The organism is Stenotrophomonas sp. PA-6-5C, from assembly GCF_021605635.1.
GTDB classification, from domain to species: Bacteria; Pseudomonadota; Gammaproteobacteria; order Xanthomonadales; family Xanthomonadaceae; genus Stenotrophomonas; species Stenotrophomonas lactitubi.
In genome coordinates this window covers 1-41070 of the sequence record NZ_WKEE01000050.1, presented here as the reverse complement: position 1 = coordinate 41070, position 41070 = coordinate 1, and the positions used below count along the sequence as shown (strand labels likewise).

Genomic DNA, 41070 nt, shown 5'->3' with positions numbered 1-41070 from the left:
CCCTCTACAACGACAAGGCGAACCGCCTCGTCCCTCATGCCCTGAGTGATCTGTTTTGCCATGGGTCTACCTCGATGCTCGAAAATGATCCTATCGAGTGTCCAAGTTGATTAGACCACCGCAACCCGTCCATGGGGGCTTGGCAGCCGCATCCATGCGGCTGACACCCCGCAAACCCACAGTACCCCGCCTTCGACAGATCTCCGCGATCTGTAATCCACGCCATGCGTGGATGCTCTTCCATCAAATTCCAATATCGAAATATTCGATTTCCATCGATTCATCCACGCGCGACGTGAATCCAACAGACATCTGGAAACTGTCAGAGGTGGGGCGGTGTCGGATTGCGGGGTGTCAGCCGCATGGATGCGGCTGCCAAGCCTACAAGGACGTACTTGCGGCGTCCCCGCAATCCGACAGCGCCCCACCACCCCACGGAATGCCAGCTTTTGCTGTTGCCTTTGCCTTGGTTTGAAGCATCTGCAGGTGCAGGGCGCAGCCCTGCCGAACACCCCTTACCGCAACTGGCTGTCCTTGCTACCGCGTCGGTTGTAGCCACTCTGCGCCTGTTCCTCTTCGTCGTGCGCCTGCTGGCAGTTCACGCACAGCCGAACCCCAGGCACCGCCTGACGCCGCGCCAAGGGAATCGGCGCGTCGCATTCCTCACAGTGTTCCAGACCCGGGCCCTGGCGCAGCTGGCGCCGCGCGCGGGCAATCGCATCGTCGACGGTGGCGTCGATCTGGTCCTGGACCGCGCCATCTCCGGCCCAACCGGTAGCCATGGCCATCCTCCGCAGGTGTGTCGCCTGATATGGGGACGATACACCCCGCCGCAATCGGTATCGCCGGGCCATGCCCGGCGGACGCTGCGGCCGGTTCAGCGCCGCCTTACCAGACCAGATCGTCGGGAACCTGGAACTGTGCGTAGTAGGCGTCGTCCTCGGCGTTGCCGGTGGAAATCTCGGCGCTGGAGCCGGGCGTGCCATGGTCAACGATGATGGCTTCCGGGGCGCGTTCACGCACTTTTTCAGCCGCCGCGCGTGGCAGCACCGCGTAGCTGTCGCCATGGGCCACGATGACCAGCACGCCCACCGACAACGCCTTGCGCAGTTTGGTATCGATCAACAGGGTGCGGATCACCGCGCCATCGCTGAAGCGGTACTCGTCCTCGCCTTTGCGCGGCACGGCATGGGCGCTGATGATCTGCTTGGCCTGCGCCTTGCGCTCCGCCTGCTTGGCGTGCGCGTTGCGCTCGGCAGCCAGCGCACGGTCACGCTCGATCTTCTCGGCCCGGGCGCGTTCAGCTTCGCGCTGGACCTCGGCCGAGGTCGACTCGGCCTTGCCCTGGCGGGCCTTGGCCTGTTCACGCGCGGCGGCGCTGGCCTGCGACTTCTTGGCCAGGCCGGCCTTGAGCAATTGTTCCTGCAGCGCGTTGGGCTTTGCCATGGTCGATACGTACCGCGTGTAATCTGGATGCCCCATTCTACCGACGCGCCGACGCCCCTGCATGGCTGTACTGAAGTACCTCACCGGCTACCCCGAACCCCTGGTCGCCCAGGTCAGCGACCTGCTGGCACAGGGCAAGCTCGGCCCGTGGCTGCAGCAGCGCTACCCGGACCCGCATGAGGTGCGCAGCGACCGCCAGCTGTACGACTACACCCAGGACATGAAGGACCGCTACCTGCGCAAGTCGGTGCCGCTCAACAAGGTCTGCTACGACAACACGCTGGAAGTCATCAAGCATGCCCTGGGCACCCACACCGCCATTTCCCGCGTGCACGGTGGCCGGCTAAAGGCCAGCCGCGAGATCCGCATCGCCACCGTGTTCCGGCAGGCGCCAGCCGCCTTCCTGCGCATGATCGTGGTGCACGAACTGGCGCACCTGAAGGAGGCCGACCACAACAAGGCCTTCTACCAGCTGTGTCAGCACATGGAGCCCGATTACCTGCAGCTGGAGTTCGATACCCGGCTGTACCTGACCGAGCTGGCCAACCGTGGCCAGCGCTGAAACGGCGTAGCGGCTACACTGCGCGCCCCCTGCCCGACCTTTCGCCATGGAACCGACCCGACTCGACAAACGCCTGTCCGCCCTGCTCGGCATCCCGCGTGGTGAAGCGCGGCGCTATATCGAGGGCGGCTGGGTCAGCGTCGATGGCGAGGTGGTGGAACAGCCGCAGCGCCCGGTGGACGAGAGCGCCAGCATCGTGGTGGCCGAGCAGGCCAGTGACAGCAAGGCCGAGCGCGCCAGCATGCTGCTGCACAAGCCGGCAGGCCTGCCGGCCGATGCCCTGTGCGCGCTGATCCGCACCGAGACCCGCAGCGAGCTGGATGCCAGTGACATCCGTCCGCTGCAGCGGCACTTCCACGGCCTGCAGCTGGCCTCCTCGCTGCCGGCCGACGACAACGGGCTGGTGGTGGTCAGCCAGGATCCGGCGGTGCTCGCGCACCTGCAGCGGAACCTGGGTCGCACCGAACAGGAGTATCTGGTCGAAGTGGCTGAAGGCGGCCCGGAGCGTGGCCCGTGGCTGATGGCCCGGCTGCAGCATGAAGCCGGCGGCCCCAAGGTCAGCTGGCAGAGCGAGCAGCGCCTGCGCTTTGCAGGCAAGGGGCTGACCGCGAGGGGACTGAGGACTGCGGTGACGGCCGCCGGCCTGCAGGTTGTGGCGGTGCGCCGCCTGCGCATCGGCCGGGTGGCGCTGGGCCCGCTGGCCGTGGGCCAGTGGCGCTATCTGGGCAGCGACGAGCGGTTCTGAGTCACTTCATCCACGCATGGCGTGGATCTACCTCCAGGCGTGGTGGGGAACTACCATCGGCGTCATGAGTCTGCGCAAACCCCTATGGCGACGCCTGCTGCGCGTCGCCGCGATCATCGTCGCCGCCCTGCTTCTGCTGGTCCTGTCCGGCCTGCTGCTGGCCGACCACCTGGCCCCGCAGGCACGTGGCGAAGCGTCGCAGGTGCTGCCACTGCAGCCTGCGCAGACGCCCATCGATCGACAGATCATGCCCCTGCAGGCCGCCCATCCTGGGCAGTCTGGCGTGGCCTTCCTCAGCGATGGCATGGATGCGTTCGCCGCCCGCGCGATGATCACCGAACATGCCGGCCGCAGCCTGGATCTGCAGTACTACATCTGGCACGACGACCTGATCGGCCACCTGATGGCCAAGGCGCTGTACGACGCTGCCGAACGTGGCGTGCGCGTGCGCATCCTGCTCGATGACATGAACGCCAAGGACAAGGATGCGCTGATGATGGCGCTCGATGCGCATCCCAACATCGAACTTCGCCTGTACAACCCGTTCCGCAACCGCAGCGGCATCGCCCGCACGCTGGAGCTGGTGCAACGCGCCTTCAGCGTGAACCACCGCATGCACAACAAGAGCTGGATCGCCGATGGGCGCATCGCCATCGTCGGTGGCCGCAACATCGGTGAGGAGTATTTCAGTGCGCGCAGCGACGTGAACTTCCAGGACCTGGACCTGGTGGTGGCCGGCCCGGCCGTGCAGCAGGCCAACCAGATCTTCGACGATTACTGGAACAGCGACGCGGCGATTCCAATCTCGGCGCTGGCGACCTACACCGATGCGCAGCTGCGCCAGCTGGTACGCCAGTCCGATCTGGACGCGCTGCATGCGCAGGCGCAACCGTACCTGCAGCGCGTGGCCGAGTCGCGCCAGCGCCAGCGCGCCAGCCCGGAGCCGCTGCACTGGAGCACGCAGGTACGGATCGTGTCCGATCCACCGATGAAGCACCACGGCGATGCGCACGACGACTGGCTGGTCACCGCGCTGGTCCGGCAGCTGCAGTCGACGCGCTACAAGGCCCTGTTGATCTCGCCGTACTTCGTGCCCGGCAGCGAAGGGCTGGACGGCCTTTCGGCGATGGCCGGCCGTGGCGCCCAGGTCGGCGTGGTGACCAACTCACTGGCAGCCAACGACGTGGCCGCCGTGCACGGTGGCTACATGGGCTACCGGGTGCCGCTGCTGAAGGCCGGCGTGCAGCTGTACGAACTGAAGGCGAGCGGCCAGAGCGGTGACAGCAGCCTGTTCGGCAGCAGTGGCGCCAGCCTGCACACCAAGGCATTGCTGGTCGACGACCGGCGCGGGTTCGTCGGATCGTTCAACCTCGATCCGCGTTCGGCCTATCTCAACACCGAGATGGGCGTGCTGTTCGACGACCCGGTGCTGGGCGCGCAACTGCGCGCAGAGTACCTGCGCCTGGCCAGCCCGGAACACAGCTGGTGGCTGGCACTGGGCGCTGATGACGAACTGCGCTGGCTGCAGCGCGAGCCGCCGCCACACTGGGTCGATGCCGAGCCCGGCAGCAGCCTCGGCAAACGCTGGACGGCACGGGTGATCAGCTGGTTGCCGCTGGAATCCCAGCTGTAACGATCAGGGGGCGAGCCCCTCGCCATCGCCGTGCAGGCTCTCGTCCAGGGTTTCCACATTGCGCCCATGCAGGCGCCGCCAGATCCAGCGCAGCGCGTGCGGCGGCGCTGCCGGCAACTGCTCCAGCAAGGCCAGCATGCGGCCCTGGCTGGCATGCCCGTGCCGGCACAGCAGGCTGGCCGCCGCAGCGGCACTGGCCAGTCGCAGGCTGTCGGCCAGCGGACCGTCAGCGTCAGGCGCCAGGGCCTGATGCACCGGCTCTGGCAGTTCCCAGGCGGCAGCTACCCGCTGTGCCAGCGGTAGTGACCACTGCTGCAGCAACTGCAGGGCCAGCGCCGGCTCCACCTCTTCGCCGCGCGCCTGTGCTTCCTGCAGCAGTTGGCGCATGACCAGCGCCGCGCCCAGGCCCTGCACCAGGCCCAGCCATTGCGCAGCGAAAGCATCGCCGAAGGTGACCGTGCGTGCGTGGTCGGCGGCCGCGCGCGAAGCCAGCAGGGCGTGCTCCCAGATGATCGAACTGAACTGCGGGAACACCTCGCACTGCACCTGCATCACCGGCTGCACCAGCACTGCGCTGATGATCTGCCGCACACCTTCGGTGCCGACCAGGGTCACTGCCCGCTGCAGGCTTTCCACCGGCCGCTCGTGCACCTTGTAGGCCGGGCTGTTGGCGATCCGCAGCAGGTTGCCGGTCAGCACCGGATCCTGGCCGATGATCGCGGCCATCACCCGCGCCGATGCAACGTCGTCATTGACCGTCTGGATCAGCTGCGGCAGCAGTTGCGGGCGCCGCGGCAGCTGTCGGGTGGCCCAGTCGCGGTCCTGCAGCGCGCGGTCCACCGCCTCGGCCAGACCCGACGCGCTGACCGCAGTCGGTTCGCCGGCCAAGCGCGGATACAGGGCCAGCGCATGCAGCCCACGCTGCAGGTGAGCGGCGACCTCGGCCGCCGGCAACGCGTCACCCTGCAGGCTGGCCGCCGCCGCGGCCACGGCCTGGCGGGGGGCTGCGGCCAGACGTGCCGGGGTCTTCCCGGTCAGCTGCGACAGCCAACGCAGCACGGATCGCCACCACGCTGCGGTCATTGCCGCCCATCCTGTCGTTGTCCTGCTGCTGCCACTGCCTGCGCCTTCATCACATCCGGCCACCTGCCGTCGTCGCAGCATCGGCCGCACTTTCATCTTCTTTAACCCGGGTGCTTCCTGCGTCGACGGCATATCCCGGGCGAATGGACTAGAATGGCGCCGCGCGACCCGTCCCCCTGTACCGACGACGTCGCTTTTTTTGTTTTCGGACCCTACCGTTCATTGGCAGTTCGCCGCAGTTCACCGCAGATCGCGCCATCGGAGACCCCATGCTATTCGAAACCCTCGCAACCACCGGCCACGAACAGGTGGTGTTCTGCCACAACCAGGATGCCGGCCTGCGGGCGATCATCGCCATTCACAACACCACCCTGGGCCCCGCCCTGGGCGGGGTACGCATGCGCCCCTACGCCAGCACCGACGATGCGCTGGCCGATGTGCTGCGGCTGAGCCGCACGATGACCTACAAGAATGCGCTGGCCGGTCTCAATGTCGGTGGCGGCAAGGCGGTGATCATCGGCGACCCGAAGGTCGACAAGAGCGAGGTGCTGTTCCGCGCCTTCGGCCGCTATGTCGATTCGCTGGGCGGCCGCTACATCACGGCCGAGGATGTCGGTACCGACGTCAACGACATGGAGAACATCTACCTGGAGAGCCAGTTCGTCACCGGCGTGCACCAGGTCCATGGCGGCTCCGGTGATCCGGCACCGTTCACTGCCTATGGCGCGCTGCAGGCGCTGATGGCCTCGATGCGCTTCAAGTTCGGCCATGAGGAAGTGGGCAAGACCAGCATCGCGGTGCAGGGCCTGGGCCATATCGGCATGGAACTGGTGAAGCTGCTGCGCGACCGTGGCGCCAAGCTGTATGTCACCGATCTGGACAGCGCGCTGGTGGATCGTGCGGTCAACGATTTCGGCGCCGAGGCCGTCAAGCCGGACGAGATCCACGAAGTGAACGCCGATGTGTTCGCGCCGTGTGCGTTGGAAGGCGCGATCAACGCCGACACCCTGCCGCGGATCAAGGCGAAGATCATCTGCGGCACCGCCAACAACCAGCTGTCCAGCCTGGAGATCGGCGACGAGCTGCATGCGCGCGGCATCCTGTACGCGCCTGACTACGCGGTCAACGCCGGTGGCGTGATGAACGTGTCGCTGGAAATCGACGGTTACAACCGCGAGCGCGCGATGCGGCTGATCCGCAGCATCTACCACAACCTGACGCGCATCTTCGAACTGTCGCAGCGCGAGAACATCGCCCCGCAGCGTGCCGCCGACCGGATCGCCGAAGCGCGCATCCTGTCGATCGGCAAGCTGAAGATGCCGCTGGGCCGCAGCACGCCGCGCCTGGGCAACCTGCGCGGCGGCTGATCGCCGCCCTCGCGGACCGGGCGCGTGCCGACCGTGGGTCGGCACCGCCGGATAGACGCGCCGGGCAAGCCCGGCGCCATGATCAGAAGCCGGTGCTGTAGCGCAGCGCCGCCTGCCGTGCATCGTTGCCACCCACGCGCTGGTCGATACCCAGGCTCAGGCGGCCATTGCGGCCCCACCACGATTCCAGCGCCAGGCCGAACAAAGCACTGCCACGCGGTGCGTCGACACCGGCCAACGGCGCCCAGGCATCAATGCCGACGAAACTTGCCTGCCAGGCCTGCTCACCGCCATCCAGCCGTTGCTGCCATTCGGCATGGCCGCGCAGGGTCCAACGACCCCACTGCCGCTCACCCCGCAGGCCCGCCAGCATCTGGTTGCGCTGTGCACGTGACGCCTCACCGCGCAGGCCGAAGCCGAAGCCGCCCTGCTCGCTGAAGCCATCGGTATCCAGGCGCGTGCTGCTGGCCCCCAGATACGGGGTCAACGACGCACCGATACGCCCGAAACGATAGCCGCCTTCGACGCTGGCACTGCTGAAACGCCCGCCGTAGCGCGCGGACACACCGTAGGCACCGGCACCCAGCAGCAACTGGCGGTCCAGTTCCCGGGTGAACTGGCCGGTGCCGAACTGGGCCAGCGCATAGCCACGCCCCAGGTTCCAGCCGGCATACAGCTGCGCCTGCGTCTGGCGGTCACGCCCACGATCACCACTGAAGTTGCTGCCGCCGTTGCTGCGGGTTTCGCCGAAGGCCATGCCCAGCAGACCATTGCTGCCCAGTGCCACGTCCTGGCCTGCCATCCAGCCCTGGCTGTCGGCGGCGTTGCCGGCAAAGCTGCCCTGCCCGGCTTCGCCCAGCGCGCTCTGCCAGGCGCCACGCAGCTTCGGCGCTGCCTGCACGCGGTCGAAGCGCTCGGCAACCGCACGGCGCGACATGTCCACACTGTCGAAGGTCGAGGCCTCAGCACGCGCATGCGCCTGTCCGGACAGACTCTCCAGGCTTGCCGACAGACCATCGGTACCGCCTGCCGTGCGCTGCAACGCGCCGGCGGCCGCACCGAACGCCGAACCCTGCAGGTTCGCGTTGCTGTCCAGCGCGGTGAATGCCGACGCCACCCGCAGTGCCGATGCCTGTGCATTGGCACCCAGGCCGGACGCGGCGGCGGAAACGTTGACCTGGGTCAGGTCCATCCACGCGTCGTTGCTGCCATAGCCGTACTGTGCCTGCAGCAGGGTCAGGCCGTTGGCGCCGGTGTTGGCCACTGGTGTGGTGAACGTACCGTTGATACCGCCGTTGGCATGGATCAGGTCCTGGCGGCTGCCGACCTGCGGCACATAGCCGGAAACGATGCCATCGACCACCACGCCACCGGCCAGGCGCGCGGTGCCGGTCACCTGCAGCGCGTTCACGCCCAGCGCGACGATCAGCTGCGCATCCGGCTGCTGGCTGTAATTGCCTTCGATGGTCGCGGTGGTGTTGGCGTTGACCAGCACCACGCTGGCGCCGTTGTCGACGTTGCCGATCACCCGCGGCGTGCCCGGCATGAACTGCAGGCCGGCCATCGAGGCACCGCCGACACCAGAGATGCTGACGTTGGAACGGACCACTGCGCCGCCGCGCAGGGCCAGGCTGCCGCGCTCGATGCGGGTAGCGCCGCTGTAGCTGTTGTTGCCGCTCAGCTCCAGCCGGCCATCGCCGCGCTTGACCAGGCCGCCAGTGCCGGCAATGTCGTTGCTCCAGATCGAGCCCGAGGAAGCCGCATCGACATTGACCGTGACATCGCCCCAGTCGAAGCGGCCGGGACCGTTCACCGCCTTGCCGACGTTGAGCATGCCGTAGCCGTAGATCGGATCGACGCCCGGCGCACCGATGTCGGTGGCGGTGCCGAGCAGGGTCTGCCGCACCAGATCGTTGTCGAAGTACGGATAGCGCTGCCAGACCAGTGCAGCAGCACCGGAGATCAGCGGCGCGGCGAAGGACGTGCCGTAGTTCCACAGGTATTTGCCGGTACCCGGCTCCGGGAACACTGCGCTGCCGGGAGCAGTCAGGCAGTAGCGTGCGGTGTCGCCACAGGCATTGGCCCAGGGGGCACGTTCACCCGGTTTGTTCGGATCGATCGCGGTGGCCACCAGCCAGCCTTTTTCAAGATCGGCTGCCGGCAGTGATCCGCCGACGCCACGCTGGCTGGGCAACGCGGCCACGCTGCTGGGCTGGTCGCGCCCCTCGTTGCCTGCGGCGAACACCACCAGGCCACCGTGGTTGATGATGAAGGGGCGATATTCGGCCGCGACCTGCGCGGTGGTGCCGAGGTCGGTCCAGTACAGGCCGCCCCAGGAATTGTTCATCACCTTCACGCCATAGCTGATCAGGTCCTGATGGACCCCGGCCACGCCGAGCGTGCCGCTGAAGGAATTGCCCTTGCCGCTGCCGTCATCCTTGGGCGCGGTGTCGGAAATGATGCGCGCCGAGACGATCTCCGCACCCGGTGCGATGCCGCCGGGCCAGACGCCCACCGATGCACCGGCGGCCAGGCTGGCGACGGCCGTGCCATGGCCAAGCACGTCATCGACGTTGAGATTGTTGCGGCTCGGATCGATGTAGTTGAGGTTGGCCACCACCCGCCCGTTCAATGCCTCGGCGTTGCGAAGCACGCCCGAATCGACGATGCCGATGCGCACCCCACGGCCGGTCGCGCCAGTGGCCAGTGCGGCACGCGCGTTGGTCTGTGCCAGATGCGCATCCACAGCCGGCTCCAGCGGCTTGGACGCGGGAGGCGGGGTGACCGGTGGGGTGACCGGCGGCGTGGTCGGAGGCGGGTCGATGCGCACGTTGCTGCCGCCGCCTCCACCGCCACACGCCGACAGCGCCACCGCCAGCGCCGATGCCAGGACCGACCTTCCCATCGTCTTACGTTCCATCGTTTCCTTCCCATGAACGTTGGCCTGCCGCCATCCGGGCAGGCATCCAGTACTGCCCAGCGGCAGTCTTCGCCGACCCTCTATACTGAGCCGACCCCCACGCAGTCTGCCGGGAAACGGCGCCGCTTCCAACGCCCGTCGTCTCCTTTCCGAACATTGCTCACGCATCAACGAGATTGCCATGTCCAACATCGTCATCGCCGCCGCCAAGCGCACTGCCATCGGCTCCTTCCTCGGCCAGTTCAACGGCGTTCCGACCCCGACCCTCGGCGCGGCCGCCATCGCCGCCGCGCTGGAACAGTCGGGCGTTCCTGCCAGCGACGTCTCCGAAGTCCTGATGGGCTGCGTGCTGCCGGCCAACCTCGGCCAGGCCCCTGCCCGCCAGGCAGCGATCGCCGCCGGCATCCCGCTGTCGGTCGGCGCGACCACCCTCAACAAGGTCTGTGGTTCGGGCATGAAGGCCATCATGCTCGGTCATGACCTGATCAAGGCCGGCTCGGCCAAGGTCGTGGTCGCCGGTGGCATGGAATCGATGTCCAACGCCCCGCACCTGCTGCCCAACTCGCGCACCGGCAACCGTTTCGGCAACTTCCAGGCCGTGGACCACATGGCCCACGACGGCCTGGTCAACGCCTACGACGGCAAGGCCATGGGCGAATTTGCCGAATGCGCCGTGGACAAGTACCAGTTCACCCGCGAAGAGCAGGACGCCTACTCCATCGAGTCGGTCAAGCGCGCACAGGCAGCCCAGGCCAACGGCGCCTTCGCCGACGAGATCGTTGCGGTGAAGGTCGCCACCCGCAAGGGTGACGTCGAGGTCGCCAGCGACGAGCAGCCCGGCCGTTCGGACATCGCCAAGATCCCGACCCTGCGCCCGGCCTTCAAGAAGGACGGCAGCGTGACCGCCGCCAGTTCCTCCAGCATTTCCGATGGCGCCGCTGCCGTGGTCCTGCTGACCGAAGAAGATGCCGCGGCACGCGGCCTGCAGCCGCTGGCGCGCATCGTCGGCCATGCCACCCATTCGCAGGAACCGGAGTGGTTCACCACCGCCCCGATCGGCGCCATCCACACCCTGCTGGAGAAGACCGGCTGGTCGCTGGACCAGGTCGATCTGTTCGAAATCAACGAGGCCTTCGCCGTGGTGGCGATGGCACCGATGCGCGAACTGGGCATCCCGCACGACAAGCTCAACGTGAATGGCGGTGCCTGCGCGCTGGGCCATCCCATCGGTGCCTCCGGCGCACGCCTGGTGGTCACCCTGGTCAACGCGTTGCGCACGCGCGGCGGCAAGCGCGGCATTGCCACCCTGTGCATCGGCGGTGGCGAAGCGACGGCAATCGCCATCGAGTTGATCTGAAAGGGTTTAACGTCTATTTCGCAAAAATGAATGCGGGATCGCTTGACACCCAATCTTGGCTTGTCATCATGTTGTCGGCGCGCAGCATGCGCGTTGCCTAATTCTAACGACGAGGATTTACACAATGAGCATCAACAAGCTGCTGGTCGCGATGTCCCTGGCTCTGGCCCTGGCCGCCTGCTCGAAGCAGGAAGCTGCCCAGGACGCCGCTGCTTCGGCCAACCAGGCCGCCACCGAAGCCCAGGCTGCTGCCGACCAGGCCGCCGCTGCTGGCGCCCAGACCGCCGACGCTGCCCAGCAGGCCGCTGACACCGCCGCCACCGCTGCTGACGCTTCGGTTGACGCCGCTGCCCAGGCTGCTGGCGCTGCCACCGACGCTGCTGCCGGCGCTGCTGCCGACGCTGCCAAGGCTGCTGAAGGCACCGCCGAGAAGGCCAAGGACGCTGCTGAAGAAGCGAAGAAGTAATAACTTCTTTCTTCAAGCTGTTCTGAAGAAGCCGCTGGTTCGCCAGCGGCTTTTTCTTTGCGCGCCGTTTCGTGCGCAGGTCACCACCACGTCTTCACAACGGTATGAATAGGCTGGCGTCCCCATCCATTGCAGTACCGGAGACCGCCATGAAGATTCGCCCGCTGACCACCACCCTGCTGGCCGCCTCCCTGCTACTCGCACTGGCTGCCTGCAAGGGCCCGGAAGCCGAACAGGCCAAGCAGGATGCCGCGCAGGCCGCCGACAGCGCTGGTGCCGCCGCACGTGATGCCGTCGACAAGGCCGCAGAAGCAACCCGCAATGCCGCCGACAAGACCGCTGCTGCCTCCGAGCAGGCTGCCGCCGACACCCAGCAGGCGCTGGACAGCGCTGCCGCAGCCACCGCCAACGCGGCCGACAAGGCAAAGGTCGCAGCGACCGATGCCGCCGCGCACGCCAGCGACGCCACTGCCGATGCCGCGCAGAAGGTTGCCGACAAGGCTCGCGATGTGGCCGACGACGCCAAGGCCACTGCCGCCAAGGAAGAGGCCAAGCACTAAGGCCTCAGCGTTCGCCGGGCATGGCCCGGCGTTACCGGATAAGCCGAGCATAGGCTCGGCTCTACAGGAAAAGCCGCGGCATCGCCGCGGCTTTTCTGCTTTCTGCTTCTTCTGTTGATTCCGTGCTGGACGCGCACGGAAGCCGTCCAAGGCCGTGCGGGTGGGCTGCGCAGGGGTGTCCGCGGCATGGATGCCGCGGCCAAGCCCCCAGGGATGGGTTCACGGCGTCCCCTGCGCAGCCCATCCGCACGGCCCGCTCACGATGCAGCCTCTGCACCGCCCACCACGAGGGGCTCCGCCGTTGGCCACCACTACGGCAACGCGCGCGCCAGCATCCCCACCACATCCACCCCGGCCGGCAGCGTGCCGAATGCCAACCCATGTTCGCCCTGCAGCCGACCGCGGATGAACGCATCGGCCATCGGACTGCGTGCACGCAGCAACAACGCCGCCTGCAGCAGCAAGGCCGTGCGTTCGCAGAACACGCGCGCCTGTGCCTCCTCCGGTGCCGCCGCATCGCGCCACTGCTGCAGCGCCGCCGCATAACGCGCATCACGGTCGGCCACCGCCTCCAGTTCACCGTGCAGTGCCGCCAGCACCTCCGGTTCGCGCGCCAGCGCGCGCAGCACATCCAGGCACTGGATGTTGCCGCTACCCTCCCAGATCGAATTCAACGGCGCCTGCCGGTACAGCCGCGGCAACATCGATTCCTCCACGTAGCCGGCACCGCCCAGGCATTCCTGTGCTTCGTTGACGAACGCAGGCGCACGCTTGCATATCCAGTACTTGCCCAATGCCGTCCCCAGCCGCGCAAGCGCGGCCTCGGCCGGATCGCTGCCGGCGTGATCGACCGCGCGCGCGATACGCATCGCCAGCACCGTGGCGGCTTCCGATTCCAGCGCCAGATCGGCCAGCACGTTGGCCATCAGCGGATGGTCCATCAGTGGCTTTCCAAAGGTGCGCCGATGCCGCGCGTGGTGCAGCGCCTGCGCCAGCGCCATGCGCATTTCCGCCGCAGCGCCCAGCATGCAGTCCAGCCGGGTCATCATCACCATGCCGATGATGGTGGCCACGCCACGCCCTTCCTCGCCCACCCGCCAGGCCTGCGCCCCACAGAACTCCACTTCGCTGGAGGCGTTGGCCCAGTCGCCCAGCTTGTCCTTCAAGCGCATCAGGCGGAACGCATTGCGATCGCCGTCGGCCAGCCGCCGTGGCATCAGCAGGCAGGTCAATCCGGCCGGCGCCTGCGCCAGTACCAGGAAGCCATCGCACATCGGTGCGGAGAAGAACCACTTGTGTCCGATCAACCGATAGCGCTCGCCATCGATGGGTTCGGCGCGGGTAGTGTTGGCGCGCACGTCCGAGCCGCCCTGCTTCTCGGTCATGCCCATGCCCAGGGTGATGCCGGCCTTGTCGGCCACCGGCACATCACGCGGGTCGTATACCGGTGCGGCGGCCTTGCGCGACCACTCGGCCAGATGCGGCTGCCCGCGCAGCACGGCTACCGCTGCATGGGTCATGGTCAACGGGCAGCTGGTGCCGGCCTCGGCCTGGTGGTGCAGGTAGCTCAGCGCAGCGCGTGCGACATGGGCGCCGGGCTGCGGCTCATGCCAGGACAACCCGGCAACGCCGTGCTCCTTCGCCGTCTGCATCAGCTGGTGGTACGCCGGATGGAATTCCACGGTATCGATGCGATGGCCCTGCGCATCATGGGTGCGCAGGCGTGGGCGGTCGCGGTTGGCGTCGAAGCCGATGCGGTACAGCTCGTCCCCGGCCAGCCCTCCATACACCGCCAAGCGTGGCGCGAACGCTGCCGCGCCCTCGCGCTGCACGGCCTCCATCAGTGCGATGTCGTCGGTCCACAACTGGCGACCGGCGAACGGTGGCGGCTGGTTGAGCACCACGTGGGTTTCGTAGGGAGCGCTGCTGTTGAAGCTCGGTGCACTCATCGGTTCCTTCCCCGCCGGCAAGAGGTGTGCGGCCCGATTGTGCCGTATCGTCCGGCAACCCCGCGTTCAGGCCGATTCTCGCCGTGTGCACGACCGGCACGCCACAGTGATGGCATGGCAGGCAATGACGATCTGGTGGTACTGCGGCCGGAAGGGCTGTACTGCGCGGCAGGCGATTTCCATATCGATCCCTGGCGACCGGTGCCGCGTGCGGTCATCACCCATGGCCATGGCGACCATGCGCGTCCTGGCATGGGCGAATACCACTGCAGCACCGGCAGCGTGCCGATCCTGCGCTGGCGCCTGGGCGATGTGCCGCTGCACGCACATGCCGAGGGCGTGCCGTTCGCGCTGGGCCGGGTGCAGGTATCGCTGCATCCGGCCGGCCACGTGCTCGGCTCATCGCAGGTGCGCATCGACGACGGTGAGCAGATCTGGGTCGCGTCGGGCGACTACAAGCGTCAGCCCGATCCCACCTGCACACCGTTCGAAGTGGTGCCCTGCGATACCTTCATCACTGAAGCCACATTCGCGCTGCCGATCTATCGCTGGCCGGATGCCCGCGCGGTGGCGGCCGAGATCGCCGCCTGGCGTCGCGAGTGTGCGCAGCGTGGCGAAGCGGCCGTGCTGCTCTGCTACGCGCTGGGCAAGGCGCAACGCGTGCTTGCCGAGCTGCGCGCGATGGATGACCAGCCTGCGTGGCTGCATGGCGCCATCGCCAACGGCGTCTCCGTCTATCGCCAGGCCGGTGTACCGATGCTCGACACGCTCACGGTTGCCGAACAGGGACGTCAGCCCGATGCCGCAGGCCAACTGATCCTGGCGCCGCCCTCGGCCGCCGGCACGCCCTGGCTGCGCCGGTTCGGCCGCCACCAGCTTGGTTTCGCCTCGGGCTGGATGCAGTTGCGCGGCAACCGCCGCCGCCGCAACGTCGACCGCGGCTTCGTGATTTCCGACCATGCCGATTGGCCGGCGCTGCTGCAGACCATCACGCAGACTGGCGCGCAGAGGATCATTGCCACGCACGGCAACACCGATGCGCTGATTCCGTACCTGCGCGAACGCGGCATTGCCGCCGAAGCCTTCCGCACCGATTTCGGGGGCGAGGAATGAAGGCCTTCGCCGCGCTGTACCAGCGGCTGGATCGCAGCACCGCGACGCTGGACAAGCGCGCGGCGCTGATCGACTACTTCCAGCACGCACGTCCGCACGACGCAGCGTGGGCGCTGTACCTGCTCAGCGGTGGCAAGGTGGGCGGCGCGCGCCGCAAGATTGCGGGCAGCGGCGAACTGCGGGCGTGGATCGCCGAAGAATCCGGCCTGCCGCCATGGCTGGTCGAAGACAGCTACGCGCAGGTCGGCGACCTTGCCGAGACGCTCACGCTGCTGCTGGATGATCCTGCCAGCGAAGGCGAGGATCGCCCTCTGGCCGACTGGATCGAACAGCACCTGCTTGCCGTCGCCAACCAGCCAGAGCTCGTGCGTCGTGCCGCTGTAGTCGAGGGCTGGCGACAGCTTGCATCGGCCGAACGTCTGGTCTTCAACAAGCTGCTGACCGGCGCACTGCGCGTTGGTGTATCGCAGCGCGTGGTGCAGCAGGCATTGGCCGAATGGTCCGGGCTGGACATCGCCCGCATCGCCCAGCGCATGCTCGGCGACTGGGTGCCCTCTCCCGGCCTGCTGGCCACTTTGCTGTCCGCCGAAGAACTGCCGACCGATCGCCAGCAGCCCTATCCGTTCTTTCTCGCCTCGCCGCTGGAAGGTGAGCCCCCCGAGCGGCTGGGCGAGATCAGCAACTGGCTGCTGGAATGGAAGTGGGATGGCATCCGCCTGCAGCTGCTGCGGCGCCAGGGTGAGGTGGCGTTGTGGTCGCGCGGCGAAGAACGGCTGGACGGTCGCTTCCCGGAGATCGAACAGGCCGCCGCATTGCTGCCCGATGGCTGCGTGCTGGATGGAGAGCTGCTGGCATGGGACGACGCTGACAATCTTCCGCGTGCATTCACCGCGCTGCAGACCCGCATCCAGCGCCGCAGACCCGGCGCCGCCACCCTGCGCAACACGCCGGTGCGCGTGCTCGCCTACGATCTGCTTGAACGCGACGGTGAAGACCTGCGTGCGCTGCCACTGCAGCAACGTCGCGCGCAGTTGGCCGAGGTGGTCGGCGCGCTCGGCGATCCGCGCATCCAGCTGTCGCCCGAGGTGCCCGCCGACGATTGGCAGCATGCCGCGCAGCTGCGCGAAGCATCGCGCGAGCGCGGCGTGGAAGGGCTGATGCTGAAGCGCCGCGATTCGATCTATCAGTCCGGGCGTCGCCGTGGCGACTGGTGGAAGTGGAAGGTCGAGCCGCTCACCATCGATGCCGTACTGCTGTATGCACAGGCGGGTCATGGCCGGCGCAGCACGCTCTACACCGACTACACCTTCGGGGTCTGGGACGGCGACACGCTGGTTCCCGTGGCCAAGGCCTATTCCGGGCTGGACGACAAGGAAATCCTGGCCCTCGATCGTTGGATCCGCGCGCATACCCGCGAGCGCTTCGGTCCGGTGCGCAGCGTCAGTGCCGAGCAGGTGTTTGAACTCGGCTTCGAAGCGGTCAATCGCAGCGCGCGCCACAAGTCCGGCATCGCCGTGCGCTTTCCACGCATCCTGCGCTGGCGCCACGACAAGCCGGCTGCCGAAGCCGACCATCTGGCCCAGTTGCAGGCGCTGGCGCGATGAAGCGCAGTGAAGCGCTGCAGCGCCTGAACGACTGGTTCGGCAGCCGCGGCTGGCGCCCCCTGCCCTTCCAGCGCGCGATGTGGCGCCACTACCTGGCCGGAGAATCCGGCCTGCTGCACACCCCCACCGGCAGCGGCAAAACCCTGGCCATGTTCGGCGGCCCCTTGCTGCAGGCGATGCACGACCCTCCCCCCACACCGCGTCGTGCCAGCGCGGTACGCCCGCTGCAGGTGCTGTGGGTGACACCGCTGCGGGCGCTGGCCAGCGATACCGCACGCGCACTGCAGGCACCGATCGACGGCCTTGGCCTGGGCTGGCGCGTGGGGCTGCGCAGCGGCGATGCCAGCAACCGCGACAGGCGCCTGGCCCGCGAAGGTCGCATTGATGTACTGGTGACCACACCGGAGTCGCTGGCGCTGCTGCTCAGCTATCCCGACACCCTTGAACGCATGCGCCAGCTGCGCTGCGTGGTGGTGGACGAATGGCACGAACTGCTGGGCAACAAGCGCGGCGTGCTGCTGCAGTTGAACCTGGCGCTGTTGCGTGAGACAGCGCCCGCGATGCAGCTGTGGGGGTTGTCGGCAACATTGGGCAACCTGCCGCAGGCCCGCGACGTACTGCTGCCACACCGGCCACAGGCACGGATCGTGGAAGGTGCACGGCAGCGGCCGGTGACGATCCGCAGCCTGCTGCCCGAGCCCGGCGAACGCTTTCCATGGGCCGGGCATCTCGGTCTTTCCCAGCTTCCGCGCGTGCTCGATGCAGTGTTCCGCGCGCGCAGCAGCCTGCTCTTCACCAATACGCGTGCGCAGGCGGAACTGTGGCACCAGGCCCTCGCAGCGGTGTGGCCGGAGGATGCCGGCACGCTCGCCCTGCACCACGGCTCGTTGGATCCCACGCTGCGCCAGCAGGTGGAAGACGGACTGCGTGCGGGCACGCTGCGGTGCGTGGTGGCCACGTCCAGCCTGGATCTGGGCGTGGACTTTCCGGAAGTGGACCAGGTGCTGCAGCTGGGCAGTCCGAAGGGTGTCGCCCGCCTGCGTCAGCGGGCCGGGCGTGCGCGCCATCGGCCCGGCGCCAGCGGCGAGATACTGTGCATTCCCAGCCACGCACTGGAACTGGCCGAGTACGCGGCGGCCCGACGCGCGCTGCATGACGGGGTGATCGAAGCACGACGCCCCCCTACGTTGTCGCTGGATGTACTGGCCCAGCACGCCGTCAGCCGGGCGCTGGCTGGCGGCTTCGACGCCGATGCACTGCTGCAGCAGGTTCGTGGCACGCATGCCTTCGCCGCGCTGGAAGACGCGCAATGGAATGCCGTGCTCGATTTCATCGTGCAGGGCGGACGTGCGCTGTCGCGGTATCCGGAGTTCCACAAGGTGGTACGCGATGCCGATGGCATCTACCGCATGCCCGATCGCCGCCAGGCGCTGCGCCATCGGCTGTCGATCGGCACCATCAGCAGCGACGGCAGCGTGCGCGTGCAGTTCCTGCGTGGCGGCAGCCTGGGCGCAGTGGAAGAACAGTTCGCCAGCCGCCTGCGCCGGGGCGACCGCTTCCAGTTTGCTGGGCGTCTGCTGGAGCTGGTGCAGCTGCGCGACATGACCGCGTTCGTGCGCGTGGCGCGGGGCAGCGGTGATGGCGTGGTGCCGCGCTGGCAGGGTGGGCAGTTGCCGTTGTCGATGCCACTGGGGCGCGAACTGGAGATGGTGCTGTCAGGCGACGACCAGAGCGTGGAGTCGCGCTGGCTTGCGCCGCTGCTGGCGTTGCAGTCGAAGCTGTCTGCGCCGCCATCGCCCGGCCACCTGCTGGTGGAAGACGTGCGCCGACGCGAGGGCCAGTTCCTGTTCGTCTATCCCTTTGCGGGCCGCCATGTGCATGAAGCGCTGGCCGCGCTGCTGGCGCTGCGCTGCACCCGGCGGCAGCGCAACAGCATCGGCTATGCGGTGAACGACCATGGCCTGGTGCTCGCGCCGGCAACGCCGGTGGACCTGCAGGAACAGGACTGGCGGGCGATGCTGGATGCTGACGGCCTGCTGCAGGACCTGCGCGAAGCCGTGAACCTGGGCGAACTGGCGCGCCGCCAGTTCCGCGGCATCGCACGCGTGTCGGGCCTGCTGGTGCCGAGCCTGCCTGGCGGCATGCCACGCTCACTGCGCCAGCTGCAGGCTTCCGCCGGTCTGCTGCATGACGTGCTGCGCGAGCACGATCCGGAACATCTGCTGCTGGCACTGGCCGAGCATGAGGTGCTGCACGACAGTCTGGATCTGCCCGGTCTGCAGCAGGTGCTGGCCGGCATCGCAACGCGTTCGTTGTCATTGCAGCAGCCATCGTCGCTGACGCCCTTGGCGTTTCCTTTGTGGGCCGAACGCCTGCGTGGGCAGTTCAGCAATGAAGACTGGCGCACACGCGTGCAGCGTGCGGCGCAGCAGCTGGAGCGCCGCCATGGCCGCTGATCTGCCGCTGCAGCTGGGCGGTGAGTCGATGCTGCTGCTGGGCGGGCGGGCGCTGCTGTGGCCGGCGCGTCGCACGCTGTTGATCGCCGACCTGCACCTGGGCAAGGCGGACGTGTTCCGGCGTGCGGGAATCGCCTTGCCGGCCGGCGGTACCGGCAATGACCTGCAGCGCCTGCAGGACATGGTGAGCCTGCACGAGTGCCAGCAACTATGGATCCTCGGCGACGTCCTGCATGGCCCGGCGCATCGCGCGGCCTGGTACCAGCAATGGCTTGGTTGGCGCGAGCAGCATGCTGCGCTGGACATCCACGTGGTACGCGGCAATCACGACCGCGATCTGCCGAAGGCGGCGCTGCAGGTACAGATGCATGACGACGCACGCTTGGGGCCGTTCCTGCTGCGGCACGAGCCGCTGGCCGATGCCTCTGCTCACGTGCTGGCCGGCCATGTGCACCCGCAGGTTGCGTTGCCGGCGCTGCGTCGACGCTTTCCCGCGTTCTGGCTGCGCCAGGGCATCACCATCCTGCCGGCGTTCTCGGCATTCACCGCCGGTGTCGTGCCTGTACTGGCACCCGGCGAACAGCTGCTCGCCTGTGTGGAATACAGCGTGGTGCCGCTGCCGGTTCGCTGACTCGTCGAGGCCTGCGTCGAGGCCTGCCCTGCATTACGACGGGCGCGCGACGATCCCGGGCATCAGGCTGAAATCCGGCGTTGCCTTGTCGGCGTGGCGCGGCAGTGCCTGTATCGCCACCAGCATCTCGTGGGCGCAGGCGCGGATATGGTCGTGGCTTTCCGGTGATGCGTGGCTGATCAAACTGCCGACATGGAACTCGAACACATCTTCCAGTACGTCGGGCTGGTCCTCGTGCAGCATCCGCAGCAGACCGCGCAGCTTGCAGATTTCCGATTCCAGCTTGTCGACCGCGAACAACATGGCGTCCTCCTCGTGCATCGTGCGGCACATCCGGGCCGCAGCAGGCAGCGACGGCGATGCCACCCGGGCCACGCGATGATCGATCACGAAAAGGAAAACGGGCGACGCGGCTGCCGCGTGCTCATCTCTTGTCGCATATACGGGGTGAGGTAATCGTTAATCGACGTGACGAAAGATTCACGCGATGGCCGGAATTGCCACGCTCTGTGCGGCCGAGGGCGCGGCGGCCAGCGCGTCGATGAATGCAGGATCGAGCGGCAACGCGCCCAGCCACCCGTGCTGGGTACCGCTGAGCACGCGCAGCATGTGCCCGCGCCCGCCAGGCAGTCGTCCCATCGGCCCCAGCAGCACGTCGCGCGCCTTCGCCCACGCATCGCGATCGGACTGGAACAGCGGCGTCAGCCAGCGGCTCCAGCGCTGATAGACCGCTACATGCGCGCGCCGTTGCGCCTGGTAGGCCTGCAATGCCGGTTCACCGCCACCATGGGTGCGCAACGCGTCGCGCAGTGCCAACGCATCCAACAGCGCCATGTTCACGCCCTGCCCCAGCTGCGGGCTCATCGCATGTGCAGCATCACCGACCAGTACCAGCCGGCCCTGATGCCAACGCTTCATCACGGCATCGCGGTACACCGCCCGCGCCAGTTGCCCGGCGTCCTGCAGATGGGCGAAGCGCGCGCCCGCCTGTGGCCACAGCGCATGCAGTTCTTCCAGCCAGGGCGCCATGCCGTCGCCCTGCCAGCGTTCGAAATCCGCGCGCGGCAGGCTCCAGAAGAAGCTCAGGCGAGGCGTATCGTCACCCGGCCGGGTACCCACCGGCAGCAGGCCGATCATCTTGCGCGCGGCGACGTAGCGCTGCCGCAGCTGCTGCATGTGCGGCCAGTCTTCGGCCGGCAACAGGCACCACAGGGCGCCCCACGGGTACACCCGGTCCAGCGCCGCGCCACCGTCGATAGCGTTGCGCAGCGTGGACGCAGCGCCGTCGGCGGCAACCACCAGATCGAACGGTCCGTGCGTGCGGCCGTCGCTGTCGCGCAGCCGCCCCTGCTGGTGGTCGACCTCGACGATGGTCGTACCCACATGCAGCTCGCCGGCGCCTTCACGCGCCTGGTCCAGCACCGAGAACAACGCGCCCCGCTGCATGCCCAGGCCATGCAGGCGCGCATCCAGGCCGTCATAGCCCATGTCCATCACCGCGCGTTCGCACGGGGTATCGCCATACAGCCGGCGCACCGGCATGGCGTAGCCACGCACGGCATCGAGCAGGCCCATCTGCCACAACACCTGCAGTCCGCTGGGCTGCAACAGGAACCCTGCGCCCACCGGCCCTGGCGTCGGCACGCGTTCGAAGATCTCCACCTCGTGGCCATCACGGGTGAGCAGGATGGCCAATGCCTGGCCAGCGGTGCCGTATCCAATTACGGCGATGCGCAGTCGTTCCGTCATGCCCGCATTGTGCCATCGGCGCAGGGGTGGTACATCGACCGCCTCCTCTTCCGAGCAGATTTGCATCGGGCTCCGCCACCACTGCCAGCCCTCCTGCGAATGCCTGTCATTGCGTGCGAAGTAAAGGAGGAGGCGATGGCCGCAGGCCGGCGCCGGGGGACATTCGCACGCAAGGACAGGCGCTCCCGCCGCAAAAGCATCTTCACGTTCACGGCCCGCAAAAAAAACCCCGCCGAAGCGGGGTTCTCAACGCACTATCGAGTGGATCACTCGGCCGGAACGATGTTCGAGGCCTGGGCGCCCTTCGGGCCCTGGGTCACGTCGTAGGTGACCTTCTGGCCTTCCTGCAGACTGCGGAAGCCCTTGGAGTTGATCGCGGAGAAGTGCGCGAAGACGTCGGCGCTGCCGTCCTCCGGCGAGATGAAGCCAAATCCCTTGGCGTCGTTGAACCACTTGACGGTACCGTTCGGCATGGTGATGCGTGACCTTATGCAATGAATGGGTGGTGTACGCTGAACCCGCGCACAAGCTGAGTATGCAAAGCTTGTTACGCGAAGACAATCACCCCCGCGCCAATTCGCCGACCAGTTCCGGAAGTCCGTTGCTGGCGGCCTGCACATTGGCCAGTACTTCGGCCATGGTGATTTCCTCGCCGTCACCGCACCCGGCGGCCCAGTTGGCAACGATCGCCAGGCAGGCATAATCCAGCCCCAGCTCGCGTGCCAGCGCCGCTTCGGGCATGCCGGTCATGCCCACCAGGTCGCAGCCATCGCGGCGCATGCGTGCGATTTCGGCGATGGTTTCCAGCCGCGGGCCCTGCGTTGCGCCGTAGCAACCGCCATCGTGGACCTTCACACCGGTCACCTTCGCCGCCGCCAGGATCTTGCTGCGCAGCATCGGCGTGTACGGATGGCCGAAGTCGACGTGCACCACGTCGGTGCCTTCTTCTTCGCAGATCGTGCTGATCCGGCCCCAGGTGTAATCGATTACCTGATCCGGACAGGCCAGCACGCGCGGACCGAAATCGTCACTGATGCCGCCCACGGTATTCAGTGCCAACACCCGTTGTGCGCCGATCTGCTGCAGCGCGGCCAGGTTGGCGCGGTAGTTGATCTTGTGCGGCGGCAGCGAATGACCTTCACCATGGCGCGCCAGGAAAGCCACGCGATGACCGAGCAATGTCCCGACCCGCACCGGGCCGGACGGCTGTCCGAAACGGGTCGAGACTTCGTGGGTCTGCACGTCGTCAAGCTTGGCCAGGTTGTAGACACCGGTGCCGCCAATCACGGCCAGGGCGATCTGTTGCATGAAAAGCACTCCAGAGAAAAAAGAACGCCGGCACCCGAGGATGCCGGCGGCAGGAAACGCGGGCCGCAGGCGGCCGCGTTGTTATTCCTTCATCGCGTAGATGGCCGGCACGCAGCGCAGGGTTTCGTTGACGTCCATGCCGAAACCGAACACGTAGCGATCCGGCAGTTCGATGCCGGCGTAGTCGGCGGTGACGTCCGGCAGCGCGCGATCGTGCTTCTTCACGGTCATCGCGGCAATGCGCACGTCGGTCGCGCCCTGCTCCAGGCACCAGGTGCGCACACCCTGCAGGGTGTAACCCTCGTCGAGGATGTCGTCGACCAGCAGCACGCGGCGACCGAACAGCGCGGTGGCCGGCTTGTGCTTCCACACCAGGTCGCCGCCGGTGGTCTCGCCGCGGTAACGGGTGGCGTGCAGGTAATCGAACTGCACGTCCTGGCCACGCGCGCCCAGTTCCAGTGCCAGCTGGCCTGCGAACGGCAGCGCACCATGCATGATCGACAGGAACAGCGGCACCTCGCCCTGGTAATCGCGCGCGATGGCGTCGGCGATGCCGGCAATGGCCTTGTCGATGGTGGGACGATCGACCAGCAGGTCAGCTTGGGCCAGGGCCTGGGAAATGGTGAGGTTCGGCATCAGACGGTTCTTCCAAGGGTTTGAAGCAGACGGGATTGGGTGTCGCCATGGCGGGCATCGGCCAGCAGGCCATCCCAGCCAAGCGCGCCGCGGCCGAGCAGGCCCAGCAGCGCAGCGGTATTGAGGGAGCGTCCCTGCACCGCGTGCAGGGCTTCATCGACCAGTTCCGGGTGGCAGACCAGCACCACATCGCAGCCGGCATCCAGATGCGCGTGCACGCGCGCCGGAACGCCACCGGCGCTGTGCGAGGCAGCCATGCCGATGTCATCGGAGAACACCACGCCGCGGAAGCCGAGCTCGTCACGCAGGATCTGCTGGATCCAGCGCGGCGAGTAGCCAGCGGGTTCCGGCGCGACCTGCGGATAGATCACGTGCGCCATCATCACTGCATCGGCGCCGGCGGCGATACCGGCCGCGAACGGGACCAGATCCTGTGCGCGCAGTTCATCCAGCGCGCGCGGATCGATCGCGGTGTCCACATGGGTGTCTTCCAGCACGGTGCCATGGCCGGGGAAATGCTTGAGGGTGGCGGCCATGCCGACCGCGTGCATGCCACGCACATAGGCGGCGGTGAACGCGGCCACGACCTGCGGGTCTTCACTGAAGGCGCGGTTGCCGATGGCGCGATTGCCACGGCCAAGGTCGACCACCGGCGCGAAGCTCAGGTCCACGCCGCTGGCACGCACTTCACTGGCCATCAGCCAGGCGTGCTGCTCGGCAAGTGCCAGCGCAGCGTCGGGGTCCCTGGCGTACTGGACACCAATGTCCTGCAGCGGCGGCAGCTCGCTGAAGCCCTCGCGGAAGCGCTGCACGCGCCCCCCTTCCTGGTCCACGCAGATCAACTGCGGGCGCGGTGCGGCAGCGCGGATCGCCGCCGACAGTTCGGTCACCTGCTGCCGCGAAGCGAAGTTGCGCTTGAACAGCACCACCCCGGCCACAGCATCGTGCTGCAGCCAGTCACGTTCCTGGGCGGTCAGTTCAGTACCGGCAACGCCGATCAGCAGCATGGTCGATCTCCACAACGGGCGCCCGCATGGCGCAGTGCCGCATTGTCGCAGAACCGGCCAACAGGCGCAGTGGTCAAAAAAGGGGACGGAGGGGATTAACGCGCAATCGGCCCACTGGTGCCGAATACGACTTGATCCCCTCCGTCCCCTGTTGCGGTCCGGTCAGACCTTGCAACCGTCCGCGCCGCAGGCGTCGTCGCTGCCATCCGGGGCACCCTGCACGCCCTGCCCCGCCGCCTGCTCGGCGGCAATCTGGCGCAGCGCGTTGGCGAAGGCTTCCGGCGGCTGGGCGCCGGAAACCGCCCAGCGACCGTCGATGACGAAGGTGGGCACCGAGGAGATACCCAGCGCATGGGCCTGCGCCAGGCCCGCTTCCACTTCGGCCAGGCCACGATCGCCGGCCAGCATCTGCTGGATCTCATCTGCAGCCAGACCACCCGCGGCACCGGCCTCGACCAGCACCGCCGGGTCGGCCAGATTCCGCCCATGCTCGAAATGGGCGCGGAACAGCGCCTCGCCGACCGCCTCCTGCACGCCGTGCTGTCCAGCCAGCCACAGCAGGCGATGCGCCGGCAGCGTGGTTACCCGCACCTGGCCCTGGCTGAAGTCCATCGGCAGGCCCTCGGCCCGCGCGGTGGTCTGGGTCTGGCCAAGAATCTGCTCGGTGCGCTCGGCACCGCCGAACTTGCGCTCATAGGCCTCGCGCAGCGGCACCGGGGTGGCGTCCGCATCCGGATCGAGCTGGAACGGCTGCCAGTGGATCTCGAGTTCGGGCGCGTCGGCGCCCAGCAACTGCACACCCTGCTGGAAGCGATGCTTGCCGATCCAGCACCAGGGGCAGACCACGTCGGAGTAGATGTCGATTCTCATCCCTGCGACATGTGGCCTGCTTGCCCCGAAAAAAGGGGACGGAGGGAATTAAGTCGCTTTCTGCGCAGCTGGGATCAAGACGCCCCTCTACTTCACCACTGTGAATAGGGATTATTGGCCAACGCCACATTGTAGTAGCGCGCGTCGTCGGTCACTTCGGCGCCGATCCAGTCCGGCAGGTCGATGGCCTGGTCGGCGCTGTCGAGCTCGACTTCGGCGACCACCAGGCCGGCGTTGTCGCCAAGGAACTCGTCCACTTCCCAGGTCAGGCCGGCGTACTCGACCAGATGCCGGCGCTTGTCGATCAGGCCGCCGACGCACAGCGCCAGCAGGTCGCGCGCATCCTGCACCGGGATCGGATAGTCGAACTCCTGCCGGGTATGGCCCAGCGTTCGCGACTTCAGGTTCAGTGCGGCCTTCTCGCCTTCGATGCGGACCCGCACCGAGGCGTTCTGGGTGCCCCGGTCGAGCGCGCCCAGATCGTTGATATAGCCCTGTGCCATCGGAATGACCCGGTGCGCGGCGGTGCGCCACCCATCATGGGTGACGAGGAATTTGCGTTCGATTTCAATGCCCATGGGCACAGTATGCGGCTCACGCCAGACGCTGCCTATCGGCGCGGCGACAGGCACGACTACACTGCGCGGTCCCCAACCAAGGAATGGTCGCTCATGACACTTTCCCGTCGTCTTCGCCGCTGCCTTGCCCTGTCGGCACTACTGCCGTGTGTGACCACCAATGCCGCATCAACGGCGATGCCATCGCTACAGCAGGCACAGGCCGCGATGGACCGGATGTTCGATCAGGCCATTGCCGATCGTCCCGCCAGCGACAGCAGCCGCCTGGTTGCCGAGACCTTCCGGCCCCGCCTGCAGGCCCTGGACAGCTGCGCAGCCGCCGAGGCCGGCGACGCCGTCGATTGCATCGCCACCGCCAGCGCAGGCATCGATTCGCGACCGCAGCTGCTGCGGCTGGCACTGGTGGGCGGCGTGTGGACCCTGCCTGACCAGCGCGATGTCCCGGTTCCGGCGCCGCCGAAGGATCGGGTGCAGGCCCTGCTGCGGGAACGGATCGCCGTACAGGCGCAGCAGCAGGCCGACCCCGCCCTGCGCGCGCGATACGAGCAGGCGGCCGGCACCCTGCAGGTGCAGGACGTGAGGAGTTGCGACGTCGCCAGCGACAGGGCCGTCATCGAATGCACGGTGCGCGCGGGCGATGGCAACGAGCACGGTGAGCAGTCCATGGCCTTCGTGCGCGTGGACGGTCAGTGGCAGAACGCCCCGGCCGACTGACAGCGTTGCCTGCGTGCAGGCAGCAAGGCAGGCGCCGGGTAGACCCCGGCGCTGCATTCATCAACGCTTTTCGAACACCGCGATGCTTTCCACGTGCGCGGTATGCGGGAACATGTCCATCGCACCGGCGCTGACCAGGGTGAAGCCCTGTTCGTTGACCAGATAACCGGCATCGCGGGCCAGCGAGCCCGGATGGCAGCTGACGTAGACGATGCGCTTGAACTGCTTCAACGGCAGCTGCTGCAGCACTTCGATGGCGCCCGAACGCGGCGGATCCAGCAGCAGCTTGTCAAAGCCCTGGCGCATCCACGCCGTGCTGCGCTGGTCCTGGGTGAGGTCGGCGCTGTAGAATTGCGCGTTGGCCAGCCCGTTGCGCTCGGCGTTCTCACGCGCACGCGCCACCAGCCCGGCATCGCCTTCCACGCCCACCACTTCGCGCACCTTGCGCGCCAGCGGCAGGGTGAAGTTGCCCAGGCCACAGAACAGGTCCAGCACGCGCTCGTCGGCACCCGGCTCAAGCAGGTCCAGCGCGTGGGCGATCATCTTCTCGTTGAGCTTGGCATTGACCTGGATGAAATCCAGCGGACGGAACGCCAGTTCGACATCCCACGGCGCCAGCCGGAACGACAGCGCCACGCCCTGCCCGTCCAGCGGCTGCACGGTGTCCACGCCACCCGACTGCAGGTAGATGACAAAGCCCTGCTGCTGGCCAAAGGCCGCCCAGGCAGCGCGATCAGCGTCACTCAGCGGCTGCAGGTGGCGCACGGTCAGCACCACGGCCTGGTCACCGGCGATGAACTCGATCTGCGGGATGTCGCGCTTGCCGTCCAGGGATTCGATGAAGGTCGACAGCACCTCCACCTTGGTGCCGATTTCCGGGATCACGGTCAGGCACTGCTGCAGGTCCGCGACGAAGCGCGGGTCCTGCTCGCGGAAGCCGACCAGGGTCTTGTCCTTCTTCTCGACCCGGCGCACCGAGAACCGGCCCTTGCGGCGGTAGCCCCAGCTGTCGCCGACCAGCGGCGGCAACACGGTGCCCGGCTTCACATGGCCGATGCGCTCCAGGTTGTCCATCAGCACGCGCTGCTTGGCGACGATCTGCTGGTCTTCATCCAGGTGCTGCAGCACGCAGCCGGCGCAGGTGCCGAAATGCGGGCACTTGGGGGTCACCCGCTGCGGAGAGGCCTGAAGCACTTCGACCGTGCGCGCCTCATCGAAGTGGCGGCTGCGGGCGGTCTGTTCGGCCATCACCACTTCGCCCGGCAGGGCGCCGCTGATGAAGGTGACCTTGCCGCCCTCGCCTTCACGGCGGGCAACACCGCGACCATCATGGCTGAGGTCGAGGATCTCGGTCTGGAAGGGAGTACGGTCGATGCGGGAGCGGGATCGGGCCACGTGGCAACAGGCTGCGGGCAAAAGTGGGGCCGTATTGTCGCAGATCCTGACCGGCGGGGCCGCTGGCCGCTTGCGCCCGCCGCCGCCGTGCTTGATGATTGACCCCAGCTGACATGGAGGCAGCCCTGATGCAGATGACCCCGCGGGCCAGTCGACCCCGCTTCCTGCTTGTCGAGGACGACATCATCAGCCGTGGTTTTTTCAAAGCGGCGTTGGAAACGTTACCAGCGGATGTGGATACCGCCGACTCACTGGCCAGCGCCTTGGCGCGCGCCGAGCCCGGTGCCCACGATCTGTGGCTGATCGACGTCAACCTGCCCGATGGCAATGGTGCCCAGCTGTTGCACCAGCTGCGCCGCTCGCACCCGGACACCCCGGCGCTGGCGCATACCGCCGACGGCGATGCTGCCATTCACGCACGCCTGCGTGAGGCCGGCTTCAGCGACACCCTGGTCAAGCCGCTGGGCCGCGACCAGCTGCTGAAGGCGGTCCGTCGTGCGCTGGTCAACAGCCCCGGCGGTTCCACGGCGCCGCCAGCAGCGGTCGAGCTGGCGTTGGAGGACTGGGACGAAACGGCCGCCCTGGCTGCGCTCAATGGCCAGCGCAACCACCTGATCGCCCTGCGCGAACTGTTCCTGGCCGAACTGCCGGGCGTGCGCGACGCGGTCGAACAGGCCGTGGACCAGCATGACGAACGCCAACTGCGCAGCCAGCTGCACCGGTTGCAGGCCAGCTGCGGGTTCGTGGGTGCAGCGCGACTCGCGCGCGCGGTGCGGCAGCTGCATCACATGCCCGAATCGGGGCAGGCACAGGCGGGGTTCCGCGCCGCCGTAGCGGCACTGCTGCACTGAGGGGTTCGGCCGGGCTGCGCCCGGCACCTGCAGAGGCAACGGACGGAGCAACGGCCAAAGCCAAAGCGGCTTCCTGCGGGATGGCGGGGCACTGTGGGTTTGCGGGGCCGCCGTGAACCCATCCATGGGGGCTTGGTCGCCGCATCCATGCGGCTCACACCCCGCAAGCCCACAGTGCCCCGCCTTCGACAATTCCCCGAATGCTGGTAGATCCACGCCATGCGTGGATATCTCCATCGGAATCGAACATTTCGAAAATTGAACGAAGAGCATCCACGCATGGCGTGGATCTACGTGTCGACCAAGGTCGACACCTACCAACAGCAGCAGAAAACTGTCGACGCCGTGACCCCATCCACGCGGGCTTGATCGCCGTATCGACAGTTTCCCGGTAGCTGGTAGATCCACGCCATGCGTGGATGAATCTCCATCGAAATCGAATATTTCGACAATTGAACGAAGAGCATCCACGCATGGCGTGGATCTACGTGTCGACCAAGGTCGACACCCACCAAGAACAGGCCATGACATTCCGACAGATCGCGGGAATCTGTCGAAGGCGGGGTGGGTCCGGTTGCGGGGGTGTAAGCGCCATGGATGGCGCGCCCAAGCCTCCATGGATGGATTCACGGCGTCCCCCGCAACCGGACCCACCCTGCCATCCCACGGAATGCCGGCTTTTGCCGTTGCCGTTGCCGTTGCTCCGGCCTCTGCGGGTGCAGGGCGCAGCCCTGCCGGGCACCCACCCTCAGCGCCTTGGTGCCAGCTGCTCCAGCATCTCCCACGATTTCAGGCCGCGTGCGCCAAGGTGATGAGCCAGCACCCGCCGCATCGGCAGGCGCAGGCTGGCCAGATCGGCGGCGTCCGGCTCATCGTCGGCTGCCAGCGCCAACAGTGCTGAGCCGGTAGCCGCTGCACGACGCTCGCCGCCGCGCTCGCTGAGCAGGCGCTGCGGTCCTTCCTGCGGGTCCAGTTCATAGCGCGCCGCGGGGTCGATCGGCTGGCCATCGCTGGCGGTCTCCAGATCGAAGCCCACGCCCAGCGCCGCCAGCAGCTCGCGTTCGAACCGGCGCAGGGTCCAGGCCAGTCCGGCACCCACGGCCAGGCGCGCACGCGCTTCGCCGTAGGCCAGGTACAACTCCGGCAGCGGATCCTGGCGCGGCGCCAGGCGCAGGGTCAGTTCACTCAAATAGAACCCGGCCAGCATGGCCTGGCCGAGCAGGCGCGGCGCCACATCCAACGCTTCAGCACCGCGCAGCTGGGCCAGTTCGCCACGTTGCAGCGCGCTGAAGCGGATCCACTGCAGGGGCTGCAGGGCCGCTCGCAGCACCTGGCCCTTGGCTGTGGAAACACCACGCGCGAGCAGGCCGATCCGGCCGTGCTCGGCGCTCAATACCTCGACCAGCAGGCTGGTCTCGCGATAGGCCCGCGCATGCAGCACGAAGCCGGTGTCGTCCTCGATCAGCATCGAAGCGACCGTCGCGGCTTATTCGTAGCCGAAGGCCTTCAGCGCGGCCTCGTCATCGGACCAGCCCTCACGCACGCGCACCCAGGTTTCCAGGAACACCTTGGCCCCGAACAGACGCTCCATCTGCAGGCGGGACTTGGCCCCGATCTCCTTCAGGCGGGTGCCGCCCTTGCCGATCACGATCGCCTTCTGGCCTTCGCGCTCGACCCAGATCACCGCACCGATGCGCAGCAGGTTGCCGTCCTCGGTGAAGCGCTCGATCTCCACCGTGGTGGCGTACGGCAGCTCTTCGCCCAACTGGCGCATCAGCTGTTCACGCACCAGTTCGCCAGCCAGGAAGCGCTGGCTGCGGTCGGTGATTTCGTCTTCGCCGAACATCGGCGGGGCTTCCGGCAACAGCGCCAGCACATCACGGACCAGGGCTTCCAGGCCGTTGCGCTTCTGCGCCGAAATCGGATGCACCGACGAGAAGTCACGGCCGGCAGTCACTTCCTGCAGGAACGGCAGCAGCGCGCCCTTGTCCTTCATGCGGTCGATCTTGTTGACCACCAGCACCACCGGGATACCGGCGTCGCGCAGCACGTTGAAGGCCAGGCTGTCCTCTTCGTCCCAGCGTCCGGCTTCGATCACCAGCAGGCCGGCGTCGACGCCTTCCAGCGACCCACGGGCAGCGCGGTTCATGACCCGGTTCATCGCCCGCTTCTGCACCTTGTGCAGACCAGGTGTGTCGACCAGCACCAGCTGCCCTTCCGGGTAGGTGGCGATGCCCAGCAGGCGGTGACGGGTGGTCTGCGGCCGGTTGGACACGATGCTGACCTTGGCCCCGACCAAGGCATTGGTCAGGGTCGATTTGCCCACGTTCGGGCGGCCGATGACGGCCACGCTGCCGCAATGATGGGGAGTTTGTTCGCTCACTTGGAATCCAGTTGTTCAAGGACGGCCGCAGCCGCTTGTTGTTCGGCAATCCGCCGCGAGGAGCCTTCGCCCTCGGTGCTGGCGGCGGGGTCGGCTACGTTGCAGCGTACCCGGAAGTGTTTGGCGTGGTCGTCACCAGATTCTGACACCAGTTCGTACTGAGGCAACGCCTTCTGTCGGCCCTGCAGCCATTCCTGCAGGCGGGTCTTGGGGTCCTTCTCCGGTCGCCCGGTGGCCGGCAGCGCCTCCATCGAGGCGGCAAACCAGGGCAGGACCATCGCCCGGCAGGCTTCAAAGCCGGCATCCAGGTAGATCGCCGCAACCACGGCCTCGAATGCATCGGCCAGGGTCGAGTCGCGGCGATGGCCGCCGGACTTCATTTCGCCAGGCCCCATGGTCAGCCGGTCACCCAGCTGCAGGGTCCGCGCGATCACCGCCAGCGCGCCTTCGCGCACCAGCTCGGCGCGGGCGCGGGTCATCGCGCCTTCGTCCGCCTTGGGCCAGCGCAGGTACAACGCCTCGGCGACCATCATGTTGACGATGCTGTCGCCGAGGAACTCCAGCCGCTCGTTATGCGGCGCGCCGGCACTGCGATGGGTCAGCGCCTGCTTGAGCAGGCCTGGATCGCGGAAGGTGTGACCGATCAGGTCTTCACGTTGGAAAGATTTATTCGGCACCGCTACGGGTCAGGTCCTGGGAAGAATCGAATTTGCCAACCACATCCAGGTTGCCGACCAGTTGGCGGCGCACTTCGTAGTTGACCTTGAGGGTCCAGCCATTGTCGCGACGGTCGAACTTGACGTTGGCCGGCTTCACGTTGTCCGAGTAGTTGATGTACAGCCGCTTGAAGAACAGGTCCTGGATGTTGGCCGGCGCCATGCTGCCGATGCCGGGTTCCTTGGCCAGGCTCTTCATCGCCGAGCGCACCGCGTAATACTCCTGGTACATCGGGAACAGCTTCATGCCGATGTAGAGGAAGAAGCCAACCACGATCAGGACCGTCAGGAACGAGGTCAGGGTCATGCCGCGCTGCGTGTTCATCGTCTTCATTGCGTTCTCCCCAGATACGCGAGTGGATGTGAAGTCAGTTGATGCTCGAGCCGATCCGCGACGGTTCGAAGCCATCCTTGCAGAACCAGCCCTGGCAGTTCAGCCAGATCAGGAACGCCTTGCCGCGCAGGTTCTCTTCCGGAAGCAGGCCCCAGAAACGGCCGTCGTCGCTGTTGTCGCGATTGTCGCCCATCACCAGGTACTTGCCGGCCGGCACGGTCCACTGGCCCTGGCCACGCGGATAGTCGGTCTCCAGCACGGTATGGGTACGGCCCGGCAGGTGCTCGACCAACAGGTTGGCGCCCTCGCCCTGGCCCTTATGGCCGGCGTAGATGCCCTTGTTGTCGTACTTCAGCGGTTCGCCGTTGAGGATCACGCCGTCGCCTTCGAACACGATGGTGTCGCCCGGCACGCCGATCACGCGCTTGATGAAGTTCTCGCCCTTGGCCGGATCGTTGTCACCATGGCCGGGGAAGTGGAACACCACCACGTCGCCGCGGGCCGGATCACCGACCGGCACGAAGCGGGTATTGGTGATCGGCAGGCGCAGACCATAGGAGAACTTGTTGACCAGGATGAAATCGCCGATCAGCAGGTTCGGCATCATCGAGCTGGACGGGATCTTGTACGGCTCGGCGATGAAGCTGCGCACGATCAGCACGATCGCCAGCACCGGGAAGAACGCACGCGAGTAGTCCACCAGCACCGGCTCGGTGTCGAGCAGGCCGGCACGCTGGGCGCGACGCTTGGCCAGGTACAGCTTGTCGGCCAGCAGGATCAGGCCGGAGGCCAGGGTCAGCACGACCAGGAGGATCTCAAACAGTTTCATTCAGGGTCCTTTGCAACGTCACCGGACGATCGGCCCGAAGGCCGGTTTCGGGGCTTATTTGTTGTCCATCTGCAGCACGGCCAGGAAGGCTTCCTGCGGAATTTCCACGCGGCCGACCTGCTTCATGCGCTTCTTGCCTTCCTTCTGCTTTTCCAGAAGCTTCTTCTTGCGCGAAACGTCGCCACCATAGCACTTGGCCAGAACGTTCTTGCGCATGGCCTTGACCGTGGTGCGCGAGATGATCTGCGAGCCGACGGCCGCCTGGATGGCCACGTCGAACTGCTGGCGCGGAATCAGGTCCTTCATCTTCTCGCACAGCTCGCGACCACGACGATCGGCATGGCTGCGGTGCACGATCAGCGACAGCGCATCGACCTTGTCGCCATTGATCAGCACGTCCACGCGCACGAAAGGACCGGCATCGAAGCGCACGAAGTGATAGTCCAGCGAGGCATAGCCACGGCTGACCGACTTCAGCTTGTCGAAGAAGTCCAGCACCACTTCGGCCATCGGCAGCTCGTAGCTGATCTGCACCTGGCTGCCCAGGTAGTTGATGCCGAGCTGGCTGCCACGCTTTTCTTCGCACAGCTTGATGATGTTGCCGATGTACTCCTCGGGGGTGAGCACGTTGGCGCGGATGATCGGCTCGCGGATTTCCTGCACATGGTTCACCGGCGGCAGCTTGGCCGGGTTGTCCATGTTGATGATCGTGCCATCGGTCTTCAGGACTTCATACACCACCGTCGGCGCGGTGCTGATCAGGTCCAGGTTGTATTCGCGCTCCAGGCGTTCCTGCACGATTTCCATGTGCAGCATGCCGAGGAAGCCGCAGCGGAAACCGAAGCCCATCGCTTCGGAGCTTTCCGGCTCGAAGCGCAGCGCGGCATCGTTCAGGCGCAGCTTGTCCAGCGCTTCGCGCAGGTCCGGGTAGTCTTCAGCGTCAACCGGGAACAGGCCGGCGAACACGCGCGGCTGCATTTCCTGGAAGCCCGGCAGCGGCTTCGGTGCCGGGTCGGCAGCGAGGGTGAGGGTGTCACCGACGGGCGCGCCGTGCACGTCCTTGATGCTGGCGGTGACCCAGCCCACTTCGCCGGCGCGCAGTGCCGGCAGCACCTTGCGCTTGGGGGTGAACACGCCGACGTTGTCGACCTGGTGGTTGCGGCCGGTGGACATCACCTGCAGCTTGTCGCCGGCCTTGATCTCGCCCTGCATCACGCGCACCAGCGAGACCACGCCCAGGTAGTTGTCGAACCACGAGTCGATGATCAGCGCCTGCAGCTTGTCGGTATCACGCGGCACCGGCGGCGGAATGCGATGCACGATCGCTTCCAGCACGTCGACCACGTTCAGGCCGGTCTTGGCACTGACCGGGACCGCGTCGCTGGCATCGATGCCGATCACGGCCTCGATCTCGGCCTTGGCGCGCTCGATATCGGCGGTGGGCAGGTCGATCTTGTTGATCACCGGCACCACTTCCAGCCCCTGCTCCACCGCGGTGTAGCAGTTGGCCACCGACTGCGCTTCCACGCCCTGGGCTGCATCGACCACCAGCAGCGCGCCCTCGCAGGCGGCCAGCGAGCGGCTGACTTCATAGGAGAAGTCAACGTGGCCGGGGGTGTCGATGAAGTTCAGGTGGTAGGTCTGGCCGTCCTTCGCCACGTACGGCAGCGACACCGACTGCGCCTTGATCGTGATGCCACGCTCGCGCTCGATCGGGTTGGAATCGAGCACCTGCGCTTCCATCTCGCGGGCCTGGAGGCCGCCACAGAGCTGGATGATGCGGTCGGCCAGCGTGGACTTGCCGTGGTCGACGTGGGCGATGATGGAGAAGTTGCGGATGTTCCGCATCGAATCAGAGGACATAGAGAGGTGGCGGCGGCGCGCGGCGTCGTCAGGGTAACGGTCGATTATCGCATGCCCGGAGGGTGACCGCGTGGTTGGCCTGTCCGGGCAAGCCCCGGAATGGCCGAAGCCCCGCCGGGGCGGGGCTTCGGGGATACCACATGGGCCGCCGTGAAGGCGGCCATCCGTTGTTACGGGCCGGCCTTGACCGCCACGAAGGCGCTGTTGCCGCTGCCGGTACGGACCAGCAGCATGACCACGTCACCCTTCTTGTACCCGGAAAGTGCACGGTTCAGGGTTTCCACGCTGCCGACCGGGGTGCTGGCCACCTGCAGGATCACCATGCCGCCGGACAGGCCGGCATCCCGGGCACCCTCGCCCTTCACTGCGGTGATGCGGACGCCTTCGCCCGTCTCCAGGCCCAGCTGCTTGCGCTGCGGCGCAGTCAGGTCGGCAACCTCCAACCCCAGCAGGGCATTGGCGCCGGTCTGCGGGGCTGCCGTGTCATTGCCTGCGGACGGGCTGCGGGCGTTGCCCTGCGCATCCTCGGCCAGGGCCGTCAGGGTCGCGCTCAGGTCACGCGGTTTGCCGTCGCGGATCACGCCCAGGGTGACCCGGCTGCCCGGCGCCATCGCACCGATCAGCGGCGGCAGATCGGACCAGCTGTTGACCGGCGCACCGTTCACCGTGCGGATCACGTCACCGATCTTGACCCCGGCCTTGGCCGCAGCGCTGTCCGGCACGATCTGGTTGACCAGCGCGCCGCGGCTGTCGGGCAGGCCCATGGCCTGTGCCTTCAGGCCGTCGATCTCCTGCACCACCGCGCCGAGCTGGCCACGGGTGACCTTGCCGGTCTTCTTGATCTGCTCGACCGCGCTCATTGCCAGGTCGATAGGGATCGCGAAGCTGATGCCCATGTAGCCGCCGGAGGCCGAGAAGATCTGCGAGTTGATGCCGACCACCTCGCCGCGGGTATTCAGCAGCGGACCGCCGGAATTGCCCTGGTTGATCGCCACGTCGGTCTGGATGAACGGCACATAGCGCTGGTCCGGCCCGCCGGTGTTGCGGCCGAGGGCACTGACCACGCCAGCGGTAACCGAGTGGTCGAGGCCGAACGGTGAGCCGATCGCGACAACCCACTGACCGGGCTTCAGGCTGTTGGAATCCCCCACGCGCACGGTCGGCAGGTTCTTGCCGTCGATCTTCAACAGGGCGACGTCGTACTGCTGGTCGCTGCCGATCACCTTGGCGGTGAACTCGCGACGATCGCCGAGCTTGACCTTCACTTCGCTGGCGTCGGCGACCACGTGGTAATTGGTCAGCACGTAGCCGTCAGGCGAAATGATGAAGCCCGAGCCCATGCCGCGGCCCTTGATGCTGGGGCCGCCGTCCTGGCCGCCGGGCCCCTGCCCCGGCATCGGGAAATCCGGGCCGAAGAAGCGGCGGAAGAACTCGGGCATCTCGTCATCACCCGGGCCCATGCCGCCGCGTGCCTGGCGGTTGCTGCGGACGATGGTGGTGTCGACGTTGACTACACCGGGCCCAACCTGTTCCACCAGATTGGTGAAGTCCGGCAGACCGCTGACCAGCGGTTGCGCCGGTGCGCGCGGCGCCGCAGCGGCGGCGGCCTGCGGCGGGGCGGTCGGCGCCGCCGGTTGGGCGCAGGCCACCAGCGGCAGGGTCAGGGCGAACAGGCCAATGGCCTGTGTGCGGAGTCGGGGAGTCATCGGACGGCAACCTCCGGGTCGGATGGAAAGGGAAAGAAGCGCCCCGCTGACGGCGGGGCGTGTGACGTTACCCGGCTCAGTCGCGCGGGCGCTGCGGCGACGGCAGATCATCCTGCAGGCGCGGCTCGAACGGATAGAACGCGGCGCCGCCGGCATGGGCCGGGAAGCTGGCGTTGAGGGCGCCACCGGCGGCGGGCGCCAGGCTGGAGCGCGGCCACGGCCGTGCCTGCAGGCTGCCGACCTCGCCAAATGGCAGGTTGCGCGCGCTACCGGCCGGCACGGTCGGGGTCAGCGGCGCCTGGCTGGCGACCGCGCGCAGCGGTGCGTCATCGCGCTGGGCCACGCGCGCGGCCTGCTGGCTGCGGGTGGCGCTGGCGCGGCGCGCGTCCTGGCGACGGCTGGCGGCGGCCATGGCCACCGCCGGCACGCTGGCCACGGCCATCGTGGCGGTGTCCACCGATGCCTCGGTGACAGCCGCGGGCTGCCCGGATGCCGGCGGCAACTGCGCCTGGCTGGCGATCACCTGCGGTGCGGAGACATCGACGGGCGGCGCCTCCTGCAGTTTTTCGCGGCCGACGAACAGCGCCACGGCAGCAACCGAAGCCGCCAGTGCGCCGCCACCCCAGGCACGCCAAGCACTACGCCGGGCCTGACGCTTCGGCTCGGCCAGCGGAACAGGCTCGGCGGCGATGGCGGCAGCCACGGCGGCACTGAAACCGGCCGGTGCCAGCAGTGACGCCTGGCCACGCATGACGTCACCCAGCAGCTGCCAGCGTTCCTGGCAGCCGGCCAGTTCCGGATCGTGTTCCATGCGACGCACCAGGAAGCGCGCCTCGTCTGCCCCCAGCTCGCCGTCGACCAGCGCCGACAGCTGCTGGCGATGGCGTTCGTCCAGGCGTTGCCCGGCGGGAGACTGGTGGTTGTGCGATTCGTTGTTCGGAATGCGGGTCATATACGGCTCTTCTCGCGGGTGGCGCTGCCGATGTCCAACAGCGGCCGGAGTTCGGTGTCGATCGCCTCGCGCGCCCGGAAGATCCGGGAACGCACGGTGCCGATCGGGCACCCCATCTTCTGCGCGATTTCCTCGTAGCTCAGGCCTTCCACCTCGCGCAGGGTGATCGCTGACCGGAGTTCTTCCGGCAGAGCATTGACGGCCTTCATCACCGTCTGTTCCAGTTCCTGGCGCATCAACTCGCGCTCCGGCGTGTCGGTGTCGCGCAGGCGTGTTCCGCTGTCGAACTGCTCGGCGTCACCGATGTCGATGTCATCGGTCGGCGGGCGGCGATTGTGCGAAGCCAGATGATTTTTGGCGGTATTCACGGCGATCCGATGCAACCAGGTTGAGAACTGGGCGTCGCCACGGAAGCTTCCAATCGCACGGTAGGCACGGATGAAAGTGTCCTGGGCCACGTCCTGACATTCACTCCAGTCGGCGATGTAGCGACCGACCAGGGCCACCACCCGATGCTGGTACTTGCGCACCAGGACATCGAAGGCGGCACTCTCGCCGTGCTGCACGCGCCGGACCAGTTCCAGATCCAGCTCCTGTGGTGTATCAACATCGGCCATGAGGGGCCGCACTCCTGTCAGCCCAACCGACGTCGGGCAATGAGACTGCCAATCCCGGGAAAAGTTCAGTCGCCGATCACCTGGCGCCGCACCAGCTTTTAACCACCGTTCCGTTAACGTTCCGGTCCAAGGCCTGCGATCCGGGGCGCTACACCCCTGCTATTGGGATTTGACGCGGGGGAAACAACCTCTGGATCATAGCCCCCTTCTCCATACACAACCGGATGGAACGTCCATGCTCTCAAGCTTCGATGGTCTCCGCTTCAGCCACTGGCACCCCGAGATCCGCGACGATGGCGTGGTGGTCCTCTCCCTTGATCGTCAGGACAGCAGTGTCAACGCAATGTCGCAGGATGTCCTGCTGGAGCTGGGCGATCTGCTTGAGCGCATCGCCATGGACCCGCCCAAGGGCGTGGTGATCCAGTCGATCAAGAAGGCAGGCTTCATTGCCGGTGCCGACCTGAAGGAATTCCAGGAATTCGATCGCCGCGGCACCGTCAACGATGCCATCCGCCGTGGCCAGTCGACCTACCAGAAGCTGGCCGAACTGCCCTGCCCGACCGTGGCCGCCATCCATGGCCACTGCCTGGGCGGCGGCACCGAGCTGGCCCTGGCATGCCGCTACCGCGTCGCGTCCAATGACAGTTCCACCCGCATCGGACTGCCCGAAACCCAGCTGGGCATCTTCCCGGGCTGGGGTGGCAGCGCGCGCCTGCCGCAGCTGGTCGGCGCGCCGGCTGCGATGGACATGATGCTGACCGGACGCACGCTGTCGGCCTCGGCCGCACGCGGCATCGGCCTGGTCGACAAGGTGGTGGCACCGGCCGTCGTGCTCGACACCGCCGTGGCGCTGGCCTTGTCCGGCACCACCCGCCCGTTCAAGCAACGCGCGACGGCGTGGGCGACCAATACCTGGCTGGCACGCCAGCTGCTGGCACCGCAGATGGTCAAGCAGGTTGCGCGCAAGGCGAAGAAGGACCAGTACCCGGCGCCGTATGCGTTGATCAGCACCTGGCAGCGCAGCGGCGGCAAGCCGGTGCAGGCACGCCTGGATGCCGAACGACGCGCGGTGGTGAAGCTGGCCAGCACACCGACCGCACGCAACCTGATCCGCATCTTCTTCCTCACCGAACGCCTGAAGGGCCTGGGCGGTGGTGATTCCGGCATCCGCCACGTGCACGTGGTCGGTGCCGGCGTGATGGGCGGCGACATCGCCGCGTGGGCGGCCTACAAGGGCTTCGACGTGACCCTGCAGGACCGCGAGCAGCGCTTCATCGACCCGGCCATGGAACGCGCGCAGGCGCTGTTTGCCAAGAAGGTGCGCGACGAGAGCAAGCGCCCGGCCGTCGCCGCGCGCCTGCGTGCCGATCTGGAAGGCAACGGCGTGGCGCAGGCCGATCTGGTGATCGAAGCGATCATCGAGAACCCGGAAGCCAAGCGTGCGCTGTACCAGACGCTGGAGCCGAAGATGAAGCTCGACGCGTTGCTGACCACCAACACTTCGTCGATTCCGCTGGTGGAACTGCGCGATCACATCCAGCGTCCGGCGCAGTTCGCCGGCCTGCATTACTTCAATCCGGTGGCACAGATGCCGCTGGTGGAGATCATCCACCATGACGGCATGGCGCCTGAGACCGAGCGCCGCCTGGCGGCCTTCTGCAAGGCGCTGGGCAAGTTCCCGGTGCCGGTGGCCGGCACCCCCGGCTTCCTGGTCAACCGCGTGCTGTTCCCGTACATGCTGGAAGCCGCTACCGCGTATGCCGAAGGCATTCCGGGGCCGGTGATCGACAAGGCGGCGGTGAAGTTCGGCATGCCGATGGGCCCGATCGAACTGATCGACACCGTGGGCCTGGACGTGGCCGCTGGCGTGGGCAAGGAACTGGCACCGTTCCTGGGCCTGCAGATTCCGGCGGCGCTGCAGGCGGTGGAACCGGACAAGCGCGGCAAGAAGGATGGCCAGGGCATCTACACCTGGGAAAACGGCCGGGCCAAGAAGCCGGACGTGGCGCGCGACTACCAAGCGCCTGCCGATCTGGAAGATCGCCTGATCCTGCCGCTGTTGAACGAGGCAGTGGCGTGCCTGCACGAGGGCGTGGTGGCCGATGCGGACCTGCTGGATGCGGGCGTGATCTTCGGTACCGGTTTCGCACCGTTCCGCGGCGGTCCGATCCAGCACATCCGTGCGGTCGGTGCCGATGCCATCGTGGAGCGCCTGAAGGCGCTGCAGCAGCGTCACGGTGACCGCTTCGCCCCGCGGCCGGGCTGGGACAACCCGGTCCTGCGCGAACCGGTGGTTTGATCGGCCGGGCCTGCGGCCCGGCACCCGCAGAGGCAACGTCAAGTTCCACAGCAGAAGCCAGAGCCAAAGCGGCTCTGGCTTTTCTGTTTGTTGGGCGGGGCGGTGTCGGGTTGCGGGGACGCCGTAAACCCATCCTTGGGGGCTTGGCCGCGGCATCCATGCCGCGGACACCCCGCAATCCGACACCGCCCCACCCCTGACAGGTTCACGCGGCTGTTGGTAGGTGTCGACCTTGGTCGACACGCTTGATCCACGCCATGCGTGGATGCGAGCGAAGCGACCAGCGTTTGATTTTGATTTTGATTTTCTTTTTTTTTCTCCGTGGCTGGACGCCACACGGAAACTGTCAGAGGTCGGGCGGGGTGGGTTCG

General features: G+C 67.1%; 37 protein-coding genes. 14 read left to right on the top strand and 23 right to left on the bottom strand.

The window, feature by feature from the left end:
• Window positions 1-515 precede the first annotated feature (515 nt).
• Window positions 516-782, bottom strand: a complete 267-nt coding sequence (locus tag GIW57_RS18775) for a DksA/TraR family C4-type zinc finger protein (protein WP_025879161.1) — start codon at window positions 780-782, stop codon at window positions 516-518.
• A gap of 106 nt (window positions 783-888) precedes the next feature.
• Window positions 889-1446 (bottom strand): DUF2058 domain-containing protein, encoded by a 558-nt coding sequence (locus GIW57_RS18770; RefSeq protein WP_236512343.1) that lies wholly within the window; start codon window positions 1444-1446, stop codon window positions 889-891.
• 61 nt (window positions 1447-1507) lie between these two features.
• Between GIW57_RS18770 and GIW57_RS18765 the strand changes: the two genes are divergently transcribed.
• The 3 genes from GIW57_RS18765 to GIW57_RS18755 all read left to right on the top strand — a co-directional run bounded on the left by GIW57_RS18765 (window position 1508) and on the right by GIW57_RS18755 (window position 4386).
• The gene (locus tag GIW57_RS18765; RefSeq protein WP_059064772.1) at window positions 1508-2008 is read left to right on the top strand and encodes a M48 family metallopeptidase; all 501 of its coding nucleotides are present in this window, start codon (window positions 1508-1510) and stop codon (window positions 2006-2008) included.
• Window positions 2009-2054: 46 nt separating this feature from the next.
• On the top strand, window positions 2055-2753 hold the full coding sequence (locus GIW57_RS18760) for an RNA pseudouridine synthase (protein ID WP_236512342.1): 699 nt from the start codon (window positions 2055-2057) through the stop codon (window positions 2751-2753).
• Between the two features lie 64 nt (window positions 2754-2817).
• On the top strand, window positions 2818-4386 hold the full coding sequence (locus GIW57_RS18755) for a phospholipase D family protein (RefSeq protein WP_236512341.1): 1569 nt from the start codon (window positions 2818-2820) through the stop codon (window positions 4384-4386).
• Window positions 4387-4389: 3 nt separating this feature from the next.
• Here the strand turns inward: GIW57_RS18755 and GIW57_RS18750 are convergent, their stop codons facing one another.
• The gene (locus GIW57_RS18750) at window positions 4390-5469 is read right to left on the bottom strand and encodes an HDOD domain-containing protein (protein ID WP_100461347.1); all 1080 of its coding nucleotides are present in this window, start codon (window positions 5467-5469) and stop codon (window positions 4390-4392) included.
• A gap of 269 nt (window positions 5470-5738) precedes the next feature.
• Here GIW57_RS18750 and GIW57_RS18745 point away from each other — a divergent pair, with 269 nt between their 5' ends.
• Window positions 5739-6836, top strand: a complete 1098-nt coding sequence (locus GIW57_RS18745; protein ID WP_100461351.1) for a Glu/Leu/Phe/Val dehydrogenase dimerization domain-containing protein — start codon at window positions 5739-5741, stop codon at window positions 6834-6836.
• A gap of 82 nt (window positions 6837-6918) precedes the next feature.
• Here GIW57_RS18745 and GIW57_RS18740 read toward each other — a convergent pair whose 3' ends face one another.
• Complete coding sequence (locus tag GIW57_RS18740; protein WP_236512340.1) at window positions 6919-9756, bottom strand: autotransporter serine protease; 2838 nt, start codon at window positions 9754-9756, stop codon at window positions 6919-6921.
• Between the two features lie 181 nt (window positions 9757-9937).
• Here GIW57_RS18740 and GIW57_RS18735 point away from each other — a divergent pair, with 181 nt between their 5' ends.
• The 3 genes from GIW57_RS18735 (at window position 9938) to GIW57_RS18725 (ending at window position 12139) form a co-directional block, all read left to right on the top strand.
• Complete coding sequence (locus tag GIW57_RS18735) at window positions 9938-11113, top strand: thiolase family protein (RefSeq protein ID WP_100461359.1); 1176 nt, start codon at window positions 9938-9940, stop codon at window positions 11111-11113.
• Window positions 11114-11237: 124 nt separating this feature from the next.
• The gene (locus tag GIW57_RS18730) at window positions 11238-11579 is read left to right on the top strand and encodes a hypothetical protein (RefSeq protein ID WP_089236409.1); all 342 of its coding nucleotides are present in this window, start codon (window positions 11238-11240) and stop codon (window positions 11577-11579) included.
• A 149-nt stretch (window positions 11580-11728) separates the two neighbouring features.
• Complete coding sequence (locus tag GIW57_RS18725; protein ID WP_100461364.1) at window positions 11729-12139, top strand: hypothetical protein; 411 nt, start codon at window positions 11729-11731, stop codon at window positions 12137-12139.
• Between the two features lie 311 nt (window positions 12140-12450).
• Here GIW57_RS18725 and GIW57_RS18720 read toward each other — a convergent pair whose 3' ends face one another.
• On the bottom strand, window positions 12451-14088 hold the full coding sequence (locus GIW57_RS18720; protein ID WP_236512339.1) for an acyl-CoA dehydrogenase family protein: 1638 nt from the start codon (window positions 14086-14088) through the stop codon (window positions 12451-12453).
• A 114-nt stretch (window positions 14089-14202) separates the two neighbouring features.
• Between GIW57_RS18720 and GIW57_RS18715 the strand changes: the two genes are divergently transcribed.
• Genes GIW57_RS18715 through pdeM form a run of 4 tightly spaced genes read left to right on the top strand, consistent with a single transcriptional unit; the run spans window position 14203 to window position 19892 of the window.
• Window positions 14203-15201: a ligase-associated DNA damage response exonuclease gene (locus GIW57_RS18715; protein WP_100461379.1), complete on the top strand. Its 999-nt coding sequence runs from the start codon at window positions 14203-14205 to the stop codon at window positions 15199-15201.
• Window positions 15198-16805 (top strand): ATP-dependent DNA ligase, encoded by a 1608-nt coding sequence (locus tag GIW57_RS18710; RefSeq protein WP_236512338.1) that lies wholly within the window; start codon window positions 15198-15200, stop codon window positions 16803-16805. Before GIW57_RS18715 ends, GIW57_RS18710 begins: the two co-directional genes overlap by 4 nt.
• Complete coding sequence (locus tag GIW57_RS18705; RefSeq protein WP_236512337.1) at window positions 16802-19261, top strand: ligase-associated DNA damage response DEXH box helicase; 2460 nt, start codon at window positions 16802-16804, stop codon at window positions 19259-19261. The genes GIW57_RS18710 and GIW57_RS18705 overlap by 4 nt, the downstream gene beginning before the upstream one ends.
• The gene (gene pdeM / locus GIW57_RS18700; protein WP_236512335.1) at window positions 19251-19892 is read left to right on the top strand and encodes a ligase-associated DNA damage response endonuclease PdeM; all 642 of its coding nucleotides are present in this window, start codon (window positions 19251-19253) and stop codon (window positions 19890-19892) included. Before GIW57_RS18705 ends, pdeM begins: the two co-directional genes overlap by 11 nt.
• 33 nt (window positions 19893-19925) lie before the next feature.
• Here pdeM and GIW57_RS18695 read toward each other — a convergent pair whose 3' ends face one another.
• The 8 genes from GIW57_RS18695 to GIW57_RS18660 form a co-directional block, all read right to left on the bottom strand.
• Entirely contained in the window at window positions 19926-20195 is a 270-nt protein-coding gene (locus GIW57_RS18695; RefSeq protein WP_236512333.1) for a hypothetical protein, read from the bottom strand.
• A gap of 177 nt (window positions 20196-20372) precedes the next feature.
• Window positions 20373-21641, bottom strand: coding sequence for an NAD(P)/FAD-dependent oxidoreductase (locus GIW57_RS18690; RefSeq protein WP_236512331.1), 1269 nt, complete (start codon window positions 21639-21641; stop codon window positions 20373-20375).
• A 266-nt stretch (window positions 21642-21907) separates the two neighbouring features.
• Window positions 21908-22114 (bottom strand): cold-shock protein, encoded by a 207-nt coding sequence (locus tag GIW57_RS18685; protein WP_019183439.1) that lies wholly within the window; start codon window positions 22112-22114, stop codon window positions 21908-21910.
• A gap of 88 nt (window positions 22115-22202) precedes the next feature.
• Complete coding sequence (locus GIW57_RS18680) at window positions 22203-22949, bottom strand: S-methyl-5'-thioinosine phosphorylase (protein ID WP_100461392.1); 747 nt, start codon at window positions 22947-22949, stop codon at window positions 22203-22205.
• A gap of 81 nt (window positions 22950-23030) precedes the next feature.
• Window positions 23031-23585, bottom strand: a complete 555-nt coding sequence (locus GIW57_RS18675) for a hypoxanthine-guanine phosphoribosyltransferase (protein ID WP_025879180.1) — start codon at window positions 23583-23585, stop codon at window positions 23031-23033.
• Complete coding sequence (gene nagZ, locus GIW57_RS18670) at window positions 23585-24592, bottom strand: beta-N-acetylhexosaminidase (RefSeq protein WP_100461396.1); 1008 nt, start codon at window positions 24590-24592, stop codon at window positions 23585-23587. Before nagZ ends, GIW57_RS18675 begins: the two co-directional genes overlap by 1 nt.
• A gap of 162 nt (window positions 24593-24754) precedes the next feature.
• Window positions 24755-25462, bottom strand: coding sequence for a DsbA family oxidoreductase (locus GIW57_RS18665; RefSeq protein ID WP_236512330.1), 708 nt, complete (start codon window positions 25460-25462; stop codon window positions 24755-24757).
• A 92-nt stretch (window positions 25463-25554) separates the two neighbouring features.
• Window positions 25555-26040 (bottom strand): CYTH domain-containing protein, encoded by a 486-nt coding sequence (locus GIW57_RS18660; RefSeq protein WP_100461406.1) that lies wholly within the window; start codon window positions 26038-26040, stop codon window positions 25555-25557.
• Window positions 26041-26133: 93 nt separating this feature from the next.
• Between GIW57_RS18660 and GIW57_RS18655 the strand changes: the two genes are divergently transcribed.
• Window positions 26134-26754, top strand: a complete 621-nt coding sequence (locus GIW57_RS18655) for a hypothetical protein (RefSeq protein ID WP_236512329.1) — start codon at window positions 26134-26136, stop codon at window positions 26752-26754.
• 60 nt (window positions 26755-26814) lie between these two features.
• Here the strand turns inward: GIW57_RS18655 and rlmD are convergent, their stop codons facing one another.
• Window positions 26815-28149, bottom strand: coding sequence for a 23S rRNA (uracil(1939)-C(5))-methyltransferase RlmD (rlmD, locus tag GIW57_RS18650; RefSeq protein WP_236512328.1), 1335 nt, complete (start codon window positions 28147-28149; stop codon window positions 26815-26817).
• 128 nt (window positions 28150-28277) lie between these two features.
• Here rlmD and GIW57_RS18645 point away from each other — a divergent pair, with 128 nt between their 5' ends.
• Window positions 28278-29000, top strand: coding sequence for a response regulator (locus tag GIW57_RS18645; RefSeq protein WP_236512327.1), 723 nt, complete (start codon window positions 28278-28280; stop codon window positions 28998-29000).
• A gap of 748 nt (window positions 29001-29748) precedes the next feature.
• On the opposite strand, the gene recO is transcribed toward GIW57_RS18645, so the two are convergent.
• The 9 genes from recO to rpoE form a co-directional block, all read right to left on the bottom strand.
• Window positions 29749-30468: a DNA repair protein RecO gene (recO, locus tag GIW57_RS18640; protein ID WP_099818937.1), complete on the bottom strand. Its 720-nt coding sequence runs from the start codon at window positions 30466-30468 to the stop codon at window positions 29749-29751.
• Between the two features lie 18 nt (window positions 30469-30486).
• Window positions 30487-31383, bottom strand: coding sequence for a GTPase Era (gene era, locus GIW57_RS18635; RefSeq protein WP_025877117.1), 897 nt, complete (start codon window positions 31381-31383; stop codon window positions 30487-30489).
• Complete coding sequence (rnc, locus tag GIW57_RS18630; RefSeq protein WP_236512326.1) at window positions 31380-32060, bottom strand: ribonuclease III; 681 nt, start codon at window positions 32058-32060, stop codon at window positions 31380-31382. The genes era and rnc overlap by 4 nt, the downstream gene beginning before the upstream one ends.
• Window positions 32050-32433: a DUF4845 domain-containing protein gene (locus GIW57_RS18625; RefSeq protein ID WP_089236423.1), complete on the bottom strand. Its 384-nt coding sequence runs from the start codon at window positions 32431-32433 to the stop codon at window positions 32050-32052. The genes rnc and GIW57_RS18625 overlap by 11 nt, the downstream gene beginning before the upstream one ends.
• A 34-nt stretch (window positions 32434-32467) precedes the next feature.
• Window positions 32468-33262 carry a signal peptidase I gene (gene lepB, locus GIW57_RS18620; protein ID WP_059064781.1) on the bottom strand — a complete coding sequence of 265 codons (795 nt, stop codon included), beginning with the start codon at window positions 33260-33262 and terminating at the stop codon, window positions 32468-32470.
• Window positions 33263-33316: 54 nt separating this feature from the next.
• Window positions 33317-35110: a translation elongation factor 4 gene (gene lepA / locus GIW57_RS18615; RefSeq protein WP_162291979.1), complete on the bottom strand. Its 1794-nt coding sequence runs from the start codon at window positions 35108-35110 to the stop codon at window positions 33317-33319.
• Window positions 35111-35295: 185 nt separating this feature from the next.
• On the bottom strand, window positions 35296-36831 hold the full coding sequence (locus GIW57_RS18610; protein ID WP_236512325.1) for a DegQ family serine endoprotease: 1536 nt from the start codon (window positions 36829-36831) through the stop codon (window positions 35296-35298).
• Window positions 36832-36907: 76 nt separating this feature from the next.
• Window positions 36908-37783 carry a sigma-E factor negative regulatory protein gene (locus GIW57_RS18605; protein WP_236512324.1) on the bottom strand — a complete coding sequence of 292 codons (876 nt, stop codon included), beginning with the start codon at window positions 37781-37783 and terminating at the stop codon, window positions 36908-36910.
• On the bottom strand, window positions 37780-38400 hold the full coding sequence (gene rpoE / locus GIW57_RS18600; protein WP_025877103.1) for an RNA polymerase sigma factor RpoE: 621 nt from the start codon (window positions 38398-38400) through the stop codon (window positions 37780-37782). Before rpoE ends, GIW57_RS18605 begins: the two co-directional genes overlap by 4 nt.
• A 235-nt stretch (window positions 38401-38635) precedes the next feature.
• Between rpoE and GIW57_RS18595 the strand changes: the two genes are divergently transcribed.
• On the top strand, window positions 38636-40699 hold the full coding sequence (locus GIW57_RS18595) for a 3-hydroxyacyl-CoA dehydrogenase NAD-binding domain-containing protein (RefSeq protein ID WP_236512323.1): 2064 nt from the start codon (window positions 38636-38638) through the stop codon (window positions 40697-40699).
• Window positions 40700-41070 lie beyond the last annotated feature (371 nt).

Excerpts from the sequence above, each read along its gene's own strand:
- GIW57_RS18775 (WP_025879161.1), bottom strand. The coding sequence starts at position 782 with ATGGCTACCGGTTGGGCCGGAGATGGCGCGGTCCAGGACCAGATCGAC.
- GIW57_RS18770 (WP_236512343.1), bottom strand. The coding sequence starts at position 1,446 with ATGGCAAAGCCCAACGCGCTGCAGGAACAATTGCTCAAGGCCGGCCTG.
- GIW57_RS18765 (WP_059064772.1), top strand. The coding sequence starts at position 1,508 with ATGGCTGTACTGAAGTACCTCACCGGCTACCCCGAACCCCTGGTCGCC.
- GIW57_RS18760 (WP_236512342.1), top strand. The coding sequence starts at position 2,055 with ATGGAACCGACCCGACTCGACAAACGCCTGTCCGCCCTGCTCGGCATC.
- GIW57_RS18755 (WP_236512341.1), top strand. The coding sequence starts at position 2,818 with ATGAGTCTGCGCAAACCCCTATGGCGACGCCTGCTGCGCGTCGCCGCG.
- GIW57_RS18750 (WP_100461347.1), bottom strand. The coding sequence starts at position 5,469 with ATGACCGCAGCGTGGTGGCGATCCGTGCTGCGTTGGCTGTCGCAGCTG.
- GIW57_RS18745 (WP_100461351.1), top strand. The coding sequence starts at position 5,739 with ATGCTATTCGAAACCCTCGCAACCACCGGCCACGAACAGGTGGTGTTC.
- GIW57_RS18740 (WP_236512340.1), bottom strand. The coding sequence starts at position 9,756 with ATGGAACGTAAGACGATGGGAAGGTCGGTCCTGGCATCGGCGCTGGCG.
- GIW57_RS18735 (WP_100461359.1), top strand. The coding sequence starts at position 9,938 with ATGTCCAACATCGTCATCGCCGCCGCCAAGCGCACTGCCATCGGCTCC.
- GIW57_RS18730 (WP_089236409.1), top strand. The coding sequence starts at position 11,238 with ATGAGCATCAACAAGCTGCTGGTCGCGATGTCCCTGGCTCTGGCCCTG.
- GIW57_RS18725 (WP_100461364.1), top strand. The coding sequence starts at position 11,729 with ATGAAGATTCGCCCGCTGACCACCACCCTGCTGGCCGCCTCCCTGCTA.
- GIW57_RS18720 (WP_236512339.1), bottom strand. The coding sequence starts at position 14,088 with ATGAGTGCACCGAGCTTCAACAGCAGCGCTCCCTACGAAACCCACGTG.
- GIW57_RS18715 (WP_100461379.1), top strand. The coding sequence starts at position 14,203 with ATGGCAGGCAATGACGATCTGGTGGTACTGCGGCCGGAAGGGCTGTAC.
- GIW57_RS18710 (WP_236512338.1), top strand. The coding sequence starts at position 15,198 with ATGAAGGCCTTCGCCGCGCTGTACCAGCGGCTGGATCGCAGCACCGCG.
- GIW57_RS18705 (WP_236512337.1), top strand. The coding sequence starts at position 16,802 with ATGAAGCGCAGTGAAGCGCTGCAGCGCCTGAACGACTGGTTCGGCAGC.
- pdeM (WP_236512335.1), top strand. The coding sequence starts at position 19,251 with ATGGCCGCTGATCTGCCGCTGCAGCTGGGCGGTGAGTCGATGCTGCTG.
- GIW57_RS18695 (WP_236512333.1), bottom strand. The coding sequence starts at position 20,195 with ATGTTGTTCGCGGTCGACAAGCTGGAATCGGAAATCTGCAAGCTGCGC.
- GIW57_RS18690 (WP_236512331.1), bottom strand. The coding sequence starts at position 21,641 with ATGACGGAACGACTGCGCATCGCCGTAATTGGATACGGCACCGCTGGC.
- GIW57_RS18685 (WP_019183439.1), bottom strand. The coding sequence starts at position 22,114 with ATGCCGAACGGTACCGTCAAGTGGTTCAACGACGCCAAGGGATTTGGC.
- GIW57_RS18680 (WP_100461392.1), bottom strand. The coding sequence starts at position 22,949 with ATGCAACAGATCGCCCTGGCCGTGATTGGCGGCACCGGTGTCTACAAC.
- GIW57_RS18675 (WP_025879180.1), bottom strand. The coding sequence starts at position 23,585 with ATGCCGAACCTCACCATTTCCCAGGCCCTGGCCCAAGCTGACCTGCTG.
- nagZ (WP_100461396.1), bottom strand. The coding sequence starts at position 24,592 with ATGCTGCTGATCGGCGTTGCCGGTACTGAACTGACCGCCCAGGAACGT.
- GIW57_RS18665 (WP_236512330.1), bottom strand. The coding sequence starts at position 25,462 with ATGAGAATCGACATCTACTCCGACGTGGTCTGCCCCTGGTGCTGGATC.
- GIW57_RS18660 (WP_100461406.1), bottom strand. The coding sequence starts at position 26,040 with ATGGGCATTGAAATCGAACGCAAATTCCTCGTCACCCATGATGGGTGG.
- GIW57_RS18655 (WP_236512329.1), top strand. The coding sequence starts at position 26,134 with ATGACACTTTCCCGTCGTCTTCGCCGCTGCCTTGCCCTGTCGGCACTA.
- GIW57_RS18645 (WP_236512327.1), top strand. The coding sequence starts at position 28,278 with ATGCAGATGACCCCGCGGGCCAGTCGACCCCGCTTCCTGCTTGTCGAG.
- recO (WP_099818937.1), bottom strand. The coding sequence starts at position 30,468 with ATGCTGATCGAGGACGACACCGGCTTCGTGCTGCATGCGCGGGCCTAT.
- GIW57_RS18625 (WP_089236423.1), bottom strand. The coding sequence starts at position 32,433 with ATGAAGACGATGAACACGCAGCGCGGCATGACCCTGACCTCGTTCCTG.
- lepB (WP_059064781.1), bottom strand. The coding sequence starts at position 33,262 with ATGAAACTGTTTGAGATCCTCCTGGTCGTGCTGACCCTGGCCTCCGGC.
- lepA (WP_162291979.1), bottom strand. The coding sequence starts at position 35,110 with ATGCGGAACATCCGCAACTTCTCCATCATCGCCCACGTCGACCACGGC.
- GIW57_RS18610 (WP_236512325.1), bottom strand. The coding sequence starts at position 36,831 with ATGACTCCCCGACTCCGCACACAGGCCATTGGCCTGTTCGCCCTGACC.
- GIW57_RS18605 (WP_236512324.1), bottom strand. The coding sequence starts at position 37,783 with ATGACCCGCATTCCGAACAACGAATCGCACAACCACCAGTCTCCCGCC.
- rpoE (WP_025877103.1), bottom strand. The coding sequence starts at position 38,400 with ATGGCCGATGTTGATACACCACAGGAGCTGGATCTGGAACTGGTCCGG.
- GIW57_RS18595 (WP_236512323.1), top strand. The coding sequence starts at position 38,636 with ATGCTCTCAAGCTTCGATGGTCTCCGCTTCAGCCACTGGCACCCCGAG.